This is a genomic window from Lentzea rhizosphaerae, from assembly GCF_042649515.1.
GTDB lineage: Bacteria > Actinomycetota > Actinomycetes > Mycobacteriales > Pseudonocardiaceae > Lentzea > Lentzea aerocolonigenes.
On the sequence record NZ_JBHRZI010000011.1, the window covers coordinates 1337329 to 1394999 of the forward strand.

53 protein-coding genes are annotated in these 57671 nt (G+C 69.2%); 34 read left to right on the top strand and 19 right to left on the bottom strand.

What is annotated here, in order from left to right; genetic code table 11:
* Nucleotides 1-154: 154 nt before the first annotated feature.
* Nucleotides 155-739 carry a GNAT family N-acetyltransferase gene (locus ACFOWZ_RS14180; RefSeq protein WP_382372363.1) on the top strand — a complete coding sequence of 195 codons (585 nt, stop codon included), beginning with the start codon at nt 155-157 and terminating at the stop codon, nt 737-739.
* Here ACFOWZ_RS14180 and ACFOWZ_RS14185 read toward each other — a convergent pair.
* Nucleotides 736-1332 carry a TetR/AcrR family transcriptional regulator gene (locus ACFOWZ_RS14185; RefSeq protein ID WP_382372365.1) on the bottom strand — a complete coding sequence of 199 codons (597 nt, stop codon included), beginning with the start codon at nt 1330-1332 and terminating at the stop codon, nt 736-738. The genes ACFOWZ_RS14180 and ACFOWZ_RS14185 overlap by 4 nt on opposite strands.
* Nucleotides 1333-1449: 117 nt before the next feature.
* Here ACFOWZ_RS14185 and ACFOWZ_RS14190 point away from each other — a divergent pair, with 117 nt between their 5' ends.
* Genes ACFOWZ_RS14190 through ACFOWZ_RS14205 form a run of 4 tightly spaced genes read left to right on the top strand, consistent with a single transcriptional unit; the run spans nt 1450 to nt 3902 of the window.
* Complete coding sequence (locus tag ACFOWZ_RS14190; RefSeq protein WP_382372367.1) at nt 1450-2304, top strand: SDR family oxidoreductase; 855 nt, start codon at nt 1450-1452, stop codon at nt 2302-2304.
* A gap of 17 nt (nt 2305-2321) precedes the next feature.
* Nucleotides 2322-2792: a GNAT family N-acetyltransferase gene (locus ACFOWZ_RS14195; protein ID WP_382372369.1), complete on the top strand. Its 471-nt coding sequence runs from the start codon at nt 2322-2324 to the stop codon at nt 2790-2792.
* On the top strand, nt 2783-3499 hold the full coding sequence (locus ACFOWZ_RS14200) for an MBL fold metallo-hydrolase (RefSeq protein WP_382372371.1): 717 nt from the start codon (nt 2783-2785) through the stop codon (nt 3497-3499). The genes ACFOWZ_RS14195 and ACFOWZ_RS14200 overlap by 10 nt, the downstream gene beginning before the upstream one ends.
* Nucleotides 3500-3545: 46 nt before the next feature.
* A complete protein-coding gene (locus tag ACFOWZ_RS14205) occupies nt 3546-3902 on the top strand; it encodes a hypothetical protein (RefSeq protein WP_382372373.1) in 357 nt (118 codons plus the stop codon).
* 84 nt (nt 3903-3986) lie between these two features.
* On the opposite strand, the gene ACFOWZ_RS14210 is transcribed toward ACFOWZ_RS14205, so the two are convergent.
* From ACFOWZ_RS14210 to ACFOWZ_RS14220, 3 genes are all read right to left on the bottom strand, one after another.
* Nucleotides 3987-6995, bottom strand: coding sequence for a beta strand repeat-containing protein (locus ACFOWZ_RS14210; protein ID WP_382372375.1), 3009 nt, complete (start codon nt 6993-6995; stop codon nt 3987-3989).
* 191 nt (nt 6996-7186) lie between these two features.
* Complete coding sequence (locus ACFOWZ_RS14215; protein ID WP_382372377.1) at nt 7187-7939, bottom strand: hypothetical protein; 753 nt, start codon at nt 7937-7939, stop codon at nt 7187-7189.
* Nucleotides 7940-8077: 138 nt separating this feature from the next.
* A complete protein-coding gene (locus ACFOWZ_RS14220; RefSeq protein ID WP_382372379.1) occupies nt 8078-10255 on the bottom strand; it encodes a hypothetical protein in 2178 nt (725 codons plus the stop codon).
* A gap of 78 nt (nt 10256-10333) precedes the next feature.
* Between ACFOWZ_RS14220 and ACFOWZ_RS14225 the strand changes: the two genes are divergently transcribed.
* Nucleotides 10334-11485 carry an AI-2E family transporter gene (locus ACFOWZ_RS14225; protein WP_382372381.1) on the top strand — a complete coding sequence of 384 codons (1152 nt, stop codon included), beginning with the start codon at nt 10334-10336 and terminating at the stop codon, nt 11483-11485.
* Between the two features lie 163 nt (nt 11486-11648).
* On the opposite strand, the gene ACFOWZ_RS14230 is transcribed toward ACFOWZ_RS14225, so the two are convergent.
* The gene (locus ACFOWZ_RS14230) at nt 11649-12845 is read right to left on the bottom strand and encodes a GGDEF domain-containing protein (RefSeq protein WP_382372383.1); all 1197 of its coding nucleotides are present in this window, start codon (nt 12843-12845) and stop codon (nt 11649-11651) included.
* 124 nt (nt 12846-12969) lie between these two features.
* On the opposite strand from ACFOWZ_RS14230, the gene macS reads away from it, so the two are divergent.
* The 12 genes from macS (at nt 12970) to ACFOWZ_RS14290 (ending at nt 22410) form a co-directional block, all read left to right on the top strand.
* Nucleotides 12970-14130 (top strand): MacS family sensor histidine kinase, encoded by a 1161-nt coding sequence (gene macS, locus ACFOWZ_RS14235; protein WP_382372385.1) that lies wholly within the window; start codon nt 12970-12972, stop codon nt 14128-14130.
* On the top strand, nt 14127-14789 hold the full coding sequence (locus ACFOWZ_RS14240; RefSeq protein ID WP_030465668.1) for a response regulator: 663 nt from the start codon (nt 14127-14129) through the stop codon (nt 14787-14789). Before macS ends, ACFOWZ_RS14240 begins: the two co-directional genes overlap by 4 nt.
* Nucleotides 14790-14809: 20 nt before the next feature.
* Nucleotides 14810-15319: a DUF1707 SHOCT-like domain-containing protein gene (locus tag ACFOWZ_RS14245; protein WP_382372388.1), complete on the top strand. Its 510-nt coding sequence runs from the start codon at nt 14810-14812 to the stop codon at nt 15317-15319.
* Nucleotides 15320-15355: 36 nt separating this feature from the next.
* Entirely contained in the window at nt 15356-16807 is a 1452-nt protein-coding gene (locus tag ACFOWZ_RS14250) for an SDR family oxidoreductase (protein ID WP_382372390.1), read from the top strand.
* Between the two features lie 35 nt (nt 16808-16842).
* Nucleotides 16843-17874 carry an L-threonine 3-dehydrogenase gene (gene tdh, locus ACFOWZ_RS14255; protein WP_382372392.1) on the top strand — a complete coding sequence of 344 codons (1032 nt, stop codon included), beginning with the start codon at nt 16843-16845 and terminating at the stop codon, nt 17872-17874.
* Entirely contained in the window at nt 17874-19052 is a 1179-nt protein-coding gene (locus tag ACFOWZ_RS14260) for a glycine C-acetyltransferase (RefSeq protein ID WP_382372394.1), read from the top strand. Before tdh ends, ACFOWZ_RS14260 begins: the two co-directional genes overlap by 1 nt.
* A 47-nt stretch (nt 19053-19099) precedes the next feature.
* Nucleotides 19100-19594 (top strand): RNA polymerase sigma factor, encoded by a 495-nt coding sequence (locus ACFOWZ_RS14265; RefSeq protein WP_382372396.1) that lies wholly within the window; start codon nt 19100-19102, stop codon nt 19592-19594.
* Nucleotides 19579-20577: a hypothetical protein gene (locus ACFOWZ_RS14270; RefSeq protein ID WP_382372398.1), complete on the top strand. Its 999-nt coding sequence runs from the start codon at nt 19579-19581 to the stop codon at nt 20575-20577. Before ACFOWZ_RS14265 ends, ACFOWZ_RS14270 begins: the two co-directional genes overlap by 16 nt.
* Complete coding sequence (locus ACFOWZ_RS14275; protein WP_382372400.1) at nt 20574-21428, top strand: LysR family transcriptional regulator; 855 nt, start codon at nt 20574-20576, stop codon at nt 21426-21428. The genes ACFOWZ_RS14270 and ACFOWZ_RS14275 overlap by 4 nt, the downstream gene beginning before the upstream one ends.
* Before the next feature lie 91 nt (nt 21429-21519).
* A complete protein-coding gene (locus ACFOWZ_RS14280; RefSeq protein ID WP_382372402.1) occupies nt 21520-22083 on the top strand; it encodes a Scr1 family TA system antitoxin-like transcriptional regulator in 564 nt (187 codons plus the stop codon).
* Entirely contained in the window at nt 22080-22226 is a 147-nt protein-coding gene (locus tag ACFOWZ_RS14285) for a hypothetical protein (RefSeq protein ID WP_382372404.1), read from the top strand. The genes ACFOWZ_RS14280 and ACFOWZ_RS14285 overlap by 4 nt, the downstream gene beginning before the upstream one ends.
* Nucleotides 22227-22239: 13 nt before the next feature.
* Nucleotides 22240-22410, top strand: a complete 171-nt coding sequence (locus tag ACFOWZ_RS14290) for a DUF397 domain-containing protein (protein ID WP_382372406.1) — start codon at nt 22240-22242, stop codon at nt 22408-22410.
* Between the two features lie 153 nt (nt 22411-22563).
* On the opposite strand, the gene ptsP is transcribed toward ACFOWZ_RS14290, so the two are convergent.
* Nucleotides 22564-24195 (bottom strand): phosphoenolpyruvate--protein phosphotransferase, encoded by a 1632-nt coding sequence (gene ptsP / locus ACFOWZ_RS14295; RefSeq protein ID WP_382372408.1) that lies wholly within the window; start codon nt 24193-24195, stop codon nt 22564-22566.
* 48 nt (nt 24196-24243) lie between these two features.
* Nucleotides 24244-25089 (bottom strand): Dyp-type peroxidase, encoded by an 846-nt coding sequence (locus tag ACFOWZ_RS14300; RefSeq protein WP_382372410.1) that lies wholly within the window; start codon nt 25087-25089, stop codon nt 24244-24246.
* Nucleotides 25090-25136: 47 nt separating this feature from the next.
* On the opposite strand from ACFOWZ_RS14300, the gene ACFOWZ_RS14305 reads away from it, so the two are divergent.
* Together ACFOWZ_RS14305 and ACFOWZ_RS14310 are read left to right on the top strand one after the other, a co-directional pair.
* On the top strand, nt 25137-26348 hold the full coding sequence (locus ACFOWZ_RS14305; RefSeq protein ID WP_382372412.1) for a right-handed parallel beta-helix repeat-containing protein: 1212 nt from the start codon (nt 25137-25139) through the stop codon (nt 26346-26348).
* Entirely contained in the window at nt 26345-26989 is a 645-nt protein-coding gene (locus ACFOWZ_RS14310) for a hypothetical protein (RefSeq protein WP_382372414.1), read from the top strand. The genes ACFOWZ_RS14305 and ACFOWZ_RS14310 overlap by 4 nt, the downstream gene beginning before the upstream one ends.
* On the opposite strand, the gene ACFOWZ_RS14315 is transcribed toward ACFOWZ_RS14310, so the two are convergent.
* From ACFOWZ_RS14315 to ACFOWZ_RS14335, 5 genes are read right to left on the bottom strand one after another with little or no spacing between them, the layout of a single operon-like run.
* A complete protein-coding gene (locus ACFOWZ_RS14315; RefSeq protein ID WP_382372416.1) occupies nt 26967-27845 on the bottom strand; it encodes a ribokinase in 879 nt (292 codons plus the stop codon). The genes ACFOWZ_RS14310 and ACFOWZ_RS14315 overlap by 23 nt on opposite strands.
* Nucleotides 27842-28759, bottom strand: coding sequence for a substrate-binding domain-containing protein (locus tag ACFOWZ_RS14320; RefSeq protein WP_030465654.1), 918 nt, complete (start codon nt 28757-28759; stop codon nt 27842-27844). Before ACFOWZ_RS14320 ends, ACFOWZ_RS14315 begins: the two co-directional genes overlap by 4 nt.
* Nucleotides 28760-28787: 28 nt before the next feature.
* A complete protein-coding gene (locus tag ACFOWZ_RS14325; RefSeq protein ID WP_030465653.1) occupies nt 28788-29693 on the bottom strand; it encodes an ABC transporter permease in 906 nt (301 codons plus the stop codon).
* Entirely contained in the window at nt 29690-31099 is a 1410-nt protein-coding gene (locus ACFOWZ_RS14330) for a sugar ABC transporter ATP-binding protein (protein ID WP_382372419.1), read from the bottom strand. The genes ACFOWZ_RS14325 and ACFOWZ_RS14330 overlap by 4 nt, the downstream gene beginning before the upstream one ends.
* Complete coding sequence (locus ACFOWZ_RS14335) at nt 31096-32061, bottom strand: LacI family DNA-binding transcriptional regulator (protein ID WP_382372692.1); 966 nt, start codon at nt 32059-32061, stop codon at nt 31096-31098. The genes ACFOWZ_RS14330 and ACFOWZ_RS14335 overlap by 4 nt, the downstream gene beginning before the upstream one ends.
* 103 nt (nt 32062-32164) lie before the next feature.
* Between ACFOWZ_RS14335 and ACFOWZ_RS14340 the strand changes: the two genes are divergently transcribed.
* On the top strand, nt 32165-34063 hold the full coding sequence (locus ACFOWZ_RS14340; RefSeq protein WP_382372421.1) for a DUF2339 domain-containing protein: 1899 nt from the start codon (nt 32165-32167) through the stop codon (nt 34061-34063).
* An 80-nt stretch (nt 34064-34143) separates the two neighbouring features.
* Complete coding sequence (locus ACFOWZ_RS14345; protein ID WP_382372423.1) at nt 34144-35223, top strand: YncE family protein; 1080 nt, start codon at nt 34144-34146, stop codon at nt 35221-35223.
* Here ACFOWZ_RS14345 and ACFOWZ_RS14350 read toward each other — a convergent pair.
* On the bottom strand, nt 35154-37232 hold the full coding sequence (locus ACFOWZ_RS14350) for an MMPL family transporter (protein WP_382372425.1): 2079 nt from the start codon (nt 37230-37232) through the stop codon (nt 35154-35156). The genes ACFOWZ_RS14345 and ACFOWZ_RS14350 overlap by 70 nt on opposite strands.
* A 157-nt stretch (nt 37233-37389) precedes the next feature.
* Between ACFOWZ_RS14350 and ACFOWZ_RS14355 the strand changes: the two genes are divergently transcribed.
* Entirely contained in the window at nt 37390-38109 is a 720-nt protein-coding gene (locus ACFOWZ_RS14355) for a TetR/AcrR family transcriptional regulator (RefSeq protein WP_382372427.1), read from the top strand.
* Nucleotides 38110-38179: 70 nt separating this feature from the next.
* Here ACFOWZ_RS14355 and leuS read toward each other — a convergent pair whose 3' ends face one another.
* Together leuS and ACFOWZ_RS14365 are read right to left on the bottom strand one after the other, a co-directional pair.
* On the bottom strand, nt 38180-40957 hold the full coding sequence (leuS, locus tag ACFOWZ_RS14360; protein WP_382372429.1) for a leucine--tRNA ligase: 2778 nt from the start codon (nt 40955-40957) through the stop codon (nt 38180-38182).
* Between the two features lie 151 nt (nt 40958-41108).
* Complete coding sequence (locus ACFOWZ_RS14365) at nt 41109-42074, bottom strand: esterase-like activity of phytase family protein (RefSeq protein WP_382372431.1); 966 nt, start codon at nt 42072-42074, stop codon at nt 41109-41111.
* Between the two features lie 65 nt (nt 42075-42139).
* Here ACFOWZ_RS14365 and ACFOWZ_RS14370 point away from each other — a divergent pair, with 65 nt between their 5' ends.
* Nucleotides 42140-42544: an SdpI family protein gene (locus ACFOWZ_RS14370; protein WP_236703049.1), complete on the top strand. Its 405-nt coding sequence runs from the start codon at nt 42140-42142 to the stop codon at nt 42542-42544.
* An 18-nt stretch (nt 42545-42562) separates the two neighbouring features.
* On the opposite strand, the gene ACFOWZ_RS14375 is transcribed toward ACFOWZ_RS14370, so the two are convergent.
* A complete protein-coding gene (locus ACFOWZ_RS14375; protein WP_030465643.1) occupies nt 42563-43135 on the bottom strand; it encodes a YqgE/AlgH family protein in 573 nt (190 codons plus the stop codon).
* Between the two features lie 237 nt (nt 43136-43372).
* Here ACFOWZ_RS14375 and ACFOWZ_RS14380 point away from each other — a divergent pair, with 237 nt between their 5' ends.
* Nucleotides 43373-44713 carry an MFS transporter gene (locus ACFOWZ_RS14380; RefSeq protein WP_382372434.1) on the top strand — a complete coding sequence of 447 codons (1341 nt, stop codon included), beginning with the start codon at nt 43373-43375 and terminating at the stop codon, nt 44711-44713.
* Here ACFOWZ_RS14380 and ACFOWZ_RS14385 read toward each other — a convergent pair.
* A complete protein-coding gene (locus ACFOWZ_RS14385) occupies nt 44642-44896 on the bottom strand; it encodes a LuxR C-terminal-related transcriptional regulator (RefSeq protein WP_382372436.1) in 255 nt (84 codons plus the stop codon). The genes ACFOWZ_RS14380 and ACFOWZ_RS14385 overlap by 72 nt on opposite strands.
* Before the next feature lie 85 nt (nt 44897-44981).
* A complete protein-coding gene (locus ACFOWZ_RS14390) occupies nt 44982-46418 on the bottom strand; it encodes a CCA tRNA nucleotidyltransferase (protein ID WP_382372438.1) in 1437 nt (478 codons plus the stop codon).
* 42 nt (nt 46419-46460) lie between these two features.
* On the opposite strand from ACFOWZ_RS14390, the gene ACFOWZ_RS14395 reads away from it, so the two are divergent.
* The 9 genes from ACFOWZ_RS14395 to ACFOWZ_RS14435 all read left to right on the top strand — a co-directional run bounded on the left by ACFOWZ_RS14395 (nt 46461) and on the right by ACFOWZ_RS14435 (nt 56909).
* On the top strand, nt 46461-46976 hold the full coding sequence (locus ACFOWZ_RS14395) for an NUDIX hydrolase (protein WP_030465639.1): 516 nt from the start codon (nt 46461-46463) through the stop codon (nt 46974-46976).
* Between the two features lie 2 nt (nt 46977-46978).
* Nucleotides 46979-49273, top strand: coding sequence for a DUF6049 family protein (locus tag ACFOWZ_RS14400; protein ID WP_382372694.1), 2295 nt, complete (start codon nt 46979-46981; stop codon nt 49271-49273).
* Nucleotides 49270-50919: a murein biosynthesis integral membrane protein MurJ gene (gene murJ / locus ACFOWZ_RS14405; protein WP_382372440.1), complete on the top strand. Its 1650-nt coding sequence runs from the start codon at nt 49270-49272 to the stop codon at nt 50917-50919. Before ACFOWZ_RS14400 ends, murJ begins: the two co-directional genes overlap by 4 nt.
* 37 nt (nt 50920-50956) lie before the next feature.
* Nucleotides 50957-52477 (top strand): protein kinase family protein, encoded by a 1521-nt coding sequence (locus ACFOWZ_RS14410; protein ID WP_382372442.1) that lies wholly within the window; start codon nt 50957-50959, stop codon nt 52475-52477.
* A gap of 305 nt (nt 52478-52782) precedes the next feature.
* Nucleotides 52783-53400, top strand: a complete 618-nt coding sequence (sigM, locus tag ACFOWZ_RS14415; protein ID WP_167976507.1) for an RNA polymerase sigma factor SigM — start codon at nt 52783-52785, stop codon at nt 53398-53400.
* A complete protein-coding gene (locus ACFOWZ_RS14420) occupies nt 53397-54146 on the top strand; it encodes a hypothetical protein (RefSeq protein ID WP_382372445.1) in 750 nt (249 codons plus the stop codon). The genes sigM and ACFOWZ_RS14420 overlap by 4 nt, the downstream gene beginning before the upstream one ends.
* A 78-nt stretch (nt 54147-54224) precedes the next feature.
* Nucleotides 54225-55205, top strand: a complete 981-nt coding sequence (gene trxB, locus ACFOWZ_RS14425; RefSeq protein ID WP_030465633.1) for a thioredoxin-disulfide reductase — start codon at nt 54225-54227, stop codon at nt 55203-55205.
* A gap of 25 nt (nt 55206-55230) precedes the next feature.
* Nucleotides 55231-55560, top strand: a complete 330-nt coding sequence (gene trxA, locus ACFOWZ_RS14430) for a thioredoxin (protein ID WP_382372448.1) — start codon at nt 55231-55233, stop codon at nt 55558-55560.
* Between the two features lie 209 nt (nt 55561-55769).
* Complete coding sequence (locus tag ACFOWZ_RS14435) at nt 55770-56909, top strand: N-acetylmuramoyl-L-alanine amidase (RefSeq protein ID WP_382372450.1); 1140 nt, start codon at nt 55770-55772, stop codon at nt 56907-56909.
* A 63-nt stretch (nt 56910-56972) separates the two neighbouring features.
* Here the strand turns inward: ACFOWZ_RS14435 and ACFOWZ_RS14440 are convergent, their stop codons facing one another.
* Nucleotides 56973-57605, bottom strand: a complete 633-nt coding sequence (locus tag ACFOWZ_RS14440; protein ID WP_030465630.1) for a GNAT family N-acetyltransferase — start codon at nt 57603-57605, stop codon at nt 56973-56975.
* Nucleotides 57606-57671 lie beyond the last annotated feature (66 nt).

A 57671-nucleotide genomic window follows, 5' to 3' on the forward strand; every position in this document is an offset into this window, starting at 1 on the left:
CCCCCGCCAAACGCAGCACGGGCGAGCACCTCGGCACCTTCGACGCGCACACCGAGGACGCGTACGGCGTGATTCCGGCCGGTGGTGGTGCGCGGCTGACTTTCGACGACGGCGTGTTCCGCCGCCACGTTCGCTGACCCCGGAGGATCCGACCATGCCGCTTCTCGTCAGCCCCGCTCACCCCGCCGGGACGCTGAAGAGCCTGCGACAACCCACCATCGACGGTGACGGCCTGGTGCTGCGGCCGTGGCGCGGGAGCGATGCCGAGGTCGTGAAGGCGGCCTTCGACTGTCCGGACATCCAGCGTTGGCACGCGCGGTGCATGGACTCCCGCGACGAAGCCCTCGCCTGGATCGAGGGGTGGGAGTCGCGCTGGGACGACGAGACGGATGCCAGCTGGGCGATCGCCGTCGAGGACCGGGTGGTCGGGCAGGTCGGGCTGCGCGGCGTCTCGCTGTTCGAGAGTTCGGCGGAGTTGTCGTACTGGGTGCTGCCGGCGGCGCGCGGAGCTGGGGTGGCTGGACGGGCGACGCTCGCCTTGACCCGGTGGTCCTTCGACGTCGTGGGCCTGCACCGGATCTTCCTGCGGCACTCGACGGGCAACCTGGCGTCGTGCCGCGTCGCCGCGAAACTCGGGTTCAGCGACGAAGGCACTCAACGCGGTGTGCTGCTGCACGCGGACGGATGGCACGACGCCCACACCCACGCCCGGCTGCGCACCGATCGCCCAAGCCTCTAACGCGGTTGCAGACCACGCAGTGCGGTGTCGACGACCTGGCACGCGTAGTCGCTGGTCAACGGCGCGGTGCGGTGCAACCAGCGGTTGAGGACGGGGCCCCAGATCAGGTCGACGGCAACGTCGAGGTCGACGTCCTCGGCCAGTTGCCCGGCGCGTTGGGCGGAGCGCAGGCGTTCCTTCTTCAGCTCGCGCATCGGGCCGTCCAGACGGGTCGCGTAGTCGGCGGCCAGGTTCGGGTCGTGGACGATCTCGGTGTGCAGGGCGCGCATGGTCTGGTCGAAGCCCAGGTCGTTGAGCTCGTCGACGGTCGCGCTCAGGACGAGCTTCAGGTCGGCCGCCAGGTCGCCGGTGTCGGGTAGCGCTGCTGCCTCGCCGTCGCCTGCGAGCGTGAGGAAGGCGTCGAAGAACAGCGGGCCCTTGGACGGCCACCACCGGTAGATCGTCTGCTTGCCGACTCCTGCGGCCTGGGCGATGCCCTCGATGGTGAGCTTCGCGTAGCCCACCTTCCCGACCAGGTCGAGGGCGGCGGCGAGGATGGCTCGCCGCGCGGTCTCGCTGCGACGGCTCGGGTCCGGGGCGACCTTCGTGGGCACGGGGTCAATCTAGCGCAAGAAGAGACGAGACGGTCCGTCTTGACAAGCCGAGTGACTCCAGGCAAGCTACCCCACAAGACGAGACGGTCCGTCTCGTCAATGCGATGGGGGAACAGCGTGGAAATCTCATCCCAGGTCTGGTTCGTCACCGGTGCCAGCCGTGGTCTCGGCCGAGCCTTCACCGAGGCCGCACTGGCGGCCGGTCACCGGGTCGTCGGCGCTGCTCGTGACGTCGAGCCGCTCGAAGATCTCGTCACGAGGCACCCGGATCGCCTGCTGGCTCTGCGCCTCGACGTCACGGATCGGACGGCGGTGTTCGACGTCGTTGCTCAGGCGGTGGAGCACTTCGGCCGGCTCGACGTCGTCGTGAACAACGCGGGTGCGTTGTTCACCGGGATGGTGGAGGAGTTCTCCGAAGCCGAGGCGCGCGCTCAGATGGACGTCAACTTCTTCGGTGCGCTGTGGGTCAGCCAGGCCGTGATGCCGCACCTGCGAGCGGGCGGTGGCGGGCACGTCCTGCAGATCTCCAGCATCGGCGCGCTCGGCGGCTTCCCCAGCACCGGGCTCTACAGCGCCAGCAAGTTCGCGCTGGAAGGCATGAGCGAGGCGCTCGCCGCCGAAGGCGCGCAGTTCGGCGTCAAGGTCACGATCGTCCAGCCGGGTGGTTACTGGACCGACCTCTACACCAGCAGCACGGCCACCAGCCCGAACCCGGTCTACGACCCGCTGCGGGCCGAGCTCGAGAAGCAGTGGGCGGAGGGCTCGATCGACAGCGAACCGAAGCTGGCCGCCGAAGCGGTGATGACCTTGGTCGCGAGTGACGACCCGCCGCTGCGGCTCCTGCTCGGCAGCATGGTCTACGACGTGGCGTTCGACATCTCGCGGCGCCGCATGGACACCTGGGCCTCGTGGGAGGAGGTCAGTCGCGCCGCCGAGAAAGCCGTTCCCGCTCCGGGCACGCAGGTGACCTGATCGTGCAAGATCGACAGGTGACACTGATCAGGCCGGCCGGGCGCAGCGACGTGACAGCTCTCGTCCGGTTGCGCCTGGCCAACGCCGAACGCCACGTCCAGCTGGCGCCGGACCTCTTCCGCATCCCGGACGAGGAAGCGGTGCGGCGGTACTTCGAGAACGCGATCGGCAACGCGTTGATCTCGGTCGCCGAAGTGGACGGCGAGGTGGTGGGCATGGTGGAGGTGGTTCTGCTGCTCGCGGACCCTCCGGACCACCAGATCCTGGTGCCTCGCCGCGCGGCCGACGTCCACACCGTTGTGCTGGACGGCCACCGGGGTCGTGGCATCGGCGCGGCTCTGGTCGCGGAGGCGGAACGTGTTGCCGCAGCTCATGACGTGTCGATCGTCTACGCGAACATCTTCGCCACCAACGATGACGCCGTCCGGTTCTACTCGTCGGCCGGGTTCGGGCCGCGCGGCATCCTGCTGAGCAAGCCGTGCGGCTGACGGTCCTCGGCAGCTGCGGCGCCTATCCCGAACCGGGCAGGGCGTGCAGTGGGTTCGCGGTCGAAGAATCCGGCTACCGGCTGGTCCTGGACCTGGGCTACGGCACGTTGCCGCGGCTGTTGGACCTGTGGCCGGCGGGACCGGACGCCGTGGTGATCACCCACGAACATCCCGACCACTGCGCCGACCTGCACGGCCTGTTCCGGATGTGGCACTACGGGCGGCGCGGCCGGCTGCCGTTGTACTGCCCACCGGGTGTGCTGGACCGCCTGCAGGGCCTCGAACCCGACGTGTCACTGCTCGAGGTCTTCGACGTCCACCCGCTGCCGGGCGTCTGGGAGGTCGGTCCGTTCGCGCTGTCCGGTGTGGACCTGCCGCACTTCGTGCCGAACGCGGGTGTCCGGCTGGAGGCTTCGCGGGTGCTCGCCTACACCGGCGACACCGGTCCCTCCCCGGCATTGGCGGCGCTCGGTCGGGACGCGGACCTGTTCGTCGTCGAGGCCACCGACCGGCCCGGCGACACCTCGGGTCTGCTGATGACGTCCGCCGCAGCCGGGTCGTGGGCCCGCCGGGCGGGAGCACGGCGCCTGATGCTCACGCACTTCTGGCCGGGCAACGATCGTTTCGCCGCAGTCGCTGCTGCTCGTGCGACGTTCTCCGGCGAGGTCGTGGCGGCGTCGGAGGGTGACGTCTACGCGCTCGGATGACGTGGCGATGCTGGTCAACGGGCCGCGCCTCGGCTAGACACGGACTGTGCTGCACGACCCGCTCACGGGCCTGCCCGGACACGCGCTGCTGCTCGACCGCCTGGAGCAGTCGCTGATCCGTGCCCGCACGCGCGGCACCCTGGTCACCCTCGTCCTGGTCACCGCACCGGACTCGTTGCTCGAGGCGGCGCGGGTGCTGCGGGCGGGACTGCGTCCGGACTTCACCGTCGCCCGGTACCACGAGACCGTGCTCGCCGTGCTGGCCGAGCACGACTTCGGCGACGGCTCACCGATCTCGGCGTTGATCAGGCAGCTGGTCGGGGAGAGTCCGCAGATCCACTGGGTGACGAGCGACGGCGACACCGCTCCGGACGACGTGATCGCGACGGCCGAGAACAGGTGAAGACGGCACTGAGCCCCGGCGACACCGTCGTGTCGCCGGGGCTCAGCTTCTTACCGGAGGGAGGGTGTTACAACCTGCGGGGTGTTACAGCGAGCCGGTCACGCGCTCGAACACGTTGGCCGGGTCGATCAGGGCGATCGCCGGAGCGTTCACCGGGAGCTGCGGCAGCGCGCGCTCCTGCGGGGCCAGGCCCTGGGTCGGGTTCAGGTTGAGACCCGAGACGGAGGCCGGGCCGTCGAGCGGCAGCGCGGGCAGCGAACGCTCGGTCGGCACGCCGGGCAGCTGCACCGGCAGGGCCGGGGCGGTCACCGGGAGGGACGGAACGGTCGGCAGCGAACGACCGGTGGCGCCGGCCGGGAGCAGAGCCTTCGCGGCCTCCAGCACCTCGTTCAGGGGCAGGCCCTGGACGTTCGGCGTGATGCCCGCGGTGCCACCGTTGACCGGCAGGGCGGAGCGCTCCTGCGCGACGGCGGGCAGCGCCGGGGTGGGCAGCTGACCGGCCAGCGCGGCCACGTCGGCCGGGTTCGGCAGCGTGTTCACGGGCAGCTTGTCGAGGCCGTGGAACGCCGGGACCTCGTCGGCCTTCATCAGGCTGTCGACGCCCTTGGGGAGCTCGATGCCCTTGAGCTGCGTGGCACGCAGGACGCCGGCAGCCTCTTCGCCGGTGAGCTGCGTGTCCTCGTCGGTGCCGGCGGTGGTCGCCTGGCCGAGGACCTCCACGGGGACGTACGCGACCTTGGCGAGCGCCTCGACCGGGACGGTCATCTCACGGGCGGTCAGCGGTCCGCTGCCCTCCGTGAACATGTTGCCGCCGGCCTGGGTGAACGACTCCTTGTCGGTGACCGTGTTCGCCTGGCCCGCAGCCGCGATCGCGTCCGCGTACACGCCGACGATGGCGTTGGCGGGCACGTTGATCAGGTTGCCGGAGACCGAGGCGTCCTGGGCGGTGGAGGCGCTGTCGCCACCCGCCACCGTCTTGGTGTCGGTCAGCGTGTCGGAGTTGGTGATGCCCGCGGCCGAGACCGAGTTGCCGGGCACCGGCACGAACGGCGTGGCCTGCGCGCCGATCAGGTTGCCGGAGACCGAACCACCGTCACCGTTGCTGTCGACGTCGCCGCCGGCGACCGAGTCGAGGTCGTTGGTGGCCTTGGCGTCGACGTTGCTGCCGCCGCCGACCGCCCAGCCCGCGACCTGCGTGGCGGACGCGACCGGGGTGGAGATGACGTTGCCGGCGATCGAGCCGTCCTCACCGGTGGTGAGAGCGTCGCCGCCCGCCTTCATGTCCGTGGCGTTGTCGGCCGTGGACGAGTTGTTGCCCACCAGGGTGACGCCGTCGCCGAAGACCTGGGCCGGCGTCGAGGTCGGGACCTGGACGATGTTGCCGGAGACCGAGCTCTTCTTGCCGTACGCCTTGGGGTCGCTGCCCGCGATGACCGAGGTGTCGTTCGACGAGTCGGTCGTGGTGTTGCCCACCAGACCGGCGGTGAACCCGAAGACCTGGGCCGCGGCGGCGGTGGGCGTGGTCACGACGTTGCTGGAGACCGTGCCGCGGTCGTCCTGCGAGTTCGGCTGGCCGCTGGAGCGGACGACCTTGGTCTCGTCCGCCGAGCCGCTGGCCTGACCGGCGAGCGTGCCCGCCACACCGTAGACCTCGACCGGAACGGCGACCGGGGTCTGCGCGATGTTGCCGGAGCCGACCGAGTCGTTGCCGACGGTGCCCTGGTAGCCACCGGTGGTCGACTTGACGTCGTTCTCGCAGGTGCCGGCGGCCTGGCCACCGGCGGACGCACCGTTGCCGCACGCGTCGATGGCGGTGGCCGGGGGAACGTCGGCGATGTTGCCGGACAGGACGGACTTGTCGCCCAGCGTGTAGGTCTCGCCACCCGCGTTGGAGTTGGCTTCGTTCTCGTGGTCGGTCAGCGCGTTGCCGATGACCGCCGCACCGTTGCCGCCCACACCGGTGGGGAGCGAGACGGGCACGCCGGCGACGTTGCCGGACCCCGTGGAGCCGGTGCCGTTGGTGTGCTTGGTGCCACCGGCGTTCGAGTCGTTGATCGTCTCGCTGACCGCGGTGGCGTTGCCGCCCGCGGCGCCGGCGTTGTCGTCGACCGAGATCGGGCCGGCGACAGCGGCCTCGGCGACGTTGCCCGCGAGCGTGGCGGGGTCGCCGTCGGTGTCGGTGTTGCCACCGGCGTAGGCGGCACCGGTCTGCACCGAGTCGGTGGTGGCGTTGGCCGCACCGGCGACCGCGTTGCCGTTGACCTCGAACAGCGGGGACACCGGGATCGGCACCGCGTTGCCGGAGATCGAGCTGTTCCTGCCGCTGGTCCTGGTGTCGCCCTCGGAGGAGGCGAACGTGTCAGCGGTCGAGTTGGCCTCGGCGATGCCGGCCGCGCCCACACCGTTGCCGGTGATCTGGACCGGGGTCGCGCCGTACTCGGCCACGACGTTGCCGGAGATGGCGCCCTTGTCACCGTTGGTGGTGATGTCGCCGCCGGTCGTCGAGACCTGCTCGGCCGTCGTGTTGGTGGCGGCGTTGCCGCCTGCCGCGATCGCGTTGCCGGTCAGCTGGACCGGGAGCACGTGGTTGACGGCGACGACGTTGCCGGCGAGAGCCTGGCCCGCGCCGTCGGTGACGATCGTGCCGTCGCGGTGCGTGTACTGCGTGCAGTCGCCGGCCGCCTCGGCGTTCCCGAGGACCGCGATCGCGTTGCCGCAGATCTGGATCGGCACATCGACGTGCGCCTGGATCGTGTTGCCCCGCACCACGTTCTGGAGGGCGGTGCCCTGCAGGCGCTCGCCTGCCTGACGGATCAGCGGGTGCGCGACCGGAGCGGCCGTGCGGGTGGGCACCGCGCTGGTGACGCGGTCCGTGCTGATCGTGCGGTCGACCTTGGGAACGTCCAGGTTCTTGACGGGGGTGCCCAGGTTGTTCTGGTCCACCTTCACCGGAACCGAGACGCCCGCGTCAACGGGTGACGGCGCTGCGTCGGGGTTGACGTTCTCCTGGGCAGAAGCGATGCCCGTACCGAGCATCAGCAAACCACCAGTGACAAACGCGGACTGGATTCCGCGCTTTGCCCAGGTCTGCATTGGATCTCCTTTTCCACAATCCCCTGCTGTCAGGGGAGTTCAAGGGGGTGGGGCCGAGACGCGCTGGGGAAGGCGCGTCATCACCGGGGGAGTCGCACGCGGTGATCGACCGGAAGGAGCGCAAGAAAAAAGCGCGACGGTCGACTTCCGGACAGCCGGGGGAGGTGGCTGCCGCGGACCGCGCGCTGAAATCAGTCGGGGTTGATACCGGGCTGCTTGCCCGGCGTCACGGTCACCTCGTCGGTGGACGGCGCGAGAGCGCGCGTCACCGAGGTGCCGTGAGCGTTGCCGGACGCAGCGAGAGCAGCGGTCGTGCTGCCCTTCGCAGAACCAGAACCGTCGGAACCGCAGCTGCACTGCACCGGCGCGGGGGCCGGGACGGGCAACTTGGGCAACGGGCTGGTGGGCAGGGACGGACGCTGCTCGGAGGGCACGACGAAGTCGTTGTGCTCCAACAGTTCCGTCCACGAGGCACCGGACGGACCAGCAACCTGCAAAGCCTGCGCGACCGGCGACTGACCGGTCTCGGAGGCCGGGATCTCCGGGAACGTCACGTCCAACGACCGCGCCGTGGCGGGGGCGTCGGACTGACCGGTCCTGGTGACCTGAGGCAGGATCCGCTCGGCGATCTGCTCGACCGCCGTGGAGACCTGCACCTCCGGCAGGGCGGCGCGAGCCTTCTCCTGCTCGGCGCGCAACGCCTCGTCGATCTTGTGCACTGCGGTGGCAGCGGGAACGACGACCGGCAGCTTCTCGTCCGCAGAGACGATCTTGGTGACGACGTCGAACTGCTGCACGTCTTCAGCTGCGTTCGCGGAAGACGTGGTCAGCGCCCAGGCAACGGCCGTACCCGCGATCGCCCCACCGACGGCGAGCAGCGCTCGGGTGGCGAACCGGCGGATGCCGTTCGCTCCCGTCTTCGCTCGCAGATCGGCGGAGAACAACGCAGGAAACCTCGCTACTCGGTGGCGCTCAAGGGATTCGCCGACGATCAAGTGATCAAGTCGACGTCGGCGACTCTGCCAGTCCCACGGCCCCGAATGCACGCCCAGAGCGCTCGGTTAACTACATCGTGTGAACACTCAGACCCGCTTCAACACCCGTGCCGCACCCGCCGCCGCGGTCGACGCGAGCACCCATCCCACGGCCACGAGCAGCGAGGAGATCCACTGCGACGCGCCCGTGAACTGCCACTTCCCGTCGTGGCCGAAGTCGATGATCGGGATCAGCAGGTCCAGCGCGAGGAGCCAGGCGTTCCACACCGGGTCCTCGTCGGAGTTGAGCTTGACCATCGGATGCCACTGGAACCACAGCGCGCCGCCGAGCCAGAACACGCCGAGCCAGCAGATCGCGAGCCACGGCCGGTAGCCGTAACCGACGGTCCAGCGCTGCACGCCGCCCCAGACCCGGCCCGCCCTGCCGAGCTCGGAGAAGCGGCGGCGTTGTTTCTCCAGCTGGACCTTCTGCGCGAGCTCCTCCTCGCCGCCCTGCTGGTAGACGGCGGCGAGCTGCTCGTACGGTCCCGGCGCGAAGTCCGGCTGCACCTTGAGCAGCCACCTCAGCCGGGTCTCGACCGGCACGTCGGGATCGGCGGTGATGCCGGCGAACTCGAAGTCGTCGACGGCGACGCCACCCTCCGCGTCCCACAGGCCGGGCCCGTCGGTGACCGACACCGCCTTCAGCCTGCTCAGCACGATCTTGCCCTTGGGCTGCTGGCCCTCGGGGATGTGCAGGCGGAACTGGTGCACCGTCAGGCCGTACGCGTTGAGCGCGATGTCCGCGGAGGTCGAGCCGAGGTGCGAGTCGCTGAACGTCGCCATCTTGCCGACCTCGCCCAGCCGGATCCGCACGCCGCCGACCGCCGTGAACCCGCGGCTGCACAGGAGGTCCTTGCCGATCGTGATGGCACGGGCGTCGAGGGACGGCTTCTGCGTGCCGTTCGCGCGCAGCCTCGGCAACGTCAGCTCGGCGCCTGACATGTCCAAAGTGGACCCGATGTTCGCGTTCTGGAGCCGGACCGAGCCCTTGGCCCTGAGCTCCCGCAGGAACAACGTGCCGCCGACCTGGAGGCGGTCGGCGAACAGGACGTCGATGCCGGGCCCGTGCAGCGAGACGCCCGACATGCTGGCGCTGCCCATGATGTGCGCGTTCGACAGCCGGACCTGGCCGTAGGTCTGCAACGGCAGCGACCGGGTGCCCGCGCCGTTGACCGCGCTGCGGGCCTCGACGTCGCCGCGCACCTGCATGCCGTCCGCGTGCACGGCGACGGGGATGCGGTTGGTGACGTCACCGGCGAGCTCCTCCGCGACGTCGCGCGGTCCGATCACCGCGCCGGACAGCCGCAGGTACCCGCCGATGCTCGCGTTCGGCAGCCGGATCGTGCCGGTGCTCGTGAAGCCGTCGTCCAGCTCGACGTTGCCCTCGACCCGGATGCGGTCGGCCACGAGTGTCGCGGCCTCGTCGGCCAGTCCGTGCGGCAGCACCAGCACCTGGTTGTCGACGCGGTGGGCCGAGTGCAGGCGGGCACCGGTGAACTCCAGGTTGCCGCCGACGCGCGCGCCGTCGAGCAGCACCCGGCCCTCAGCGGTGAAGCGGCCGCCCTCCGCGTTGCAGAAGACGTTGCCCGCGACCACGATGCCGGACGCTTCGAGCGCGTCGCGGCCGACGTTGCTCAGCCGGGCGCCGCCGAGGTGGACGCTGCCGCCGATCGTCGCACCGCGCAGGCGCACCTCCCCCTGGGCCCGCACCGCTATGGCCTGGACGGATCCGCTCACCCGCAGGCGGGCGCCGAGGAACGCGTGGTTCGTGTCGCTCTTCAGGACCGCGCCGGCGAGCCGGAGCGTGCCGTCGACGGCGGCGTCGGTGAGGTCGACGGTGCCGGTGCAGGTGAAGCCGGCCTCGAGGACGAGGTCGCTGAACACGCGGAGGTTGCGGCCCTGCAGGCCCGGCACGCGGGTGCCGCGCAGGCGCAGCCCGATGAGGCGGGCCATGCGGAGGTCGAGCGGTTCCTCGAACGTGCAGTGGGTGAGGTCGATGACGCGGGTGACGCGAGTCCCTTCGAGCTCGAACCTCCCGGTGATCCGGGTGTTTCGCAGGCGAAGCGCGGGCAATCCCTTGCGCGGCACCCGGTACATGCCGGTCAGCAACCCGGTGAGCACCTCGCCGCGCACGCTCTGCCCGGTCAGGTCGATCTCGGTGCCACCCGCGTAGGCACCTGCGACCTGGCGCTCGACCTCGGTCAAGTCTTCCGGCTTGATCACTTCGTCCTCCCCTGACGAATCGGATCATCCCCATCAGGTTCCGGCTTGACCAGGGTCTGAGCAGTTAACGTGAGGCACGTGAGCACACCGGAGTCGGAGATCAGCAGTCGCGTTCCCCTGCTGCTGCGGGTGAGTGCCGCGCTGAGCTGGCGGTTCGTCGTGGTGGTGGCCGCGTTGTACGTGGTCGCGTACGTGCTGGGCTTCCTCGCGTCGATAGTGATCCCGGTCGCAATCGCCCTGCTGCTGGCGGCACTGCTGTCCCCCGGCGTGGCGAAGCTCGTCGAGTGGCGGGTGCCGCGCGGCGTGGCCACGACCGTGATGATGATCCTCGGCATCGGCGTGCTCGGCGGCGTGCTGACGTTCGTGATCAGCGAGTTCTCCCGCGGCCTGCCGGAACTGCAGTCGCAGGTGGGGGCGTCGCTCGACACGATCCAGCGGTGGCTCAAGGACGGGCCCGCGCACCTGTCCGACGCGCAGCTGCAGAACTACCTCAACGAGATCGTGAAGACGATCAAGGAGAACCAGGCCGAGATCACGTCCGGCGCGCTGACGACCGCCGCGACCCTCGGCGAGGTGCTGACGGGCCTGTTGCTCGCGCTGTTCACGCTCATCTTCTTCTTGCACGACGGCGACGGCATCTGGCGCTTCGTGATCCGTGGGGTCCCTCGCGACGTGCGTCAGCGTGTGGACGTGGCGGGCCGTAGGGGGTTCGGCTCTCTCGTTTCTTACGTGCGCGCGACGGCGGCGGTCGCGGTCGTCGACGCCGTCGGTGTCGGCATCGGCCTGGCGATCATCGGCGTACCGCTGGTGGTGCCTTTGTCGGCGTTGGTGTTCCTCGGCGCGTTCATCCCCATCGTCGGTGCGGTGTTCACGGGCGCAGTCGCCGTCTTGATCGCGTTGGTGACGAACGGCCCGATCGCGGCGCTGGTCGTCCTGGCCGTGCTCATCGGCGTGATGCAGCTGGAGTCACACGTCCTCCAGCCGTTGTTGCTGGGGCGCGCGGTGAAGCTGCACCCGTTGGCGGTCGTGCTCGCGATCGCGGGCGGGTTGGTCGTGGGCGGCATCGCCGGTGCGTTGCTCGCGGTGCCGTTGCTCGCGGTGCTGAACTCCGGGATCCGGTCGCTGGTGTCCGACGCAGATGCGGTGCAGAAGCCGGAGAAGGTGGACGTGCTGAACCCGCAGGACACGGCGCCGAAGGACGACAAGAGCGAACGGGTCGAGGAGCTCTAAGCCATGTCCTGCCCGTTCCTGTTCCGTTGGCGCGAAAAGCACGTTCGGGCGATCTAGCGGCACCAACGTCCCGTTCGCGCCAAACGAGCCTTGGGTGCGAAAGTGGCGTTCGGGCCATCTAGCGGCCTGAACGTGCTTTTCGCGCCACAACCGGCCAGCGAGGTCAGGCCATCGAGACCAGGTTGCGGCCGTACGCCTTCGCGGCCAGCAGCGCCGCGTCCGCCGCCACCAGCAGGTCCGGCAGTTCGTAGCCGAACCGGGTCGTGGTGGCCACGCCGATCGACACGGTCAGGCCGCTCAGCTCGTGCGGCTTGCCGTCGGTGGCCATCGTGGGCACGCGGAGGTCGGCCACGGCCTGGCGCACGCGTTCGGCGACCGACTCGGCCTGTTCCGGCGTGGCGTCCGGGAGCAGGACGACGAACTCCTCGCCGCCGAACCGGCCCACGAGGTCGCCGCCGCGGACCGTGCCGCGCAGCAACAACGACACAGCGGCCAGGGCGGCGTCGCCCGCCAGGTGGCCCACCTCGTCGTTGACCCGCTTGAAGTGGTCGAGGTCGAGCAGCATCACGGCCATCGGGCGGGTGCGGTCGGCGCCCTTGGTCAGTTCGTAACGGGCGCGGCTGTCCCAGTGCACGGCGTTGGCGAGACCGGTCTTGGCGTCGCGCTGGGCCGAGCGGCGCCACTGCGGGAGCTGGGCGGCGCGTTCCAGCAGGGCCAGTGCCGGGCCGGCGATCAGGGCGTGGACGGCGTTGTTCTCCGCGACACAGCCCATCAGGCCGCCGATCGACACCGCCACGACGCCGAGGATGACGTCGATGGGTTCGCCGACGTTCTCCTCGAAGGTCGCGGACGGGTTGCGCAGCTTCAGGCCGTACGCGATCAGGGCCGCGCGCAGGGTCAGCAGGACGGTGGCTCCGAACACCATCATCAGCAGGTGGGCGCGCGGATCCACCCAGCCGAGCAGGTAGCGGGTGGCGAAGACGGCGAGGGTCGTGGCGCTGAGCGTGTACAGCCAGCGGTACGTCTCGGGGCGTTGCGCCAGCAGGCAGTGCAGTGCCGGGCCGAAGAGCAGCAGGACCATCAGGTTCGGCGGCAGGGCGAGGATGCCCGCCGTCAGGTAGCAGAGGTGCGCCGCCCACGGGTTGCGTTCGGTCTCGCCCAGACGATGGCTGTAGATGGAGCTGCCGATGATCACCGCGCCCGCCGTGCCCGCGATGGCGGCGAACCTGCCGATCTCGGAGGGTGACGGCGTGTCGGTCGAGACGATCACGTAGGTGACGGTGGCCAGCGCGGCGAAGTCGATGAACAGCCAGTAGCAGAGCGCGGGCCGCCGCAATGTCCACACCGGCCAGTCGCGCACCTGTATGCCCTCCCCACCTGAACCCGGAGAGCGTCGCACATTCCTCCGTTCGGCAGAAGACGGCCACCTGGGGGTTAGCTGGCACACGTTCACGCGGCAGGATGGTGGCCGAAAGGAGCACAGCGTGCCCAAAGAGCCTGCCGAACGTGTGACGAAGGTGATCGACGACCCGGCCACGCCGCTGTGGCGCGGGACGATTGCTCTACGGATAGTCACATTCCTGTTCGCGGCGGCGAACGTGATCGCGAACCAATCCGGTTACATCCGGCCGGAGCTCGCGTGGACCACGCTCGGGGTGATGGCGCTGTGGTCCGTCTTCACGAGCCGCGCCTACAGTTCGACGTGGGGCAGGCGCTGGCCACTCGTGCTGGTCGACCTCGCGCTGACGTGCGGCCTCATGTCGCTGTCGCCGCTGATCATGTCCGACCACCAGCTGCTGACCCTGAACGTCCCGCTGATCACCACGATCTGGGCGTGCGTGCCCGCGGTCGCGCTGGGTGCTCTGGGCGGTCCGGCGGCGGGGTTCGCCGGTGGCCTGACGGTCGGCCTCTCCACCTACCTGTCGAAGGGCGTGCCGAGCCTCGACCTGCTGCGTGACGTGGTTCTGCTGGCGGGTGCCGGCATGGTCGTCGGCATGGCTTCGGCCACCGCACGGCGTTCGGCGGTGCTGCTCGCCCAGGCGTTGCGCGCGGAAGCGGCGACGGCCGAACGCGAACGGCTCGCGCGCTCGATCCACGACAGCGTGCTGCAGGTCCTCGCCCGCGTGCGCAAGCGCGGCATGGAGGTCGGCGGTGAGGCCGCGGAACTCGCCAAGCTCGCGGGAGAACAAGAGGTCGCGCTGCGGAACCTGGTCGCCGCCGCACCCACTGACTCCACAGTGGACGGCGAGATCGACCTGCGTCCCGGCCTCCAACTCCTCGCCACGCCCAGGATCCAGGTGTCCACACCCGCCACGCAGGTGATGTTCGCGGCCAACGCGGCCGGCGAGCTCACGTCGCTGGTGCGCGAAGCACTGTCCAACGTGGACAAGCACGCCGGTGAGGACGCGCGGGCGTGGGTGCTGCTCGAAGACCTCGGCGAGGAAATCGTGCTGAGCGTCAGGGACGATGGTCCCGGCATCCCGGAAGGCCGGATCGCCTCCGCCGCCGCGGAAGGCAGGATGGGCATCGAGAAGTCGATCAAGGGCCGGGTGGAATCGCTGGGCGGCACGCTGGAGCTCCAGACCGGGCCGGGGGAGGGCACGGAGTGGGAGGTTCGGGTGTTCAGGAAGGGGGCGGCAAGATGACGGTCTCGGTGATGGTCGTGGACGACCACCCGATGTGGCGCGAAGGCGTCGCACGCGACCTGCAGGAACGTGGTTTCGAGATCGTGGCGACCGCAGGGGACGCCGCATCCGCCGTGCGCATCGCGAAGGCCGTGCGGCCGAACGTGGTGCTGATGGATCTCAACCTCGGTGAGCTCTCCGGGGTCGACGCGACCCTGATGATCACCAGCGAGCTGCCGGACACGCGCGTGCTGGTGCTGTCCGCGTCCGGCGAGCACGACGACGTGCTACAGGCCGTGAAGGCGGGCGCGTCCGGCTATCTGGTGAAGTCCGCGTCCTCCGAGGAACTCGTGGAGGCCGTGACCCGCACCGCGGCGGGCGACGCCGTGTTCACCGCCGGCCTCGCGGGCCTCGTGCTGGGCGAGTACCGGCGCATGGCCGCCGCACCCGACGACTCGGAGGACAAGCCTCAGCTCACCGATCGGGAGACCGAGGTGCTGCGACTGGTGGCCAAGGGCCTGACCGCACGCCAGATCGCGAACCGCCTGGTGATCTCCCACCGCACGGTCGAGAACCACGTTCAATCGACATTGCGGAAACTTCAACTGCACAACCGGGTGGAGCTGGCGCGTTATGCCATCGAGCACGGTCTCGACGCCGAACCGGAGGCAGAGAAATGACAGACCCCAGAGAGTTACGCGTGTCCGACGCGGAACGTGAGCACGTCGTCAGCCTGCTGAACAAGGCGGTGGGCCGCGGCATGATCACGCTCGACGAGTTCACGACGCGCACGGACATCGCTCTCGCCGCCGTGACCAGGGCAGACCTGAACGGCGTGCTGATCGACCTGCCCGGCATGGTCAACAACGAGCTGGCGCACGCGCGGACCGAACTGAAGAACACGATGGGCACCACGACCCGCAAGGGCCACTGGGTCGTGCCCCGCGAGCTGGTCATCCGCAACACCCTCGGCACCACCAACCTCGACTTCACGCAGGCCGAGGTGCCGCCGCTCGTCAACGTCGACCTCGACGTGTCGCTGGGCACGGTCAAGCTCCTCCTGCCCGCGGGGTCGTCGGTCAACGTCGACGGTGTGGAGCTCACCGCCGGTGAGCTGAAGGACAAGGTCCACAACGCCGTCGGTTCCCCGCACTTCCAGCTCAAGGGCGCGGTCCGCGGCGGAACCGTGGTGATCAAGCGGAAGCGCTGATCTGCGATCGTCCGCACGGACGCGCAGGATCGGGGCATGCGGTGTCTCGTGACCGGCGCGACCGGGTACCTCGGCGGACGGCTCGTGCCCAGGCTGCTCGCCGAAGGGCACCAGGTGCGCTGCCTGGTGCGTTCGCCGGAGAAGCTGCGCGACGTCCCGTGGGCCGCTGACGTCGAGATCGTGCGCGGTGACGTGCTCGGCGATCTCGACGAAGCGGTGCGGGACGTCGAGGTCGTGCACTACCTCGTGCACTCGTTGCACTCGAAGGACTTCGCGAACGCCGATCGCAAGGCCGCCGAGAACCTGGCCGCGGCCGCCGAACGTTCCGGCGTGCGCAGGATCGTGTACCTGGGCGGGCTGCACCCGTCGACCGGGGAGCTGTCGCCGCACCTGGCGTCCCGCAAGGAGGTCGGCGAGGTCTTCCTGCGGTCGTCGGTGCCCGCCGTGGTGCTGCAGGCCGCGGTGATCATCGGTTCGGGGTCGGCGAGCTTCGAGATGCTGCGGTACCTCACCGAACGGCTGCCGGTCATGGTCACGCCGCGCTGGGTGCACAACCGGATCCAGCCGATCGCGGTCAGGGACGTGCTGCGGTACCTCGTCGACGCGACGACGCTGGACGCGAACAGGACGTTCGACATCGGCGGGCCGGACGTGCTCACGTACCTGGAGATGATGCTGCGGTACGCCGAGGTCGCGGGCCTGCCGAAGCGCCGCGTCCTGCCCGTGCCGCTGCTGACGCCGGGTCTGTCGTCGCACTGGGTCAACCTCGTCACGCCCGTGCCGAGGTCGATCGCGCGGCCGTTGATCGAGTCGCTGGTGCACGAGGTGGTGTGCCGCGAGAACGACATCCGGGAACTGCTGCCCGGCGAGAACGTCGGCTACGACAAGGCGGTCGCGCTCGCGCTGGCCAAGGTCCGCGACGCCGACGTCGAGACCCGCTGGTCGGGGGCCTCCACCCCTGGTGCGCCGAGTGAGCCGCTGCCGACCGACCCCGACTGGTCCGGTGGCTCGGTCTACGTCGACGAACGCGAACGCGACACCACGGCGACGCCCGAACGGCTGTGGGAGGTCGTCGAGGGCATCGGCGGCGAACGCGGCTGGTACTCGTTTCCGCTGGCCTGGGCCATCAGGGGCTGGCTGGACCGGCTCGTGGGCGGGGTGGGCCTGCGCAGGGGCCGCAGGGATCCGCACCGGTTGAACGTGGGCGAGGCGCTCGACTTCTGGCGGGTCGAGGAGGTCGAACGCGGCAGGCTGCTGCGGCTGCGCGCGGAGATGAAGGTGCCGGGGAAGGCGTGGCTGGAACTTCGAGTGGCGGACGGTGGGCAGGGCGGGTCCACTTACCGCCAACGCGCCGTGTTCGTGCCCAAAGGGCTCGCCGGACACGTCTACTGGGCGGCCGTCTGGCCGTTCCACGGCGTCGTGTTCGGCGGCATGGTGCGCAACATCGCCAATGAAGCTGAGCTGCACAAGAACTTCAGAAAGTCCTGATGGACTGCACAAGCAGCAAAGGTGAGACTTCCCGCATGAAGGCTCTCGTCAAGGTCGCCGCTGGGCCTGGCCTCGAACTGACCGACGTTCCCGACCCCACGCCGGGTCCGACGGACGTGCTGGTCAGGGTGTTGCGCACCGGCATCTGCGGCACCGATCTGCACATCGACTCGTGGGACGACTGGGCGTCGCAGAACATCAAGGCGCCACTCACGCTCGGGCACGAGTTCGTCGGCGAGGTCGCCGAGGTCGGCGCCTCCGTCACGGGCGTGAAGGTCGGCGACCTGGTCAGCGGCGAGGGTCACCTGGTGTGCGGGACGTGCCGCAACTGCAAGGCGGGCCGCCGCCACCTCTGCGCCAACACCCGTGGTCTCGGCGTGCACTCCAACGGCGCGTTCGCGCAGTACGTCGTGTTGCCCGAGCAGAACGCGTGGGTGCACCGCACGCCCGTCGACCTGGACGTGGCCGCGATCTTCGACCCGTTCGGCAACGCAGTGCACACCGCGTTGAGCTTCCCGGTCATCGGCGAGGACGTGATCATCACCGGGGCCGGCCCGATCGGGATCATGGCGGCCGCCGTCGCCAAGCACGCGGGTGCGCGCAACGTCGTGATCACCGACGTCTCCGAGCACCGGCTGGACCTCGCGCGCAAGGTCGGCGTCGACCTCGCGGTGAACGTCGCCGAGAAGACGATCGAGCAGGCGCAGGCCGAACTAGGCATGGCAGAGGGCTTCGACGTCGGCATGGAGATGTCCGGCAAGCCGTCGGCGCTCCAGAGCATGATCGCGAACATGGCGCACGGCGGTCGCATCGCGATGCTGGGGCTGCCCGCGGAACAGTTCCCCGTCGACTGGAGCAGCGTCGTGCTGAAGATGCTGCACATCAAGGGGATCTACGGCCGCGAGATGTTCGAGACCTGGTACTCGATGACCGTGCTGCTGCAGCGCGGCCTCGACCTCGCGCCGGTGATCACGCACCGGTACGACCACACGCAGCACGCGGAGGCGTTCGCCACCGCGCGCGAAGGCAAGTGCGGCAAGGTCATCCTCGACTGGACGGGAGCCTGATGTACGGCGAGCTGAAGAACGACCTCCTCAAGACGATCGAGGAGATCAGGGAGGCCGGGCTCTACAAGTCCGAGCGCGTCATCGCCACCCCGCAGAACGCCGCCGTCCGGGTCGGTTCCGGTGACGAGGTCCTGAACTTCTGCGCCAACAACTACCTCGGGCTCGCCGACCACCCGCGCCTGATCGAGGCCGCGAAGGACGCGCTCGACAAGTGGGGCTTCGGCATGGCGTCGGTGCGGTTCATCTGCGGCACCCAGGAGCCGCACAAGGAGCTGGAGCGCAAGCTCTCCGAGTTCCTCGGCACCGATGACACGATCCTCTACAGCTCGTGCTTCGACGCGAACGGTGGTCTGTTCGAGACGCTGCTCGGCGCCGAGGACGCGATCATCTCCGACGAGCTGAACCACGCGTCGATCATCGACGGCGTCCGGCTCTCCAAGGCGCGCAGGTTCCGCTACAAGAACCGCGACATGGACGACCTCGAGCGTCAGCTCAAGGACTCCGCCGACGCGCGCTACCGGCTGATCGCCACCGACGGCGTGTTCTCGATGGACGGCTACCTCGCGCCGCTCGACGAGATCTGCGACCTGGCCGAGCGCTACAACGCGCTGGTCATGGTCGACGACTCGCACGCCGTCGGCTTCACCGGCCCGACCGGCCGCGGCACGCCGGAGCTCTTCGGCGTGCAGGACCGCGTCGACATCGTGACCGGCACGCTCGGCAAGGCGCTGGGCGGCGCGTCCGGCGGCTACACGTCCGGTCGCGCGGAGATCATCGAGCTGCTGCGCCAGCGGTCGCGCCCGTACCTGTTCTCGAACTCGCTCGCACCGTCGATCACCGCCGCCGCGATCGCGACGCTGGACCTGCTGTCGTCGTCGTCCGAGCTGCTGACCCAGCTGCGGTCGAACACCGAGCTGTTCCGCCGCCGCATGACCGAGGAAGGCTTCGACCTGCTGCCGGGCGAGCACCCGATCATCCCGGTGATGATCGGCGACGCGGCCGAGGCGGCCAGGCTCGCCGACCTGCTGCTGGAGCAGGGCATCTACGTGATCGGCTTCTCGTACCCGGTGGTGCCGCACGGCAAGGCGCGGATCCGCACGCAGATGTCGGCCGCGCACACCACGGAGGACGTGAACCGGGCGGTCGACGCGTTCGTCGCCGCACGCGCCAAGATGTGATGCCGGCCACACGACCGTAAGAACTCGCACGGTCCGCGCACTACCTCGTGAAGAGGGAGGGGGCGATCGTGGAGGACTTCTCCGCCGTCTACCGCGAGTGTTACCCGCGGGTGCTCGCCTACGCGGCGGCGCACGCGGGGAGACCGCTCGCGGAGGACATCACCAGCGAGACCTTCACGATCGCCTGGCGCAAGCTCGACCAGATGCCGTCCAACGCCCTGCCGTGGCTGCTCGGCATCACCCGCAACCTGGTCCGCGCCGCTCGCCGGCAGACGTGGCACGACGAGCTCACCGATGTCGCCGCCGACGACGACTACGCCGTGATCGAGCTGCGGGCGGCCCTCGCGACCCTGTCCGAGGCCGACCAGGAGGTGCTCACGCTCATCGCGTGGCACGGACTGAATGCGGCGGAGGCGGCGTCGGTGCTCGGCTGCACAACGGCGACGTTCTTCGTGCGTCTCCATCGCGCCCGACGGCGGTTGCGTGCCGCTCTCTCGACACCGAACTTCGACCGTGCGAGGGAGTCATGGAAGACCTCTTGAAGGACCTGACTCAGGCCAAGCCGCCCGCTCCCGAGGTCGACCCCGAGCGGATGGAACGCGACCTGGCGCGCATCATCGCGATGCCACAACCGGCCAAGATCCGGACCTCCGCGCGGCGCTTCGGTCCCGTGCTGGTGGCCGCCGCGGTGATCGCGCTGGCCGTCGTACTGCTGCCGCGACCCGCTCCGCCCGTGCAACCGGCCGCACCACCTCAGCGGTGGCACGTGCTGACGCAGAAGTGGGAACTGATGATCGTCGGTGAGCCCACGAACCCGTACACGGTGATGCTCAGTGCCACGGAGGAACGGTGGGCGGGCACCGACAACCAGGTCGACGTCACCCAGAAGAACGGCAAGGTGGAACCCTTCTCCTCGGACGACGAAGCCAGGTGGGAGACGGCGGGCAAGCCGACCGAGGCACCTCAGCTCGGCGGGCACAGCTCGGTGCGCATCGGCCCGATGCAGCCCGCCGTGCGGAAGATCGACGGCCCCGAGCCCAACCCGTTCGCCGGACTGCCCACGGATCCGGTCGAACTCAAGAAGACGCTGCAGACCGTCACCGGGGACAACGGCTCCCAGGACAGCCTCCACTACCGGACCGCGATGCTCGCCATGCAGATGATGACCGCGAACATCAGCGACGACCGACGCCGCGCGGCGTTCGAGGCGCTCAAGACCGTGGACGGGGTGCGGCTTCTCGACCGGACGACGCTGCGGGACGGCCGCTCCGGCACCGGCGTGGCGATCCCCGCGCCGCCGACGTTCCAGTTCACCGGCTTCGAGACACAGCTGGTGGTCAACCCGGAGACCGGACTGCCGATGGCCAGGCGGAACGTCCTCACCGCCCCCCAGCACGGACTGCCGGTGACCACTCCGATCTTCGAGGAGGTGTACCTCCTGCTGGAGCGGACGACCATCGACCCGATCCTGCCCCACGGCGTCGTCGTGAACGCCGCACCGGAATCCCCCATCATTGAGCGGTGATCGACCCACGACGGCTCCGCGTGCTGCGCGCACTCGCCGACCACGGCACGGTGACGGCCGCTGCTGCTGCGCTGCACCTCACGCCGTCAGCGGTGTCGCAGCAGCTGGCGGCGTTGGAGTCGGAGGCCGGACATCCGTTGCTGCTGCGCAAGGGCCGTCGGGTCTCGCTGACACCAGCTGGTGAACTGCTCGTCGCGCACGCCCACGTCGTCGCCGCGGAACTGGAACGCGCACAGGCCACTTTGGACGCTCTGGCCTCCGGCACCACCGGACGGGTGGCGGTGGCGGCGTTCGCGTCGGCGATCACCCAGGTCGTGGCACCCGCCTTGGCAGCGTTGAAGGGCCGTTCCATCGAACTCTCCGTGCGCGACGCCGAAGGACACGAGAGCGTGCGGCTGCTGCTCGACGGCGAGATCGACGTGGCGATCACCGAGGAACACCGGACCACCGACCGCTTCACCACGTTCCCTCTCTACACCGAGCCTTTCGACGTGGTGCTGCCGCCGGGGCACGCGCTGGCGGGCGGACCGGTCGATCTGGCGGCGCTGGCCGACGAGGACTGGGTGGTGACGCTGCCGGGCAACCCGCTGCGCGACGTCGTGGAGATGGCGTGCGCGCAGGCCGGGTTCGCGCCGCGGATCCGGCACACGTCTGACGACTTCCGGGCGATCGAGGCCTTGGTCGCGGCGGGCGCCGGGGTGGCGTTGGCACCCCGCAACGCCGTGCCGGGAATTCCGGTGACAGGTGTGGCGCCATTGCGACGAGTGGTGGCGGCTGTGCGTCGTGGGTCGGAGGACCATCCGTTGATTCGCGTTGTGCTCGACGAGTTGCACTTAGTGGCACAAAGGTAGGACTTGTACCGGCTCCAAGAACTACTTCCTTCATGCAAATTCGGACGGAAACGATGGAGCCTGGGGGAGAAGTACTTCTAGCTTCAACGCCATGCCACGACGAAAGTCCAGTGTGGTGGGACGAGAGTTCGGTGAAGGCGTCCGGTACGCCATCGAACAAACCGGGATGACCCACCGCAAGCTCGCCGAGGAACTCGGCTGGGACGAAGCCAAGCTCTCCGACCTGGTGCGGGGCAAGGGCGGTGTCGACGAGAGCGACCTGAAGCAACTGCTCGGGTACTGCCGCGTCAAACCCGCTGAAGCTCGTCATCTGCTCGCACTGTTCAGGGAAACGCGGGAGACCGGATATCTCGAGATCCCGGAAGACGGGCAACCTGACCAGATGCGCATCCTGATCGACCAGGAGCGCCTGGCCAACGAGATCACCGTCTGGTCGATGAATCTCATTCCTGGACAGCTGCAGACCGCTGACTACATGCGTGCCCTCAGCGAAAGAGGCGTGCGGGACGCGTCAGTCGACTACGAGGACCGCATCGCCGCAAGGATGGCCCAGCGCAGCTACATCACCGTGCGGGTCGTACCGACCGCCCTTGGAGCGCACGCAGGCGTCGCCGGATCGTTCCTCCGTTCGGCTACGAGAAGTACGAGCCGGTGATCTTCATCGAGAGCAAGAACTCGTGCCTCTTCCTGGAGGACAAGGGATCTCTCGACGTCTACGGCAAGATACTGAAGCTGCTCGACCAGCAGGCACTGAGTGCGCAAGACTCGAAGGAGCTGATCACCGGCATCCTTCACTGAGGAGGCACTCCGCATGGCGCAGTGGCGCAAGAGCTCCCACAGCCCCGACGCGAACGACTGCGTCGAGGTCGGTCGTGGCATCGGCATCCGGGACAGCAAAGCGCCGACCACGCACCTGCCGGTGTCGGCGGACGCGTGGTCGGCGTTCCTCGACACGGTGAAGGACGAGCTGGGGCACGGTTGAGCCGCTGTCGTTGTCTCATGGCCTTACCTGTTCCTGCTCATCCACCGGAGCGCACGCACGTACCGACGGCCGACCCGGCCGCGATCCTGGCGTGCCATACCGGACATATTTGTTTGNNNNTTTCCCCGCCAAACAGCAGGCTCGATGCACGGGCTAGTGCGGGGCGCGAGCCGCTAGCTTCGCGGTCCCCGGGTCACCCGCGGCCAACGCGCCACGGGCCGCGAGCTGGCAGATGTCCATGCTGGACGTCGCCAGCTTGGCGCCCACATCGGCAAGAGCCGTGTGGTTCATCGACAACGACGTCACGCCCATGCCGATCAGCACACACGCGAGCAGCGGGTCGGCCGCTGCCTCGCCGCAGACGCCGATGGGCTTGCCCGCCGCCGTCGCCGCCTCGCCGACCTGCGCGATCAGGCGCAGCAACGCCGGCTGCCACGGGTCGTTCAACGCTGCCACGCCGCCGAGCTGGCGGTCGGCGGCGAAGACGTACTGGGCCAGGTCGTTGGTGCCGATGGAGATGAAGTCGACGACCTGGAGGATCTCCCGGGCCGACAGCGCGGCGGACGGGACCTCGACCATCACGCCGGCGCGCGCGATCCCCGCCTGACGGGCTCGGGCCACGAACCACGACGCCTCGGCCGCGGTGGCGACCATCGGGGCCATGACCGAGACGTCGGCACCCGACGAGGCAGCGGCGGCGGCGATCGCCTGGAGCTGGCGGTCGAGCACCTCCGGGCGGTCGAAGGCGACGCGCAGGCCGCGAACGCCCAGGGCCGGGTTGGGCTCGGGGTCCGGGTTCAGGAACGCGAGCGGCTTGTCGGCGCCCGCGTCGAGGGTGCGCACCACAACGGGCTTGCCCTTGAACGGCGCCAGCACTGCCTCGTACGCGGCGGTCTGCTCGGCAACGGTCGGCTCCTCGGCGGCGTCGAGGAAGCAGAACTCCGTCCGGAAGAGGCCGACGCCCTCCGCGCCCGCGGCGGCAGCGGCTGCCGCGTCGGCGGGAGAGCCCACGTTGCCGAGGACCTTCACGCGGTGGCCGTCCTTGAGGACGCCGACGCCGTTCCACACCGCCTTCTTGCCGGTGCCGGCCGCGCGGACCTTGCCGTCCGACTCGCGCACCTGACCGGTGTCGCCGTCGACCTCCAGTCCGGGGACGTCCAGAGCCAGCACGCCGCGGCACGCGACGACGGCCGGGATGCCGAGCGACCGCGCGAGGATCGCGGTGTGGGAGGTGGGACCACCCTCCTCCGTGACCAGCGCGAGGACCTTCGTCGGGTCGAGGCCGGCGGTGTCGGCGGGCGCAAGATCGCGCGCCACCAGCACGGACGGCGAGGTCAGGTCCGGTACGCCGGGAGCGGGCAGGCCCAGGAGCTCGGCGACCACGCGGTCGCGGACGTCCTGGACGTCGCGGGCGCGTTCGGCCATGTAGCCACCGGCGGCCTGCAGTGCGGCGATGAACTTCTGCGCCGCCTGGTACACCGCGCGGGCGGCGGGCAGCGACTCGTCGACGACGAGCTTCTCGGCGGACTTGATGAGCGACGGGTCGCCGGCCATCGCCGCCGTCGTCTCCAGAACGGCGCGGGCCTCGCCCTCGACGGTCTTCGCGCGCTCCATCAGGCGCTGCGCCACGACCTCGGTCGCGGGACGGATGCGGGAGGCCTCCATCTTCGTTTCCGCGGGTCGCGGACCCAGCGGAGGTTCGGGCAGGGCCTCTGCGACCCTCACCACGGGGCCGGAAGCCCGGCCGCTGCTGACACCGACACCGCTCAGCCGCGCGCTCGACATGGTCTAGACCATACCCTTCCACCGGGAACCGACGACATCACAGTCTGACTAATTCAGCGGCGGAATGCGGAACGCAGCGGAGGTGGTCGTCGTGGCGTAACGCAGAAGTGCGTCTCCATCGATCATGCGATACATCGTGTTCACAAACGTCCTGAGCTCACGCTGGTACGAGATGAACAGCAGGCCCTCCGCGTAGTTGTAAGAGCGGCGCAGCATCAGCCCGGCGCCCGCCGTCAACGGATGCGCCCGCCGCACGTGCGCGTCGGCCGGGATGACGTACTCACCGTCGGGGGTCTTTGCCGACAAATCGACCTCTTCGCCACCGGACAACGGCACGGCGTCGTGCTTGCGGCGCCCGAACACCCGTTCCTGATCGGCCACGGGCAACGCCGTGAACGCGGCGACGTCGAGCTTGATCCGGCGCACGACGGCGATGGTCGACCCGTCCGGCAGCCAGACCTCCCGGTCGAACTCCTCGGCGGTCTTGGGCACGACGATGCCGTCCTTGAAACCCAACCCGTTCGTGCGATCCGAGTGGCAGAACCCCTGTTCACGCCACCGCAGCCGCCCGTCGGGCCGCAGCCGCGAGGCCGCGTCCCGCACGGCTTCCCGATCGTCCCCGCAGATCTGCAGGAACAGCCGCCCGCCCAGCTCCTGCGGCCGGACGGCGTCGCCGGGGAACTCGGGCAACCCGTCGATCCCGTGCCCGAAGGTGACCGTCACCGACGAGCTGACCTGTGCGGACGGCGGACGAGCCGCGTCCCAGACGGAGATGTCGGCGTGCAGCTGCTGCGGCGTGGCGACACCCGGCTGCCGTTCTGGTGAACCGCAGCCGCCGAGCAGCCCGATGGCGGCAGCGCCGTACAGCAGACGGCGGCGTGAGAGCTGGACCACCGGGGCAGTGTGACAGTAGGCCGAACGGAGCAGTACGGTGACCGGCTGTGCGCGCTCCGTACACCCTTGCAGCAGTGCTCCTGGTCGCCGGATGCTCGTCGGCGGCGCAACCGAAGCTCGGTCCCGAGATCAACGTCCCGGCGCAGCTGAACACCATCCAGGCCGCCGTGGACGCGGCGCAGGAAGGCGCGACCATCCTCGTCGCTCCCGGCGTCTACAAGGAGACGGTGCAGGTGAGGACCAGGGGCCTCACGATCAGGGGAGCCCAGCGCGGCAGCGTGATCATCGACGGGGAGGTCAAGCGCACCAACGGGATCGTGGTGACTGCGCCGGACGTGTCGGTGCAGAACCTGACCGTCCGCAACCACACGCTCAACGGCGTGCTGATCACCGGACTGTCCGAGAACGGCGGGATGGGCCGCGGCAGCAACGGCTACACCAAGCTGGACACGCAGAAGTTCCCGCCGTTGCAGGGCTTCCGGGTCTCGTACGTGACGGCCAGCAACAACGCGTTGTACGGCATCTACGCGTTCGACGCCCAGCACGGCGTGATCGAGCAGAGCTACGCGAGCGGCAGCGCGGACTCCGGGTTCTACGTCGGTCAGTGCAAGCCGTGCGACATCGTCGTGCGCGGCAACGTCGCCGAGCGCAACGCCGTCGGCTACGAGGGCACGAACGCGTCCGGTCGGATGTACGTGCTGGGCAACAGGTTCAGCGGCAACCGCGTCGGCATGACCTCGAACTCCGACTACCAGGAGGCGTTCGTCCCTCAGGAGGACGCCACGTTCGTCGGCAACCTCGTCTCGGACAACTCCGAGGCGCTCTCACCGGCGCAGGCCGACGGGGCGTTCGGGCTCGGCGTGGGCATTGCGGGCGGCACGAAGAACCTGCTGTCTCGCAACCTGATCACCGGCAACCCCGGCACCGGCGTCGCACTCGGGTCGAGCGAGGACCTGCCGCCGGTCGACAACAGGTTCGACGACAACGTGATCGTCCGCAACGGCCAGGACGTGCTGTACGCGGCCACGAAACGCGCACCCGGCCGGAACAACTGCTTCGACGACCGCTGCTACGACGGGGTCGGCGAGCCTCTCCGCAACCCCGCGGCACCGCGCGGAATCCCGTTCAACCAGGTCGCCGCGCCGCCGGACCAGCCGGAGATGCCGAAGGACCCGTTGCCGGACAAGGCACCGAGCGTCGAGAGGTACGGCATGCCGACCGAGGAGCTGTTCGAAGACCGCGCGGCGGTGCGGTCGTGAGGAAGACAGTTCTCGTGCTCGCGCTGGCGCTGGTGGCCTGCGGTCCGACACCGCGCTCGTTGACGGTGGCAGAGGCAGAACGTCTGGCGCTGGTGCGGTTCGCCAACTACACGACCGGCGTCAGCGCGTTCACCGCGTCCGTGCCGTCGCCCGGCGGCAAACTCCTGCTGGACGGCCGGGTCGACTTCGTGAACCACCGCGGCAACGCGGACATGCGCACCGACGGCCGCGACGACGAGTTCTCCAAGGGCCTGCTGCAGTGGAACCTCGGCAGGGTGGCGTTCGCGGTGGCGCCGTCGGCCGACTGGCAGGTCCGCGAACTGCAGGAACGCGGCGCCGAACTGGACGGCGCGTTGCGGCTGCTGGTGAACCTGGGTGCGGACCGGCCGGAGAACGCCCAGCTGCTGCTGCAGAGCTCGGCGCGCTGGCTGCGTTCGGACAAGGTCGGCGACACGGCCGTCGACGTCTTCGAGGGCCCGAAGCAACAGAACGCCGCAGAAGCACGAGTGCGCTACTGGCTCGACTCCGACGGCAAGCTCCGCAGACTGGAGGCCAAGCTGGGCAACTCCGAGGAGCTCGCCGTCTTCGACTTCACCGGATCCGGTGGAACCGTGCAGGTCATCCTGCCGCTGGCGAGCTGACCTCGGCCGCGGTCGGGTAGGACGGCTGCGCGCCCGCCTTCGTGACGGACAGGGCGGCCACCTTCGCGGCGTACTTCGCGGCGTCGACGAGGGTGTCGCCCTCGGCGAGGCGTGCGGACAGCGCGCCCGCGAACGCGTCACCCGCGCCGGTCGTGTCCACCACCTCGGTGACCTCGATCGACGGCACCTCGGTGGTGCCTTCCTCGGTCACCACGGCCGCGCCGCGTGCGCCGAGCGTGACGACCGCGGACTTCGGACCCAGCTGCAGCAGACCCTCGAAGCCGGAGGCGAGCTGCGCGGCCTCGTGCTCGTTCACGATCAGCGTCGTGAGCTTCCCGAGCGTCTCGGCGGGGATCTCGGCGACGGGCGACAGGTTCAGCACCGTCCGCACGCCGGCCGCGTGTGCGACGTCGATCGCGTGGATCACCGTCTCCAGCGGCACTTCCAGCGAGCACGTGAGCACCTGCGCGCCGTCGAACGACACGGCGTCCACATCGGACGACGACACGTCCGCGTTGGCACCGGGCGAGACGACGATGGAGTTCTCGCCATCGGGAGTCACGGTGATGTACGCGATTCCCGTTGGCCGCTGGGAGGTCTTCACCAGCGAGGTGTCCACACCGGACGACTCCAGCGACTCGCGCAGCAGCGAGCCGTACCCGTCGCCGCCGAGTGCGCCGATCAACGCGACGGAGGCGCCGACGCGTGCGGCGGCAACGGCGGTGTTCGCGCCCTTGCCGCCGGGCAGCACGACGGTGTCGCCGCCGAGCACGGTCTCACCGCCGGCGGGCCGCCTGCCGACCTCGACCACGAGGTCGGCGTTGGCGGACCCGAGAACAAGCAGAGGCTTCGTCACTTCAGGAACTCTGCCACGTTCTGCTTGGTGATGACCTTGACCTCGACGTCCACGACCTGCTGGACGGGCTCGCCCTTCGCGGCCTTCACCGCCTGCTCGACGGCCTTGGAGCCGAGCAGCTTCGGCTGCTGGGCGACGGTGGCGACGAGCGTGCCGTCCTGGATCGCCTTCAGGCCGTCCGGCGTGCCGTCGAAGCCGACGACCATGACGTCCTTGCCGGCACGGGCACCGAGCGCCTTGATCGCGCCGAGCGCCATCTCGTCGTTCTCGGCGAAGATGCCCTTGATGCCGGGGTGGCCCTGCAACAGGTTCGTGGTCTCGTTGAGGGCCTTGGCGCGGTCGAAGTCCGCGACGGCGGTGGCGACGACCTTGATGTTCCCGCTGTTCAGGCCCTGCTCGAAGCCCTGACCGCGGTCACGCGACGCCGACGCGCCCGAGATGCCCTTGAGGTGCGCGACCTCGCCGGAGGTGGAGCGGCCGAGCTCGATGGCCGCGAGGCTGCCGCCCGACACGTTGTTGGAGGCGACCTCGGCGGCGACCTTGCCCTCGACCGAGCGGTCGACCGAGATCAGCGGGATGTTCGCCATCTCGGCGGCCTTGGCGGCTGGCGCGGACTGCTTGGAGTCGACCGGGTTCAGGATGATCGCCTTGACGCCCTGGGTGACGAGCGTCTGCACCTGGTTGACCTGGTTCGTCGCGTCGTTCTGCGCGTCGACCACGGTCAGCTTGGCGCCGAGCTTGTCCGCCATCTCCTGCGCGCCCTGCTGCAGCTCCACGAAGAACGGGTTGTTCAACGTGGACACCGCGAGGCCGATGGTGATGCCGCTGCCTCCGGACGCCCCTGTACCGCTGCACCCGGTCGCCAGAAGAGCTGCGGCACCGAGCGTCAGCGCGATCCGTCGGGTCACCTTCATTGGTGTCTTCCTTACCTGTTGCGGGATATCAGCGACGGCGAAGTGAGTCGAGCAACGCGGCGAGAGCGATCACCGCGCCGATGACGACCTGCTGCCAGAACGGCGGCACTTGCAGCAGGTTGAGGCCGTTGCGCAGGACGGCGAGCACAAGTGCGCCGACCAACGTCCCGGTGGCGCGGCCAACGCCACCGGACAACGACGCACCGCCGATGACGACCGCGGCGATGGCGTCGAGCTCGTAGCCGACCGCTGCCTGCGGACCGGCGGACCCGAGCCGTCCCGCGAGCACGAGGCCCGCGGCGGCGGCGAACAGGCCGGACAGGGCGTAGATCCACAGCTTCTGCCTGCGGACGTCGATGCCGCTGAGCTTCGCCGCTTCCTCGTTGCCGCCGATCGCGTACATGCGGCGGCCGAGGTTGGTGCGCGTGAGGATCAGGCCGGTGACGCCGAAGAACGCCAGCATCAGCAGCAGCGGCAACGGCAGGCTCGGCGCGAGGTTCGAGCCGAGGAACGTCACCAGGGCGTCGGTCTCGTGCGGCTGCCCTTCGGAGAACACCAGCGTGAGACCGCGGGCGACGCTCAGCATCGCCAGGGTGGCGATGAACGGCGGCAGCTTGCCGTAGCTGATCAACGCGCCGTTCACGAGACCGCACAACGCACCGACGACCAGGCCGAGCGGCCCGGCGGTGAGTGCGCCGACCATCGCTGCCAGCGCGGCGATGCTGCCGACGGACAGGTCGATGCCGCCCGCGACCACCACGAACGTCATGCCGAACGCCATGATCGCGATGACCGCGGCCTGAACGCCGACGTTGAGCAGGTTCTGCGCGGTGAGGAACGCCGGCTGCATGACCGCGATCACCACGGCGAGGACGAGCAGCCCCGCCAATGCGCCGTTCTCGCTGGCATAGCGTCGGATGCTGATCGTGCTCATGCTGAGATCTCCTGCACGGCGAGTGCCATCACCTGGTCTTGGGTTGCGCCCTTCGGCAGCTCACCGGCCACACGGCCGTGCGCCATCACGACGACGCGGTCGCTCATCCCGATCACCTCGGGCAGGTCGCTGGACACGAGCAGCACGCCCCGGCCCTGCGCGGTCATGCGGTTGATGAGCTCGTAGATCTCGACCTTGGCGCCGACGTCGACGCCGCGCGTGGGCTCGTCGAGGATCAGCACCTTCGGGTCGGCCAGCAGCCACTTGCCGATGACGACCTTCTGCTGGTTGCCGCCGGAGAGCTCCTTCACCGGCTGCTCGACGCGGCCCTTGATCCGGAGCTTGCCCGCGATGTCGTGCAGGCGCTTTTGGTCGCGGTTGGCGAGCGTCGCCAGCTCGAGGTTCTGGCCGACGGTCGCGGTGAGGACGAGGCCCTGGCCCTTGCGGTCCTCGGGGACGAGCCCGAGCCCCGCCTTGATCGCGGCCTGGACGTCGTTGCGCGGCACCCTCTTCCCGTCGACCTCGACGGTGCCGTAGTCGTAGCCGTCCACGCCGAACGCCGCTCGTGCGACCTCGGTGCGGCCGGCGCCGACCAGGCCGGCGATGCCGACCACCTCGCCCGCGTGGACCTCGATGTTGATGTCGCGGAACGCGCCGCGCCTGGTGAAGTTCTCCAGGCGCAGGAGCGGCTGTCCCGGACGCTGCTCGGCGCGCGGGTACTGCTCGTCGATCGGGCGGCCGACCATCAGCTCGATCATGTGCTGGGTGGTGGCGCGCGGTCCGAGGACACCGACGCTCCGCCCGTCGCGCAGGACGGTGATGCGGTCGGCGATGCGCTGGATCTCGTCCAGGTGGTGGGTGATGAAGACCAGGCCGACGCCGTTGTCGCGCAGCTGGGCCATGATCTCCAGCAGGCGGTCGGTCTCGGTGTCGGTGAGGACCGCGGTCGGCTCGTCGAGGATCAGCACGCCGGCGTTCTTGTCGAGCGCGCGGGCGATCTCGATCATCTGCTGCTGCGCGATGCCGAGGTCGCGGACCTTGGCGTTCGGGTCGACGCTCAGGCCGACGCGGTCGAGCAGCTCAGGTGCGCGGCGGCGCATCTCGGCGCGGTCGACGAAACCGAACCTGCGCGGCAACCGGTTGAGGAACAGGTTCTCCGCGACGCTGAGCTCGGGGACGAGCGCGAGCTCCTGGTGGATCACGGCGAGGCTGGCCTTGCCCTCGATGGTGCCCGCGTCGGGGCCGTGGATGCCCGCGAGGACCTTGACCAGCGTGGACTTGCCGGCGCCGTTCTCGCCGAGCAGGACGTGGACCTCGCCCGCGTTGATGTCGAGGTCGACGCCGTCCAGCGCCTTGGTCGTGCCGAAGTGCTTGGTGATGCCGCGGGCGGTGATCAAGGTCTTCACAGCTCTGCCTCCCCGCACGAGCCGCGCAGCACGAGCTTCGCGGTGAGACGGACGTCGTCGGGCTGCCGGCCGTCGATCAGCGCGAGCAGGCTGCGGGCGGCGGCACGGCCCATCTCGACGGTCGGTTGCGCGATGACCGTGATCGGCGGGTCCAGCAGCGGGAACCACGGCTGGTCGTCGAAGACCGCGAGCGCGATGTCGTGCGGGATCTGCAGACCGCGGGCCCTGATCTCGCCCAGGGCGCCGAGGCCCATCAGGTTGTCCATCGCGACCAGCGCGGTGGCGCCGTCGTCGATCAGCTTGGCGGCGGCCTGGCTGCCACTCTCCTGCCGGAAGTCACCGTGCACGACCTGCGCGGCGCCGCCGAGGGCACCGATGAACACGTCGCTGCGTTCTCTCCCGGTGGAGGTGTCCGGCGGACCCGCTATCACTCCGACGCGGGTGTGGCCGGCGCCGACGAGCCGCCGGGCGAGCGCGGTCAATGCCTCGCTGCCGTCGGCGCGGACGACGGGGCATGTGGCGCCCCTGACCGTCCGGTCGAGCAGGACGAGCGGAACGCCACCTGCGCTCACTTCGCGGACCAACTCAGGGTCGTCGGTCGCGGGGCACAGCAGGAGGCCGTCCACCCGGCGGTCGAGCAGGGTGCGCACGTACGTCGCTTCCTGCTCGGCGCTCTCGTCGGCGTTCCCGATCACGACGCAGTAGCCGTGTGACCGGGCTTCGTCCTCGACCGCTCTCGCGATCTCGGCGAAGAAGGGGTTCAGCAGGTCGCTGATGACCAGACCGAGGGTCTGGGTGCTCGTGGTCCTGAGGGATCGCGCAAGGGCGTTGGGCCGGTAACCGAGCGCCTCGATCGCGGCAAGCACCCGCTCACGGGTCTCGGGAGTCGGCGCGGCATGGCCGTTGAGCACGCGCGACACGGTGGCCGTGGAGACGCCGGCGTGCTGCGCGACGTCCTTCATGGTCGTCACGAGGGCGTAGTTAATCGATTACACATGTATGTAGTCAAGCCGGATGAGTAGGTGTACGGATGTCACCGGGCGTGTCCTGCCTCACCCTGATCACATGGACGGACAGGACCGCCTCGGGTACGAGCAGCGCCTCGCGCTGGAGCTCGCGGCCATCGGGCAACGGCTGGTGACGATCAGCTCGGAGATGCGGGAGCACTCGGCTTCGGTCGCGACCGCACCACCGCCTGCTCCGGAGCCGGTCGTGGCTCCTCCCGTCCCGGCGCCCACCCCACCGCCGAGCCCGTGGGCTCAGCCACACGCGGGGCCCCCGCGTCCTCCAGTGGAGTACGAAAGCTCCCCGCGTACTCCAGCGGGTGAGCCGCAGCAGCCGTGGCCGCAGGCTCAGCAGGCGTGGCCCCCGCCGCAGGCTCAGCAGCCGTGGCCGGTGCAGCCTCCGCCGCCGCGCGAGACGTTGTTCGAGAAGCTCGGCAAGGACGGCGCCGGGTCGAAGCTGCTGGCCTGGGTCGGTGGCGCGATCACCGTGCTCGGTTTCGTGCTGCTGCTGATCCTCGCCATCCAGCGCGGCTGGCTCGGCCCGATGCCGCGCGTGATCGGCGGTGCCGTGTTCAGCGGCGCGCTGGTCGGCATCGGCATGTGGCTGCACCGCAACCCGACCGGTCGCACCGGGGCGTTCGCTCTGGCCGCCACCGGTTTCGCCGGTCTCTACCTCGACGTCATCGCGGCCACCAGCCTGTACGGCTACCTGTCTCCTGGCATCGGCCTCGTGGTCGGGCTCGGTGTCGCGGCGGCTGGTGTCGTGCTCGCGCTGCGCTGGGACTCGCAAACGCTCGCGGTCGGTGTCGTCGCAGCGTGCGCCATCTGTTCGCCGATCTTGACCGAGGGCTTCACCGCCCTTCTCGTCGGCTTCCTGCTGGTGCTGAAGATGGCCAGCACGCCGGTCCAGATCCGGCGCAACTGGCCGGGTCTCGCGGTCGCCGGTGGCTTCCCGCCGATCTTCGCCTCGCTGGTCATGACCGCGATGACGATCCCGGCCGAGTTCGACAGGACCGTGGTCGTGCTCGCCGGGGTGACGACCCTCGTCGGCATCGCCGTGGCGCTGCTGACGATCCGCAAGCGCCCGGACGACGTCGTCGCGGTCGCGCTGATCGCCGGCTCGGCACTGCCTGCCATGTTCGCGACGACGTTGCTGGAGAAGACTTCGGCCTCCCTGCTCGCCGGGGCGGTCGCGGCGGTGCTGCTGGCGATCTGGATGGTGCCTGACCTGCCGAAGGCGTTCACCACGGCGGCCGGCGCGACGGGCATGCTCGCGTTGTTCCAGACGACGGTGATCGCGCTCGACGGCAACGTGCGCTCGGCGATCGTGCTGGCGGAGGCCGTGCTGCTCGCGTTCCTCGCTGCGCAGCTCAACAAGCGCAGCGCGCTGGTCGGCTCGATCGCGTTCGGTGCCGTCGGGTTCCTGATGGCGATCGGGTTCGCCGTGCCGCTCACGTGGCTGGTGGAGGAACCCCGGTACGTCACCGTCACCACCGGCGACTACGCGGCCGGTCTGATCACCGCCGTGGTGCTGGGCGTGTTCGCGGCGACCGTTCCGTGGGCCGCGCTGAAGATGCGGGTGCTGCGCGAACCGGCCAAGCACCCGTTCCCGTGGGTCCTTTCCGGACTCGTGCTCCTCTACGGCGCGGCGGGTGCGGTGCTGTGCGCGGCGCTGCTCGTGTCGCCGGACGAGACCGGATTCCTCTTCGGACACTCGGTGGTCACCGTGTCGTGGACGATCGCCGCGTTGTTCTTGCTGGTCAAGGGAATCAACAACAAGGCGTTGCGGATCTCCGGGCTGATCCTCGTCGGCGCGGCGGTGGTGAAGCTGGTGACGTTCGACCTGGCCGCTTTGGACGGTGTCGCCCGTGTGCTGGCGTTCCTCGGCGCCGGTCTGGTCCTGCTGACCGCCGGCACCAGGTACGCAAAGTTGGTCGCCAGCGCGAAGACTCCGGAGTAGTACTACGACAAGGCAAAGATTTCGCTCGACCGGGTGACGGAAGTAGATCGAAAGCACCCGGAAGTGGTCCCATCGGGCGTATGGCAAAGCCACGCCTCGTGGCCGCGGTTCTAGCGCTCTCAGCGGCCATCGCGGCGATGGGTGTCGGACAACGGCACGACTTCACGACCACCTCGGCAGCGGCGGCTACGCGCGCGTACGTGGTGGGCAAGAGCGGGCTCGTCCAGGTCGTCGACACCAGAACCGGCACGGTCCTCGCGCACGCCGACACGGCGGGCCGCGCGACGGGCCTCGCCGTGTCGCCGGACGGGCGGCGGGTCTACGTGGTCAACGGGTGGACGGGTGCGGTGACCGAGGTCGACCCGGACACCGGTGCGGTCGTCGACAGGCTGTTCACGCAGGTCCAGCTCTCGCAGGCGGCGATGCGCCCGGACGGCCGGCGCCTCTACGTCTCGGCGAGCGGCAGCATCGCGGTGATCGACCCGGAGCACTTCCGGGTCGTCGCCGCGGTCAAGGTGCCCGGCCAGCCGCAGGGCCTCGCCGTCCACCCGAACAACCAGGTGCTCTACGTCGCCAACGCCCAGGACGGCACGGTCGGCATCATCGACACGGCGACGGCGTTCCAGACCTCGACCGTGCAGGTCGGCGGGCTGCCGCAGCACCTCGCGATCTCGCCGGACGGCAAGCGCATCTACGTGAGCGGCATGAGCCTCGGCGAGAAGACACCGGGCACCCTGTCGGTGATCGACACGACCACGAACCAGGTCGTCGGCACGCTGGCCGTCGGCAGGGGAGCGGGCAGCATCGCCGTGACGCCGGACGGCTCGACGGTCTACCTGACCCTGCCGAAGGAGAGCTCGGTCGTCGTGGTCGACACGGCGACCATGACCGTGCGCGAACGTTTGCCGTTCAACACTCCCAGCGTCGCCATCGCGCCAGGCGACCCGAGGGTTTTCCTTGCGACCGGGACGACAACGACCGTGCTGGACAGTTCGAACACGGTGCTCGCCACGTACCGGATGCGTTCGGGCGAGCTGGACGAGGCGAGGCCGCGCCAGTTCGACGCGGCCGTGATCGCCTTCCCGCCCGGTCAGCCGACCGCGACCGGCTTGCGCAGCTCGTCGTCGAAGTCGTCCCATTCGTCGACCGGCTCGTCGTGAAGCGCGAGCCGCTCCTGGATCCGCTTGAGCGGACCGGGTGACCACCACGCGGCGTTGCCCAGCAGCTTGAGCACGGCCGGCACGAGCAGCATCCGGACGACGGTGGCGTCGAGCGCCAGCGCGAGGATCATGCCGACACCGACGAACCGCATCATCGCGACCTGCGAGAACGCGAACGCGCCGGTGACCAGGATCAGCAGCAGCGCGGCCGAGGTGATCACGCGGCCGGTCTTCGCCAGACCGGTCGTGACGGCTTCCTCGGTGGTCGCGCCCTGACCGCGGGCCTCGACCATCCTGCTGAGGAGGAAGACCTCGTAGTCCGTCGACAGGCCGAACACGATGGCCGCCATCAGCACGACGATGCCGGACTCGAGCGGCCCGGGCGTGACGCCGAGCAGGTCGGCTCCGTGGCCCTCCTGGAAGATCCACACCAGCACGCCGAACGTCGCGGACAACGACAGCGCGCTCATGATCACGGCCTTGATCGGCAGCACGACCGAGCCGAACGCCAGGAACATCAGGATCAGCGTCGCGCCGACCAGCAACGCGATCATCAACGGCAGCTTGTCCGCGATGGCGTCGAGCGAGTCCGTGACGATGGCCGTGTTGCCGCCGACGAGGACCTCGGAGTTCGGCGGAGGCGTGAGTGCCCGGACGTCCTTGAGCGCCTGCTTCGACTCCGCGCTCAACGCGTCGTGCTCCAGCCCCGCGGACGCGGACGTGACGCCCTTGCCGGAGCCCGTCGGCTGGACGTCCCCGACGCCGGTGACGTCCTTGACCTTGCCCAGGTACTCCTGGACCGCTGCCTGGTCGCCGCCCTTGACGACGATCTTGAGGCCGGTGTTGGAGAGAGCGGAGAAGTTCTGGTTGATGTTCTCGGTGGCCACGCGCACGGCGTTGCCCTCGGGCAGCACCTTCTCGGTGACCTGGCCGAACTGCACGTTCAGGAACGGCGCGCCGAGAGCCGCGAGCACCGCGATCAGGGGGATGGCGAACAGCAGCGGCCGCTTCATGACCTTGCCGCTCAGGCTGCGCCAGCCGCGCTCGCTCGGCTCCTTCTTGCGCCACGGCATCGCGAGCTTGTCGACCCGGTGCCCGAGCACGCCGAGCAACGCGGGCAGCAGCGTGAGGGACACCAGCGCCGCGATCGCGACCGACGACATGCCGCCGTACGCGAGGGACTTCAGGAAGCCGTGCGGGAAGAGCAGCAGTCCGGCCAGCGCGATGACCAGCAACGTCGCGCTGAACACCACCGTGCGACCGGCGGACGCGACGGTCCGGCCCACCGCCTGTTCGGTGGTGCGGCCCTGGGCGAGCTCCTCGCGGAACCGGCCGACCATGAACAGGCCGTAGTCGATCGCCATGCCCAGACCCAGCAGCGACGCGACGTTGACCGCGAACGAGTTGACGTCGGTGAAGATCGCGATGCCGTGCAGCACGCCCAGCGCACCCATGATCGCGAGCCCGCCGACCACCACGGGCAGGCCGGCGGCGACGAGCCCACCGAAGATGATCACGAGCAGCAGCAGGACCAGCGGCAACGAGAACATCTCGGCCCGCGTCAGGTCCTCCTGCGACATGTCGTTGATGGCCTTCTGGGTGGGCACGAGCCCACCGACCTGCTGGGTGAAGCCGTCGACGGGGAGCTGCTTCTGGATCTCCTCGAACTGCTTGATCTGCTCGTTCGAGTCACCGCTGCTCAGCGTGATGGCGACGAGCGCCTGCTGCTTGTCGTCCGACGGCACCGGCCCGACGGCCTTGAGCACGTCGTCCTTGGGGAATCCGCTGATGTGGTCGGCGATCTTCTTGAGCTCGAGCGGGTTGGCGAAATCGCCGCGATAAATGACGATCACGTCACCGTTCTGCCGCCCGAACGCCTCCTCGGCTACCTTGTCGGCCCGCGCCGCCTCACTGGAAGGAGCCTCGTAACCACCCTGGCTGAGCTTGTCGAACACGCCCAAACCCCACACACCGCCGAGCACGGCGAGCAGTACGGTCGCGATCAACACCACCCACCGGCGGCGATATGCGATTGATCCCCACTTCGCGAACATCGACGACGGCCTCCTGGGTTACCGTGCTGTGAATCCCGTGAACTCTTGTAAACACCGTTCACTAAAACCGTACGGGGCGGTGGACGAGGTCTACAACCCGATGGAGTGACATATGACCGAGGCCACTCGCCGAGAACGGCTTCGCGCTGAGACCGAGCGTGAGATTCGGCAGGCGGCCCGCGCCCTTTTGGTGGAACGCGGCCGCGACGCAGTGACCCTGCGTGCGATCGCACGCGAACTGGGCATCACCGCACCGGCGTTGTACCGCTACTACGACTCGCACGAGGCCCTGCTGCGCCAGCTCTGCGACGACATCTGCGCCGACATGGCAGCCGTCCTCTACGCAGACCTCGCCGCCGACACGACGGGCCAGGTGGGCTGCCAGGTCAGGGCCGTGTGCCGAAGCTTCCGCCGCTGGGCGCTGGCCCACCCGCAGGAGTTCGCACTGGTCTTCGCCTCACCCCGGGACCCGCTGGGAGCAGACCAGTTCGGCTCGGTGTTCCTGTCGCTGGCCGGTCGGCTGATCGCCTCGAACCTGGTGGCCAACCACGCGGACGACGAGGTGCCCGAGGTGCTGCACGAGGACCTGGTGAGGTTCCAGCGGGTGCTGATGGACGCGGTGTCGGTGCACGGCGTTGTTGTCGAGGACTCCGTCCTCAACCTCGGGAAGATCTACCACGTGGTGCAGTCGTGGGTGCGGCTGTACGGGCACGTGGCGCTGGAGGTGTTCGGGAGGTTCCCGTTCGCGGTGAGCAACCCGGAGCCGATGTTCGACAGCATGCTGGATCAGATGCTGACGGACATCGGGTTCCAGGAGAACACCGAAGCTTAGCTGTTTGGCGCGAAAAGCACGTTCGGGCCATCTATCGGCCCGAACGTGCTTTCGCGCCAAACAGGGAGAGCTACAGGACCACGTTCACCAGGCGGCCCGGCACCACGATCACCTTGCGCGGCTCGCCACCGGCGACCAGCTCGGCGATCTTCTCCTCGGCCAGCGCCGCGGCCTTGATCTCGTCCTGCGAGGCAGAAGCGGAGACCACGACCCGCGAGCGGACCTTGCCGTTGACCTGGATCGGGTACTCGACGGTGTCCTCGACCAGGTACTGCTCGTCGGCGACGGGGAACGGGCCGTGCGCCAGCGAGTCGGTGCGGCCCAGCCGGGACCACAGCTCCTCGGCCACGTGCGGGGCCTGCGGGGCCAGCATCAGCACCAGGGGCTCGGCCAGCGCGCGGGGGGTGCCGGACGCGTAGTGCTTGGTGACGTAGTTGTTCAGCTCGATCAGCTTCGCGCCCGCCGTGTTGTAGCGCAGGTTCGCGTAGTCGTCGTGGACGCCGGCGATGGTCTTGTGCAGCAACCGCAGCGCCTCGACGGACGGCTCCTCGTCGACGATGCGCAGCGAGCCGTCGGTCTCGTCGACCAGGTTGCGCCACAGACGCTGCAAGAACCGTTGCGCGCCAACGACGTCCTTGGTCGCCCACGGCCGTGACACGTCCATCGGGCCCATGGACATCTCGTAGAACCGGAAGGTGTCGGCGCCGTACCGTTCGCACATCTCGTCCGGCGTGACGACGTTCTTCAGGCTCTTGCCCATCTTCCCGTACTCACGGCGGACTTCTTCGCCGTTGTAGAAGTACCTGCCGTCTTCCTCGACGACCTCGTCCGCCGGCACGTACACGCCGCGCGGGTCGACGTACGCGTACGCCTGGATGTAGCCCTGGTTGAACAGGCGGCGGTACGGCTCGTCGCCTGTCAGGTGGCCCAGGTCGAACAGGACCTTCTGCCAGAAGCGCGAGTACAGCAGGTGCAGCACCGCGTGCTCGACGCCGCCGATGTACAGGTCGACGCCGCCGGGGTCGGTCGGGCCGTGCTCGGCCGTGCGCGGGCCCAGCCAGTACTTCTCGTTCTCCGGGTTGACGAACCTCTCGGTCTCGACCGGGTCGACGTAGCGCAGCTGGTACCAGCACGAACCCGCCCAGTTCGGCATGGTGTTCGTGTCGCGGCGGTACGTCTTGACGCCGTCGCCCAGGTCCAGCTCGACGGTGGTCCATTCAACAGCGCGCGACAGCGGCGGCGACGGCTCGGTGTTCGCGTCCTCCGGGTCGAACGTGCGAGGGGAGTAGTCGTCGACGTCCGGCAGCTCGATCGGCAGCATCGACTCCGGCAGCGCGATGGCGGTGCCGTTCTCGTCGTAGACGACCGGGAAGGGCTCGCCCCAGTAGCGCTGACGGCTGAACAGCCAGTCGCGCAGCTTGAACTGGACGGTGCCGTGGCCGTGGCCGTTCTCCTCCAGCCACCCGATGATCGTCTTCTTGGCCTCGTCGATCGCCATCCCGTCCAGGAACCCGGAGTTCACCGCGGGGCCGTCGCCCGTGAAGGCCTCGCCCTCGAAGTCCGCAGGAGGCTGGACCGTGCGGATGATCGGCAGGTCGAACTTCTTCGCGAAGTCCCAGTCGCGCTGGTCCTGGCCGGGGACGGCCATGATCGCGCCGGTGCCGTAGCCCATCAGCACGTAGTCGGCGATGTAGACGGGGATCTGCTGGCCGTTCACCGGGTTCGTGGCGTACGCCCCGATGAAGACGCCGGTCTTCTCCTTGTTCTCCTGACGGTCCAGTTCGGACTTCAGGGACGCCGCGCGCCGGTACGCGGCGATGTCTGCCACGCGATCGGGCGTCGCAATCTGGTCCACCAGCTCGTGTTCCGGTGCCAGGACCATGTAGGTCGCGCCGAACAACGTGTCCGGACGGGTCGTGAAGACCTCAATGTTCTCGTCTCCCACCGCGAATCGGACACGGGCACCATGCGAGCGCCCGATCCAGTTGCGCTGCATGGCCTTGACCTTGTCCGGCCAGTCCAGCCGGTCCAAGTCGTCGATCAGCCGATCCGAGTACGCGGTGATGCGCATCATCCACTGGCGCAGGTTCTTCCTGAACACCGGGAAGTTGCCACGCTCACTGCGACCGTCTGCGGTGACCTCTTCGTTCGCCAGCACAGTACCCAGTCCGGGACACCAGTTGACGGGCGCCTCCGACAAGTAGGCCAGCCGGAATTCGCCCAAGATCCTTTGCTGGTCGGCAAAAGACAGCTCAGACCACTTGCGACCGTCCGGAACGTCCCGCTCGCCAGACTCGAACTGCGAGATCAACTCGGCGATCGGACGAGCCTTGCCCGCATCCGCGTCGTACCAGGAGTTGAAGATCTGCAAGAAGATCCACTGGGTCCACTTGTAGTACTCGGGGTCGATCGTCGAGATGCGGCGACGCTCGTCGTGGCCCAGCCCCAGCCTGCGGATCTGGCGCAGGTACGTGTTGATGTTGTCTTCGGTGGTCTTGCGCGGGTGCTGGCCGGTCTGCACCGCGTACTGCTCGGCTGGCAGGCCGAACGCGTCGAAGCCCATGGTGTGCAGCACGTTGCGGCCGTTCATGCGGTGGTACCGCGCGAAGACGTCCGTGCCGATGAAGCCCAGCGGGTGGCCGACGTGCAGGCCGGCACCGCTCGGGTACGGGAACATGTCCTGCACGAACAGCTTGTCCGCGGGAACGTCACCCTTGAGCGCGCCGACCGGGTTCGGCGCGTGGTAGGTGCCGTGCTCCTCCCAGTACTGCTGCCACCGCTTCTCGATCTGGTTCGCCAGCTCGGCGGTGTAGCGGTAGGCGGGGATCTCCGCCGCGTCCGTGCTCATTTCAACGTCCCTCTCACGTCTGTTCCTGCCCCTGACATGACGAAACCCCCAGCCCAGAGAGGGCATGGGGGCTGCCGCGCCGACCGTCTCGCGATCAGGTCTGCGCGGCTAGATAAGGAGCAGGCGGGCCGTGCTCATGTCGTCAACGGTATCAGCGCACCGCAAGCGCGATGAACTGGGTGACCTGGGTCGCGTTGAAGTTGTCGTCGGAGACCAGCCACAACGTGCCGTCGGGGCCCCAGGCCATGCCCTCCAGGTTGTCGACCTTGCTCACTGCGAAGGTGCCGATGTCGGCGAGCAGGTGCTTCCTGTTCTGCTGCGGCCGGTACTCGAACAGGCGGACCTCGTTGCCGAGCGTCGGGCTGAACGACCGTTCCAGCACCAGGTAGACGCCGGGCGACTTCTCCAGGATCGCCGTGACGCCGGTGCTCGCGTCCGGGGCGAACAGCGGTTCCTGCTGGTAGCGGTACTGGGCGACGACCTGGCCGGTGCGCGTCTCGACGACGACTCTGGACACCGCGCCCTTGGTCGTCGTCGCGGGCGGGCCGTCCTGCAGGAGCGGGCCTTCGACGGCGGTCACGACCAGGCTGCCGCCGAGCGCGAACGTGAGGCCTTCGAACGCCTGGTTCTGCCGAGGGCCGGACTCCGGCTTCATCTTGAGGTCGTCAGGTGTGGGCAGACCGCGCTCGAACGAGCCGTCCGGCCGGCTGAACTGCACCGACGGGTCGATGAGCGTGGTGGACGTGCGCTCGCCCTCCTGGCTCCACAGCAGGTCACCTGTCCACTTGTCGACACGGATGTCTTCCGGGTCGACGGTGCCGGGTGCGTACGGGCCGTTGGGTCCCACGAGAGAGTGGACATCGGTGAACTCGACGCCCTTGCGTGAGAGCTTGCCCTCGTAGAACCGGGGCGCCACGCGGTCGTCGCTGATCAGGATCCACTTGCCGGTGCGGCGGTCGTAGTCGAGGCCGGAGATGCCACCGACAGTCGTACCACCCACGACCAGGCCCTTCGGCACGACGTGTTCGGCGAGGAAGCGAACTTCGGGGTTGTGCGCCTGTGCGGGAGTCGCGCACAGACCGAGCAGCACGGGGACGAGCAGGAGTCGTCTGAGCATGGCGCACAGCACACCTGGCCGGGGTGACTGGCAGGTGAACTGAGGATCCGGCTTACCCTCATGGGGTGAACATCGTGCTGTCGGTCGTCCTGGGTCTGCTCGGCGTCGCTCTCGGCGCGGTTGGTCTGCTGGGTCTGCAGGGCAAGCTGCGGCGCAACCGCTTCGTCGGCGTGCGCACGGCGGCGGCTCTGCGCGACGAGGAGACGTTCGCCCTGGCCAACCGCGTCGCCGGGGTGCCGAACGTCGCGGCCGGTGCCGTGGCGATCGTGTCCGGCGCGATGTCGTTCGTGATGGCCGACCTGGCCGTCACCGCTGGGATCATCGGACTGGTCGGCGCGCTCGGCATCGCCTTCGCGGGCGGGATCGCGGGAAGCCGGGCGGCGGCGCTGGTGCCGGAGCCGGTCAAGCCCAAGGGCTGCGGTGGCTGCGCCTGCGGTGGTGGCGGCTGCTCCCCGCTCGCCGGGCTGTAGCCCGACGTTTCACGTGAATCAGTTCTCCCGAACGTCCTTGGGGTAGGTCGACAGCAGCGCCAGCGGCATGCCCTGTCGGCGCAGCACCCGGCCCCACAGGTCGACGTTCGCGCCCACCAGCACGTCGTCGGCCAGTCCTGTCACGACGATCCAGTCGCCGCGGTCGATCTCGTTCGCGAGCTGGCCCTCTCCCCACCCCGCGTAGCCCGCGAACACCCGCAGGCCGCGGACCAGCGGCATCAGGTCGTCCGGCTCGGCGTCCAGGTCGATCAACGCGACCGGGCCCTGCACTCCGACCAGGCCCTCCACCTTGGACGGGTCGGTGCCCGCCTTCAGGGCCGCCAGGCACAGCGCCGTCTTCTGCTCGACCGGGCCGCCGATGTAGATGCACTGCGGCTTCGTCACGTGCGAGCCCCACGGCGGCAGCACGTCGAGCACCGCCACCTCGGAGGGGCGGTTCAGGACGACGCCGAGGGTTCCCTCGGGGCGTTGGTCGATGATGTAGACGACGGTGCGCGTGAAGTTCGGGTCGTTCAGGCTCGGGGCGGCAACCAACAGGGAGCCTGGCTCGACCTCGGCATCGGGACGCACGTCACCATGAAATCATCCGTGATCGTCGGAACAACTCAGGGCCGCGCCCCGTTAGACTTAACTGTCGGATGTCTTTGTGTCCCCCGGGCTCAACAGACAACCGCCTTCGCGGAATACCGTACGGCTGGAGCCGCGTAGTGCACCGCGCCGTGAGGCGACCTGGCATCCGATCCAGGGGAGCCGGACCGTGAGGTCCGGCTTTCGTGGTTTTCACGGCACCGCGCATAGAGTGCAACGGTGACAACGGTTGCGGTGGAGAAGCACCACTGGGGATCACGCCGGTTCCTCGGCATCCCCGAGTACCGCAGACTCCTCGCGACCCGCCTCGCCTCGCAGTGGGGCGACGGACTCTTCCAGGCCGGGCTCGCCGGCGCTGTGCTCTTCAACCCCGAACGACAGGCCGATCCGCTGGCCATCGCGGCCGGGTTCGCGGTGCTCCTGCTGCCGTACTCGCTCGTCGGACCGTTCACGGGCGCGCTGCTCGACCGGTGGGACCGCAAGAAGGTCATCGTCGTCGCGAACGTCGCGCGCGCCACGTTCGTCCTGCTCACGGCCGCGGCGGTCGGGGCGGGGCTGAGCGGGCTGCCGCTCTACGTGTCCGCCCTCGTCGTCATGGGCATCGGCCGGTTCGTCGGGTCGGGGCTGAGCGCGTCGCTGCCGCACGTCGTTCCCGAGGATCACCTGGTCGAGGCGAACGCGCTGGCCACGACGGCCGGGGCGATCATGGCCGTGATCGGTGCCGCGTGCGCGATCGGGTTCCGCACGATCCTCGGTGCCGGGGACGGCGGCTCGGGGTGGACCACGAGCATCGCCGTCGTCGGGCTGCTGCTCGGCGCGTTCATCGCCAGCCGGTTCAGGGCGGGCGTGCTCGGGCCGGACGAGGTCGACGAGCCGCACAACGCGTTCAAGGCCGTCGCGCGCGGTCTGCTGGACGGCGGCAAGGCCACCCTGCACACCCCGAGCGTCACGGCCGGGCTCGCGGCACTGCTCGCGCACCGCGCCGGGTTCGCCATCAGCCTGATGGTCACGCTGCTGCTGATGCGCTACAGCCTCGAGGACGTCGGCATCCTCAAGGCCGGCATCGGCGGGCTCGGCGAGGTCGCCGTCGCGGGCGGTGCGGGCATCCTGCTCGCAGGCGTCCTGACCGACCGCATCGTCGACAGGTTCGGCACCTCCCGCACGATCTGCGGCGCGTTGATCCTCGCCGCCGTCGCACAGGTCGGGCTCGGGTTGCCGATGACGCTGCCGACCATCCTGATGGCCGGTTTCGTGGTCATCTTCGCCGGTCAGGTCGTCAAGCTCTGCGTGGACACCGCGGTGCAGCACGACGTCGGCGACGAGGTGCGCGGCCGGGTCTTCGCCCTCTACGACACCCTCTTCAACGTCACGCAGGTCACCGCGGTGACCATCACCGCGACGGTGGTCCCCCTGCACGGGCGCTCGCCCGGCCTCATCATCACCGCCGCCGTCCTCTACCTGATCGGCGTGGGCGCCTACCTGCTGCTCCTAGCGCGGAAACGGCAGGTGCAGCATTCCGGCCTCGTGCGCGAAGACGACAGCGGCCACCCGGTCGGTTAGATCCAGTCGCCGCAGGATCTCCGCCACCTCGTCGGCCACCCGTTGCTGTGCGAAACCGAGCACGCGCGCGATCTCGTGGTCGGCGTGACCTCGCGCGAGACACCTCAGCACGGCCCGTTGGTCGTCGGTCAGCACGCCCAGGTCGTTTGCGGCAGGACCAGCGGAAAGTCCCCAAGTGAACATCTGCATCACCCCCATGAGCAGTACCCATGGTGCCTCCCCGCGCTGACGCTTCGCTAACGCGGGGATTCCATTCGCTCACGATGAGTCACGAAGCAGGTGGTGTGATGCCCTGCTCGCGTGCCCAGCCGAGCAACGCGGCCTCGGCCTCGTCGCGGTCCAGCGGCCCCTTGTCGAGCCTGAGCTCCTTGAGGAACTTCCACGCGGCACCGACCTGCGGGCCCGGCGGAAGGCCGAGCAACTTCATGATCTCGTTGCCGTCGAGGTCCGGCCGTACGCGTGCGAGGTCCTCTTCGGCCGCAATGCGCGCGATGCGCTCCTCAAGAGAGTCGTACGTCCGGCGCAGCAAGTTCGCCTTGCGCTTGTTCCTGGTCGTGCAGTCGGCACGGACGAGCTTGTGCAGGCGAGTCAGCAGGTCACCCGCGTCGGTCACGTACCGGCGCACGGCCGAGTCGGTCCACTCGCCGTTGCCGTAGCCGTGGAAGCGCAGGTGGAGGTAGACGAGCTTGGCGACGTCCTCGGTGATCTCCTTCGAGTACCGCAACGCCCGCAAGCGCTTGCGGACCATCTTCGCGCCCACGACCTCGTGGTGGTGGAACGAGACGCCGCCGCCGGGCTCGAACTTCCTGGTCGCCGGCTTGCCGATGTCGTGCAGGAGGGCCGCGATCCGGAGCACCAGATCGGGTGAATGATCAACATCTTCAAGATCAATTGCCTGCTCGAGCACAACCAGCGAGTGGTGGAAGACGTCCTTGTGCTGATGGTGTTCGTCGATTTCCAGCTTCATGGCCGTGAGCTCTGGCAACACGATGTCTGCCAGGCCGGTCTCGACCATGAGCTCGATGCCGCGGCGCGGGTGCGCGCCGCACAGGAGCTTCGAGAGCTCGACCTGCACGCGCTCCGGCGTGATGCGGGTGAGTTCGCCTGCCATCGACCGCATCGCCTCGACCACCCGCGGCGCCGCGGTGAAGCCGAGCTGGGAGACGAACCGCGCGGCGCGCAGCATGCGCAACGGGTCGTCGCCGAACGACTCCTGCGGGGTCGCCGGCGTGTCCAGCACGCCGTCACGGGCGGCCTGCAGGCCTCCGGTCGGGTCCACGAACTCGCGGGCCGCGATGTCGAACGCCATCGCGTTGACCGTGAAGTCGCGGCGGACCAGGTCGCCGTCGATGGTGTCGCCGAACGTCACGTCGGGGTTGCGGGTGACACCGTCGTAGACGTCCGCGCGGAAGGTCGTGATCTCGATGATCTCGCCCTTCTTGGACGCACCGACCGTGCCGAACGCGATGCCGGTGTCCCACTGCGCGTCGGCCCAGCCGCTCAGCAGCTTCTGGATCTCGGCAGGCCGGGCGTCCGTGGTGAAGTCGAAGTCGTTCGTCGGGCGGCCCAGCACGGCGTCGCGCACACTGCCACCTACGAGGTAGAGGCGCTTGCCCTCGGCGGTGAACCGAGCGGCGAGCTCAGCGACGACTGGTGTGATGGCGGGCTGTTCCACCACCGCATTCTGCTGGAGCGATCGAGACACGAGAAACCAGCGTACTTAAGGTTCGTAAGTACGATCGGCCGTATGCCCCCGTCAGCCGCACGTTCCCCAGCTCCCAAGCCGGGGCGCAGGAAGAGGCGCCGGGGCCGGAGGCTCAAGACCGTCGACGAGACGTCGGCGGGTGGCCTGGTGCTCGACGGTGAGCAACGGGCGGCGGTGATCGGAAGACTTGACCGGCGAGGCCGGTTGCTGTGGTCTTTGCCCAAGGGTCACATCGAGGCCGGCGAGACCGCGGAACAGACCGCGGTGCGTGAGGTCGCCGAGGAGACCGGTATTCATAGCAGGGTGCTGCGCCCGTTGGGGTCGATCGACTACTGGTTCGTCGCTGACGACCGCCGGGTGCACAAGACGGTTCACCACTTCCTCCTCGAAGCGCTGGGGGGAGAGCTTTCCGACGAAGACGTGGAGGTCACCGAGGTGGCGTGGGTGCCACTCGGCGAGCTGGACGAGCGACTCGCGTATGCCGATGAGCGCCGTCTGGTCCGCCGAGCAGCCGAACTGCTCGCCGACCGCTGCCGGAACGGGGCGGAGTCGGCGTGACCATGAGGAAGCTCGTCTGCACAGCCGCTGTCGCCGCGTTCATGCTGACCGCCGCGGCACCCGCACTCGCAGTTGAGCAGGATCAACCGGAACAGGTCGACGCGCTGCCGTTCATGCCGGCGCCCGCCACCCAGGTGTGGGCGACCAGAACGCTCGCGGCCCAGCCCGGCCAGCAGCAGCAGACTTTCCTGCGGCTCGACATCGCCCAGCTCACCCCCCGGTTCGTGACGACGGACTCCCCGGCCACCGTCAAGATCACCGGAAAGATCGTCAACGTCGGCGACCGCAAGGTGTCCGACATCGTGCTGCGACTGGAGCGCGGCGAGCCGCTCGACACCGAGGACGACCTGCGCAAGGCCCTGAAGGAGCCCGCGGCCGCCGAGGCCGTGCAACCCAGGTTCACCAAGGTCTCCGACGCGCTCGAGCCCGGCCAGCAGACCGACTTCACCCTCGAAGTGCCGCTGCGCGGCGACCAGATGACCTCGCTCGCGGTCGAGAAGCCGGGCATCTACCCGATCCTCGCCAACGTCAACGGCAAGCCGGACTACGGCGGCCAGGCGCGGCTCGCGGCGCTGTCGACGCTGCTGCCCGTGCTCGGCGTGCCCGGCGGCGAGACCAAGGGCAAGGCGGGCGCGCCGGCGAAGCTCACCGTGCTGTGGCCGATCTCGGACCGGCCGAGGCTCGTCAGGTTCGTCGAGGACGGCAAGTCCGAGCTGACCGACGACGAGCTCGCCACGTCGCTCTCGGTCAACGGCAGGCTGTACGGCCTGCTCCAGGCCTACGAGCAGGCGATCCCGTCGATGAGCACGGCCATGTGCCTGGCGATCGACCCCGACCTGCTGCGCACCGTCCAGGCCATGAGCAAGGGCTACGAGGTCCGCGGCGGCGGCGAGGGCAAGGGCCAGGTCGAGGCCGAGCTCTGGCTGGACCGGCTCAACTTCGCCGTCAAGGGTCGCTGTGTCGTCGCACTGCCGTACGCCGACGCCGACCTCGTGGCGTTGAACAGGGCGAAGCTCGCCAACATGCGCGCGCTCGCGGTGACCGACGGCCCGAAGCTCATCCAGGACGTGCTGTCCGTGCGGCCGCTGCCCGACCTGGTGTGGCCTGAGGACGGTGTGCTGGACCAGCCGACGTTCGACGAGCTGGCCACGCCGCTGCCGGACAAGAAGTACACCGGTGTGAAGTCGCTGCTGCTCGATCCGACCGGCCTCGCCGACGCGCCGGGCACCGCGCCCGTCGGCATCGCCGGTGAGCACCCGGTGACCGCCGTGAAGATCGACTCGATGGTCTCCGACGCGCTGCAGGGCAGTGACTCCCGCCCGCGGACGTTGTCGGGCGTGACCGCGCCGTTCGAGAACCAGCCGGTGTCCGTGCAGAACGCACTGGCCGTGCTGGTGTTCCGCGCCGGGTGGCAGGGCGACGGCCGCAACGTGGTGGTCGCGCCGCCGCGCCGGTGGAACGCGCCGCTGCCGGAGATGACCGAGTTCCTGACCGCGGCCCAGAAGCTGCTGGGCGGCGGCTACGCGGCGCAGACGGGGCTCGAGGAGCTGACGTCCTCGACGCCGACGGTGACCAACGCCAAGATCACCTACCCGCCGGAGGCCGGTGCGCGGGAGATCTCGCCGGTCATCGCCGACTCCGTGACCACCCAGAGCGTGGAGCTCAACGGCCTGGTCGCGGCCATGCAGCAGGAGGACAGCGAGCACGCCTCGCCGTCCGACCTGGCAGACCCGCTGTGGCTCGGCCTGCTGCGCGCGATGTCCGGCGCGTGGCGGTCGAACGAGCAGGGCGCCCGGTCCGCGGCCGAGATCAGCCAGGGCGAGCTGAACCAGCTCACCGGCATGATCGGCGTGACGCAGCCGAACAGCCCGATCCTGCTCGGCTCGGGCGACAGCCCGATCCCGGTCACGATCACGAACAAGCTCGACGTCCGGGTGACCGTGCGGATCGTGCTGGAGGACACTCCGGGCATCCGCAAGCTCGACCTCGCTGACCAGGTGCTTCCCGCCCGCGGCGAACGCGTCGTGCGGGTGCCGGTCGAGGTGCTGCGCTCTGGCCGCTTCCCCGTGAACGTCCGGCTGACCACTCCCGAGGGCGTCGCTCTCGGTGACGCTGTCAAGCTGGAGGTGTCGTCTTCCGCCTACGGCACCATCACGGTCATCATCACCGTGATCGCCGGGATCGCGCTCGTCCTGCTTTCGGGGCGGCGCATCTACAAGCGGGTCCGCGCCCGCAACGGCGAGGGCGGCGACGCACCGACCATCGAGAACGTGACACCGGAGAAGTCGAGCGCGTGAGCGAGACAGCCACGACCACCGAGCCAGAGCAGCAGAAGCAGGCACCGTCAGTCGCGAAGGCCAGCGGCTCGATGGCGATCGCGACGATCGTCAGCCGTGCCACCGGCCTGCTGTCGAAAGTCCTGTTGATCGCGGTGATCGGCGCCGAGACGCTCGGTGACTCGTACCAGGCGGCGTCGACGCTGCCCACCATGATCAACGAGCTGCTCCTCGGCGGCATCCTGACCAGCGTGGCGATTCCGCTGCTGGTCCGCGCCGAGAAGGAGGACGGCGACGGCGGTGAGTCGTACGCCCAGTGGCTGATCACCATGGGCACGCTGATCCTCGGCATCGGCACGGTCCTCGCCATGGCGTGCGCGCCGTTGCTGACCGACCTCTACATCTCCGACGACGGCGACGCGAACGCCGCCCTGGTCACCGCGTTCGCGTATCTGGTGCTGCCGGGCATCGTGTTCTACGGCCTGACGGCGCTGCTCAGCGCCGTGCTGAACGCACGGCACGTGTTCGGCATCCCCACGTGGGCGCCGGTGCTGAACAACCTCGTCGTGATCGTCGTCCTGGTCGTCTACGCGTTGCTGCCGGGCGAGCTCACCCTCAACCCGGTCCGCATGACCGACGCGCACCTGCTGGTGCTCGGCCTGGGCACCGCCCTCGGTGTGGCGGTGCAGGCGTCCGTGCTGTTCCCCGCACTGAAGAAGACCGGGTTCAAGTTCAAGTGGCGGTTCGGCTGGGACTCGCGCCTGTCGGAGTTCGGCGGGCTCGCGTTCTGGGTGCTGCTCTACGTCGCGCTCGGCCTGGCCAGCATGACGGTGCTGACGAACGTGTCGACGAGCGCCAAGGGCACGCTGACGGCGTTCAACTACCAGTGGCTGATCGCCCAGGTGCCCTACGGCGTGCTCGGTGTCTCGCTGCTCACCGCCCTGATGCCGAAGATGAGCAGGGCGGCCGCGCACAACGACAACGAGTCGATCGTGCGCGACCTGCTGTTCGGCAACCGCATGTCGGCGATCCTGCTGATGCCGTTCAGCGCCCTGATGACGGTGTCCGGCCTGTCGATCGGCCTCGCGGCGTTCGCCTGGGGCAACTCGGGCGTCGTGGGCGGCACGAGGATCGGTCTCGCGCTCGCGCTCTCGGCGTTCGGCCTCGTGCCGTACGCGATCACGCTGCTGCAGCTGCGCGTCTTCTACGCGATGAAGGACGCACGCACACCGACGTTGATCCAGGCGTTGATCGTGGCGGTCCGGATCGGGCTGCTCTACCTGTTCCTCGCGGTGTCCGCGCCGGGTGACGCCTCCCAGCTCGCCGTCGGCGTGTCGCTCGCGATGTCGCTCAGCTTCGTCTTCGGCGCGGTCGTCGGTCAGGTGTGGCTGCGGATCCGCCTCGGCCGCCTGCGCACGGGCTTCACCATCTGGACCGTCTGCCTCACCGTCGTGGCGTCCTCGCTGGCGTTCGGGGTGGCGAAGGGCGTGAACTGGCTGGTCCTGGGCGCGATCGGGTCCATCGACCCGGTTGTAGCCGCTTGGATCGAGGTCATCCTGGTGACGTTGATCGGTTTGCCGCTCTCGTTCGGCCTTTTGGCGGCGTTCCGGGTACCCGAGATGAAGCCGGCGATCGACAAGATCAACCGTTTGGTGCGGCGGCGGTGACTCCGCCCCGTGAGCGTCGTCCCGTACCCTCGTCTCCGTGAGTAGCGGAGTTCACGCCGCCCTGGTCCCCGGCGGCGTCATCGGCAACGGCCGGTACCGGCTGCTCGCGAAATCAGGCGCCGACGCCAGGTCCAACGCCGAGTTGTGGCGCGCGAGGGACGGTCAGCTCAACCGCGACGTGGCACTCACCGTGCTGCTGGGCGACCTGGCGGACAACGAAGGCGCTGCCAGAGCCCGCCGGACGGTCGAACGCGCGATGCACGCGTCGTCGTTCACGCACCCCGGCGTGTCCAGGGTCATCGACGTCCTCACGCCCGGCACCGGCATCCGCCCGGACGAGGGCATCCTCGGCATGGTCGTCGCCGAGTGGACCCAGGGCACCGACCTGATGGACCTCATCGCGGAGGGCCCGCTGCCGGCGGGCGCCGCGACCCGCCTGCTCGAACCGCTGGGCGCCGCCATCGAGGGCGCGCACCACGCCGGTCTCGTGCTCGGCGCCGACCACCCGCAACGCATCAGGGTCACCTCGGACGGCCGCCTGCGCCTCGCGTTCCCCGGTCCTAGGCCGGACGCGATCGCGCGCGACGACGTCAAGGGCCTCGGCGCGATCCTGTACCTGCTGCTCACCGGCCGGTGGGCGCTGCCGGGCGGCCCGCAGGGAGTCCCGGTCGCTCCGACCGGCCCGGACGGGTCCGTGGTCGCACCGAACGCGTTGCACCCGTACCTGCCGCACGAGCTGTCGTCGGTCGCCGTGCGTTCGCTGGAGGACACGTCGGTCGGCGGCATCCGTACGTCCGCGGCGATCCTGCAGGTCCTCGACCAGATCGCGGCAGAGGAGGCCGAGACCTCGCTCATCCCGGCCGTGGGGGCGTCACGCGATGACGACGACGACCAGGTCGTGTGGACGACACAGCGCCCGAGGCAGGACAAGCAACAGAAGAAGAAGCTGTGGATCAGCGTCGCGGTGCTCGCCGCCGCCACGCTCGCCGTGATCGTGTGGCTGAGCGTGCAGATCGTCGGGTTCTTCAGCGACGAGCCGTCCAAGGGCGGCGGCCCGACCGTGGTGATCAACCAGCCGGGGTCGAACGGCCAGACCGCGCCACCGCCGGTGGCCGCCGGACCGGTGGCGCCGGGTCAGATCGGCGTCTACGACGTCACGAACCAGCCCGACAACGCGAACCAGGCGAGCAGGGCGGTCGACAACAACGCGAGCACGTTCTGGCGGACGGACAACTACTTCCAGCAGTTCCCGGCCATGAAGCCGGGCATCGGGCTGATGGCGTCGTTCGCTGAGCCGGTGAAGCTCGCGTCCGTCACGATCACCTCACCCAGCAAGGGCACGCACGTCGAGATCCGGGTGGCGTCGTCGCAGGACGCGCCGCTGGAGGAGACCAAGGTCATCGGGGTCGCGGACCTGTCGGACGGGCAGACGCAGATCCAGCTCAACGACCACGAGCCGACCGGTCACGTGCTGATCTGGATCACGCAGCTGACGAGCCCGGGTGGCGGCAAGAACCAGTCGGAGATCCGCGAAGTCCTGTACACGCGCGCTCAGTGAGTGCACGCGGGGAGCTTCCGTTCGCTCTGACGACACGCGGGGCCCCCGCGTACTGCAGGAGAGTACGAAAGCTCCCCGCGTACTCCGGCGCCGCGAGCCCCGTAGAACTACCGCCTCACTCCGGTTAGACCTGTCCGGGTGACGCGAGGTCGTGTCGGTCGTCCGGTCAACCGCTCGTGCCGAAATCGGCGAAGCCCATTTCGGTGCGGGCGATTCGGCCGGACGACCGACTTCTCGACGACCTCGCCGCCGTCTCCGAAGGAGCGGCCGACAACGCTGTGATCACGCTCGCTAAAGTGCTGCCCGTGACCGCCGCAGCCAGCTCGGACGCCGACCTCATCTCGGCCCACGCCGCAGGTGACCCCTACGCGTTCTCGGAGCTGGTGAAACGGCACCGCGACCGGATGTGGGCGGTGGCGTTGCGGACGCTGCGGGACCCGGAGGAGGCCGCGGACGCTCTCCAGGAGGCGTTCATCTCGGCCTTCCGGGCGGCGTCGTCGTTCCGCGCTGAGTCACAGGTCACCACCTGGCTTCACCGGATCGTGGTCAACGCGTGCCTCGACCGGATGAGACGACGACAAACAAGGCCGACAGTGCCGTTGCCCGAGGCCGGTCCCGGCGAACCCGTCGCTCCCCGTGACGCGATGAGCGACCGGGAGACCAGCCTGATGGTGCAGCAGGCGTTGATGGAGCTGCCGGAGGAGCAGCGGGCGCCCATCGTGCTCGTCGACGTCGAGGGCTATTCCGTCGCGGAGACGGCGCAGCTCCTGGGCATCGCGGAAGGCACGGTCAAGAGCCGGTGTGCGCGAGGTCGCGCCAAGCTCGCCAAAGTTCTCGGGCACCTCAGGAACCGAATCGCAGATGCGAACGTCCCAGCTGACGGTGTGAATGTGCAAGAGCAACGTCAGTGGGAGGGCCGATGACCGGCATGGAGCGCGTGCCGATGGGTCCGCCGTGGTCTGTGGACCTCATCGCGGATCTGCACGCGGGCGTGCTGCCCCCTGAGGTCGCCGCACAGCTGCGTCCGAGGGTCGAGGCCGACCCCGAGGCCGTGGAGATCCTGCAGGCGCTGGACGCGACGCTGGAGGACCTGCACGCGCTGCCGCCGATCCCGATGCCCGACCACGTCGCGGCACGGATCGACGCCGCTCTCGCCGCCGAGGCCCGCCCGGCCGCGCCCGTCGTGTCGCTGGACGAGGCCCGCAAGCGCCGCAACCGCCGGCTCGGCCTGGGTGGTGCCGGCGTGCTGGTCGCGGCCGCTGCCGCGTTCGGCGTCGTCCTGGCCGTGTCGCCGGGCACGCAGAAGTCCACGGACAACGCCGCTCAGCCCACACCCACGACGTCGTCCGCTCCCGGCAACGCCGCCCCTCCGCTCGCCGTGAAGGGCGACGACCTGGGCTCGGTGTTCGGCGAGGTCCTCAAGGCGCAGAACTACGGCCCGCTGGAGACGCCCGACCGGCTGGCGGGGTGTCTGAAGGGCGGTGGCATCACGAGCACGTCCAAGCCGCTCGGCATCAGCCCGATCACCCTCAAGGGCAAGGAGGCCGTGATGGCGATCCTCCCCGGTGGGGCGGTGGGGCAGTTCCGCCTGGTCGTGCTGGATCCGGACACCTGCGGACCGGACAAGCCCCAGGGCGTCCTGGCGGACAACACCATCAAGCCGAGGTAGTCGCTCAAGTCACGGAATTAGCTGCACCTACGATCCGTTGAGCCAGTCAGACGACGAGATCGAGGAGTTGCTGGGGCCGTGAGCGTGCGCAACGTGATCATCATCGGATCGGGGCCTGCGGGCTACACCGCGGCGGTCTACGCCGCCCGCGCGCAGCTCGAACCCCTGGTCTTCGAGGGCTCGCAGTACGGCGGTGCCCTGATGACGACGACCGAGGTCGAGAACTACCCGGGCTTCCGCGACGGCATCATGGGCCCTGAGCTCATGGAGCAGATGCGCGAGCAGGCGCAGCGCTTCGGTGCCGAGCTGCGGGCCGAGGACGTCGAGTCCGTCGAACTGACCGGCGAGATCAAGAAGGTCGTCGCGAACGGCGTCGAGTACTCCGCCCGCGCGGTCATCCTCGCGATGGGTGCGGCGGCGCGGTACCTGAACATCCCCGGCGAGCAGGAGCTGCTCGGCCGCGGTGTCTCGGCCTGTGCCACGTGTGACGGCTTCTTCTTCCGCGACCACGACATCGCGGTCGTCGGCGGCGGCGACACGGCCATGGAGGAGGCGACGTTCCTGACGCGCTTCGCCAAGTCGGTCACCGTCATCCACCGCCGTGAGGAGTTCCGCGCCTCCAAGGTCATGCTCGAGCGCGCCCGCGCCAACGAGAAGATCAAGTGGCAGCTGAACACCCAGGTCACCGACGTGCTGGGTGACGGCACCGTGTCCTCGATCAAGGTCAAGGACACCCAGACCGGCGCCGAGTCCGAGCTGCCCGTCACCGGCTTCTTCCTGGCGATCGGCCACGACCCGCGCTCGGCGCTGGTCAAGGGCCAGGTCGACCTCGACGAGGAGGGCTACGTCCTGACCAAGGGCAAGACCTCGTACACGAACCTGGACGGCGTGTTCGCCGCCGGTGACCTCGTCGACCACGAGTACCGCCAGGCCATCACGGCCGCCGGCTCCGGCTGCAGCGCCGCGATCGACGCGGAACGGTGGCTCGCCGAGCACGGCGAGGAGCACGCCGAGATCGCGGCAGAGGCCGTCGGTGGCGGCTACGGCAAGAGCAACTGAAGTTTCTGCGATTTAGGGAGAGAACATGGCAGGCGCCACCGTCACGGTGACCGACAAGTCGTTCGCGGACGACGTTCTGACCAGCGAGAAGCCGGTGCTGGTCGACTTCTGGGCGACCTGGTGCGGCCCGTGCAAGATGGTTGCGCCGGTGCTGGAGGAGATCGCCGCCGAGCACGGCGAGAAGCTCACCATCGCCAAGGTCGACATCGACGCCAACCCGGCGATCGCCCGTGACTACCAGATCATGTCCGTGCCGACGCTGATCCTGTTCCAGGGCGGCCGTCCGGTGAAGCAGATCGTCGGCGCGAAGCCCAAGGCCGCGCTGCTGAACGACCTGCAGGACGTCATCGGCTGAGCAGTCGGTCAAATATTCGCGTGCAACGCGCAACATGGCCCGCCCGTCTATCGATAAGACGGGCGGGCCATGTTGTTTCCGGTACTTCCAACGTGATCCAGAAGCCACTGTCAGTAGCCCTGCATCGATCACTAAGCGCAGCAGGGCACAATGATGGCTTCCCACCTACCGCGCCGACGACGATCGGCGCCCTAGTCGAGCGAGGGTGCATGCAGCTGCTCCGCCGCGGGGACGTCGGAACTGATGTTGCCGAGATCCGGTCGACCCTGACCAGGCTCGGACTGCTTCCGCCGGCCGACCCCCAGGCGCCGCCGGTGTTCGACCAGCAGGTCGAGCACGCCGTGCGCGCGTTCCAGCAGCAGCGGGGACTGATCATCGACGGCATCGTCGGCCCGGCTACCTACCGCGCGCTGCGCGACGCGACGTTCTCCCTCGGCGACCGCCCGCTCGCGTACCTGATGTCGCAGCCGACCACCGGCGACGACGTGCTGATGCTGCAGGAACGCCTGCTGGAGCTCGGGTACGACGCCGGCCGCGCGAACGGCGTGTTCGGCCAGCAGACCGAGCAGGCGCTGCGGAACTTCCAGCGCGACTACGGCCTGATCGTGGACGGCATGTGCGGTCCCGACACCGTGCGCGCGTTGCGTCAGCTCCAGCCGAAGGTCCGCGGTGGCCGTCCGGTGCTGCTGCGCGAGCAGGAGCGGGTCCGCAACGCCGGGTCGCGCCTGTCGGGCAAGCGCATCGTCATCGATCCCGGTCACGGCGGCCAGGACCGCGGTGTGGTCGTGGACAACGTCTCCGAGGCCGACCTGATGCTGGACCTCGCCCGCCGGTTGGAGGGCAAGATGGCCGCCACCGGCATGGAGGCGCTGCTCACCCGCGGGCCGAACAACTGCCCGGACGAGGCGGAGCGCGCCCGGTTCGCGAACGAGGCCGGCGCCGACCTGATCCTGTCGCTGCACAGCGACGGCAACTCGTCGCCGAACGCGCAGGGCGTGGCGACGTTCCACTACGGCACGGGCAACGGCACGTCGTCGACGGTCGGTGAGGCGCTGGCCGGGTTCATCCAGCGCGAGGTCACCGCCCGCACGTCGATGCGGAACTGCGGCTCGCACCCGAAGTCGTGGGACCTGCTGCGGCTCACCCGCTGCACGGCCGTCCGCGTCGAGGTCGGCTACCTGACGAACACCGAGGACCGCGCACGCCTGGCGACTCCCGGTTTCCGCGACATCGTGGCCGAGGGCATCCTCGTGGCCGTGAAGCGCCTGTACCTGCTCGGCAAGGACGACCAGCCGACGGGCACGTTCACGTTCAACGACCTGCTGCGCTACGAGATGTCGAAGAGCTGATTTGTTTTGGCGCGAAAAGCACGTTCGGGCCACTAGATGGCCCGAACGTGCTTTTCGCGCCGATCAGACGGGGCGGAAGCTCGGTTCCGCCGTGGAGACGGTGACGCTGTTGAGCAGCCTTTCGAGCGCTGCCTCGACGTCTTCCTTCCACGTGATGGCGCTGCGCAGCTCCAGGCGCAACCGGGGCCAGCGCGGATGCGGCCGCACGGTCTTGAAGCCGACGCTCGTCAGGAAGTCCGCGGGCGTGACGCAACTGCGCTCTTCTTCGTCCGGGCGCATGTCGCCGAACGCCTCGATGGCCTTCACGCCACGACGCGTCAGATCCTTCGCCACGGCCTGAACGAGCACACGCCCGAGTCCTCCCCCTCGGAACTCCGGAAGGACCTCCAGCGACGTCATGAGGACCGCGTCCGGGCTCACCGGGGACGTGGGGAAGGCGGCGCTGCGCGGAACGGCCGCAGGCGGTGCGTAGAACACCGAACCAGCGGGGATTCCGTCGCAGTAGATGAGACGGCCGCAAGAACCCCATTCGAGCAGGACGCTGGAGACCCAGGCTTCCTTCTCGAATTCGGTGTCGCCGTATTCCTCCGCCTGTTCACGCAGGTGAGGGGCCAACTCCCAAAAAACGCACGTCCTGCTGTGCTTGGAGAGATGCTCCAGGTTGTCCAGCGTGACGCCCACAACGCGTCGCGACACCCCGACCTCCACCCCTCGGCACGCACAGTTCAACCCGTACGAGGGTAGGCGAATGTGACGGAACCC

Bases quoted from the DNA above. Each gene is read 5' to 3' on its own strand.
- ACFOWZ_RS14400 (WP_382372694.1), top strand. From the start codon at position 46,979: ATGAGGAAGCTCGTCTGCACAGCCGCTGTCGCCGCGTTCATGCTGACC.
- ACFOWZ_RS14355 (WP_382372427.1), top strand. From the start codon at position 37,390: ATGACCGAGGCCACTCGCCGAGAACGGCTTCGCGCTGAGACCGAGCGT.
- ACFOWZ_RS14340 (WP_382372421.1), top strand. From the start codon at position 32,165: ATGGACGGACAGGACCGCCTCGGGTACGAGCAGCGCCTCGCGCTGGAG.
- ACFOWZ_RS14320 (WP_030465654.1), bottom strand. From the start codon at position 28,759: ATGAAGGTGACCCGACGGATCGCGCTGACGCTCGGTGCCGCAGCTCTT.
- ACFOWZ_RS14365 (WP_382372431.1), bottom strand. From the start codon at position 42,074: ATGCTCAGACGACTCCTGCTCGTCCCCGTGCTGCTCGGTCTGTGCGCG.
- ACFOWZ_RS14395 (WP_030465639.1), top strand. From the start codon at position 46,461: ATGCCCCCGTCAGCCGCACGTTCCCCAGCTCCCAAGCCGGGGCGCAGG.
- ACFOWZ_RS14210 (WP_382372375.1), bottom strand. From the start codon at position 6,995: ATGCAGACCTGGGCAAAGCGCGGAATCCAGTCCGCGTTTGTCACTGGT.
- ACFOWZ_RS14260 (WP_382372394.1), top strand. From the start codon at position 17,874: ATGTACGGCGAGCTGAAGAACGACCTCCTCAAGACGATCGAGGAGATC.
- ACFOWZ_RS14335 (WP_382372692.1), bottom strand. From the start codon at position 32,061: ATGAAGGACGTCGCGCAGCACGCCGGCGTCTCCACGGCCACCGTGTCG.
- ACFOWZ_RS14325 (WP_030465653.1), bottom strand. From the start codon at position 29,693: ATGAGCACGATCAGCATCCGACGCTATGCCAGCGAGAACGGCGCATTG.
- ACFOWZ_RS14420 (WP_382372445.1), top strand. From the start codon at position 53,397: ATGACCGGCATGGAGCGCGTGCCGATGGGTCCGCCGTGGTCTGTGGAC.
- ACFOWZ_RS14385 (WP_382372436.1), bottom strand. From the start codon at position 44,896: ATGTTCACTTGGGGACTTTCCGCTGGTCCTGCCGCAAACGACCTGGGC.
- tdh (WP_382372392.1), top strand. From the start codon at position 16,843: ATGAAGGCTCTCGTCAAGGTCGCCGCTGGGCCTGGCCTCGAACTGACC.
- leuS (WP_382372429.1), bottom strand. From the start codon at position 40,957: ATGAGCACGGACGCGGCGGAGATCCCCGCCTACCGCTACACCGCCGAG.
- ACFOWZ_RS14180 (WP_382372363.1), top strand. From the start codon at position 155: ATGCCGCTTCTCGTCAGCCCCGCTCACCCCGCCGGGACGCTGAAGAGC.
- ACFOWZ_RS14240 (WP_030465668.1), top strand. From the start codon at position 14,127: ATGACGGTCTCGGTGATGGTCGTGGACGACCACCCGATGTGGCGCGAA.
- trxA (WP_382372448.1), top strand. From the start codon at position 55,231: ATGGCAGGCGCCACCGTCACGGTGACCGACAAGTCGTTCGCGGACGAC.
- ACFOWZ_RS14280 (WP_382372402.1), top strand. From the start codon at position 21,520: ATGCCACGACGAAAGTCCAGTGTGGTGGGACGAGAGTTCGGTGAAGGC.
- ACFOWZ_RS14250 (WP_382372390.1), top strand. From the start codon at position 15,356: ATGCGGTGTCTCGTGACCGGCGCGACCGGGTACCTCGGCGGACGGCTC.
- ptsP (WP_382372408.1), bottom strand. From the start codon at position 24,195: ATGTCGAGCGCGCGGCTGAGCGGTGTCGGTGTCAGCAGCGGCCGGGCT.
- ACFOWZ_RS14435 (WP_382372450.1), top strand. From the start codon at position 55,770: ATGCAGCTGCTCCGCCGCGGGGACGTCGGAACTGATGTTGCCGAGATC.
- ACFOWZ_RS14270 (WP_382372398.1), top strand. From the start codon at position 19,579: ATGGAAGACCTCTTGAAGGACCTGACTCAGGCCAAGCCGCCCGCTCCC.
- ACFOWZ_RS14345 (WP_382372423.1), top strand. From the start codon at position 34,144: ATGGCAAAGCCACGCCTCGTGGCCGCGGTTCTAGCGCTCTCAGCGGCC.
- ACFOWZ_RS14290 (WP_382372406.1), top strand. From the start codon at position 22,240: ATGGCGCAGTGGCGCAAGAGCTCCCACAGCCCCGACGCGAACGACTGC.